The following is a 57,671-nucleotide window of genomic DNA, read 5'->3' as shown; positions in this document are numbered from 1 at the left end:
GGTTTAATTTTCCTGTTTTTCCCTTAATTAAAGGCACATCGCTTAGGTGCTGTTGAATCTTTATGCGGTGCTTCAATTCACTGTTTACTAATCGCAAGGCGTGAGCTATGCAGTCGTTCACGTTTACGGTTTCATCATCGGGAATATCTGCATCGTGGGTAAAAGAGCGAAGACTGGTGATAATGTCTGTAACTCTATTTAGGCCTTCCTCTGATTCGCTGCAAATATCTGCAATTTCGTCGCTTAATGAATCAATCTTATTTTCAACCTTCCACTGTTTCGCAGCTTCAGCTACCTTCAGCCTCTCATCGTCGGTTGCGCTAGCTGCCAATTGTAAGACGATGTCTTGCATTTGCGATAGCGCAGGCAGCACGTTCCGTAAAAAGTGAATGTTGCTATTAATGAAAGCAACAGGGTTATTAATTTCATGGGCAACTCCAGCGGCAAGTAAACCTAGCGATGCCATTTTTTCTGAATCGATAAGGCTTTTTTCTACAATGGCTTTTTCTTCTTTCAACCTCACCGTTTCAAGCGCCATTAGCTTAGCCTGCATCCCCATGGCCATTTGCTCGGTAAAGGTACGGTATCTGTTAGCCATATCCACAAATTCTTGGGTGTAATAACCCAGTGCTTGATGGCAAAACACAATAACTGCGTGTTGCTGATGTACTTTAAATGGACAATAAAGTACAGAGGTGACGGGCGTGTCGAACAAAGATAGATGGCGTTGCCACGTCGCTTGCTGCTTAATGTTGAATAATGCTATAGGCTCACTTTTAACCGCACGGGAGAGTGTGTCATCGATTTGCCATACGGTGTTAAGTAGCGGTGGATGGGTGCTGTTAATGCACCTCATTTTGCCAGCGCTTTCATTCTCAAGAACAAAGCAAACTTGATAATTATACAGTCCCTTGAACACACTAAACATTTTTTTATAAAGGTCTTGTTCGTCCTCTGCGGTAAGTAATACACGAGTGCCTTCTAGCAAAGCATCGCTTTCCTTCTTATGTGCCTCAGCCTGCTGTTTAAGGCGGTAAACAAGCGCTAGATCTTCTAAAACATTTTCGTAATCTTTATTCATTGAGAGAACACTACCGCTGATATCATAAGGTTGCCGTGTCTGTTCTTGCCATCTAAAAAGCGCCCTTGCTCGCCAAAAGTAAACGGGCCGCAAATAGGTAATGCTGGAAATTTTTCTTGCAGCGAATTCAGCATGAAATTAATTTCGTCTCCAACCATCAAGCGACATCCTGCGCAGTAAATCATTAGTACGCCAACAGGCTTTCTATTTTCGGGCAGCAACATAACCGCATTGTTTATCACACGCTCTGCACGAGACGTAAGGCTAGAAATGCTACCTTCCATCAACACCAACTCTTCACCTTCTTCTACTTCTGAAAAAACATGTAGTGCACCACTTTCATCGACAGAATCGGGGTGGCACAGAAGGTAATTCACCGCACCGTTGTCTAATTCTACTGGTCTGCCTAGCGGTGCTGACGATGTTAGTCCTAAAATTTGACCGCCGTATAGCTGTTGAGCGATAAGGTTATTGGTCGCTTTGTTATAAACGGTGCTTGCACCGCTATTGTTAAGCTGTTGTAGTTGGCGTCCTTTCGCTTTCGTTGCTTTAAATAGGGTATCGGTTGGCTTGTATCCTGAGCTATAACTCACCCCTAATGGAGTAGAGGGATACATAACTGCAACTACCACAGTGTGTGGTCCGCACGCATCTTTTGTAACGGTTGTCCAGTCGCCAGAAACCGTGTTGTCTGCCATTGAACCACCAAAAATAGGAACTTGAGTCCCTACAATGCTGGCGAAACCTTCAAGTATTCTTTCTTCTTCTCCTGGCGGCAACGCACACCAAATTAACGCTGGGCTTTCATAAGGTCTTCCCGCATTGTTTAGCGCATTTTGTAACGCGATGGCGCCAGCTTCAAAGGCGCTGTAGCAGGAGGCGTCTGCACTTCCAACGCCGTAGGCTCCACCATCGTCATTCACACAAAAAAGCGCTAACTGGCACCCCGCGTCAACGGTACTGCCGTCGCAAAGTAGCGCTCCTAAACAAGAGCTGGAAATGAAATAAGGCGCGGTAAACGCGCTAAGGCCATGTTGAAGCTCGTTAAAAGGTAAGTCTGCATTGCCGTAGCCAATAACGAGTGAAGGTGTATTTTCACTAAATAACCTATCTATTTCGGACGCCATACTAGGTGCGTCGTTACACTCCAACGAAAATGTTTGTATATACATTCGGCCTTTACCACTCAACCATACTCTTTAATAATAGATTGAAATTAGGAAAAGCTTATTAAACATTAGTTGAAGAGTTACACGAGTTACAGTAACTGTGTTGAAGAGAACTTAATTATCGAGGTAAAACTTGTCGTGAAAGGTATAAACCCACGTTGGCTGGTAGATCACTAAAAGCGTTATCGCCATACCGTTTAACAGAGCTTCAGGAAAGACCAAAAGTGGTATAAGCAAAACGTAGTTGTCAAAAATGATGTCCCAAGTATATGTACCTTCAATGTAATAAAATGCGCCGAGCGTTAGCGTCTTTAATGCAATAGAAAGAGCGGCAGGGAAAAAGGCACAAACAAAAATGTACACGAAAAGTTGTCGAGGGATACGGTGAAAAGAAAGCATATAAAATAGATAAGTTATGCCAATGGGTAGAACGGTGCCGAGTAGCCCGTTAACGCCAAAGTTTTCCCAACTTCCGTAGCCGACTGCGTTTGCGCCTAATAGCGCGATAAACGATGCAATAATAGCGTTTCTAAAGCCGAGCATTAATGTTAAAACTGAAAGGCCTAGAAAATGAACATCTAAGCCCTCGAAGATGCCTGCTTTAAACAACCAGAGAACGAAAAGCGAAGTAGCAGTACCAAAAATAAGGTGTTGCTGCTGCTTGTTACTCGCAAAATGAGTAAAGTCCACATGCCTGACCGCACCGAGTAATAATACACCGTAAATCAGCAATGCTAGCAGTTGTAGTGAACTCACTTTTACTCCTTAGTTAATGGCGGGGAGCAGTATTTAGTACTGTTTACCCTTTATACTCAGCCCAAATAGGCGCATGATCAGACGGCTTTTCGATGCCTCTCAGCTCATAATCAATACCGGCGTCATGTAGTTTTGCATGAAGCGGTTTTGTTGCCAAAATCAAATCTATGCGAAGGCCACGATTATCGTTGAATCCTTTTGAGCGGTAATCGAACCATGAAAACTTGTCATTTGTCTCTGGGTTGAGTGTTCGAAAACTATCTTCAAAGCCCCAGTCAATTACTGTGTTCAACCACTCACGCTCTTCCGGCAAGAAGCTGCATTTTCCAGTTTTCAGCCAACGTTTGCGGTTGTCTTCACCAATGCCAATGTCCAAGTCTGTATGAGAGATGTTGACATCGCCCATAACAATTACATTGTCATCTGGTGTGTGGTTATCATCTAAATAAGTCATTAAGTCTTTGTAGAACTTACGCTTAGCTGGGTACTTGGTTTCATGCTTTTCGTTTTCGCCCTGAGGGAAGTAACCATTTAGAACGGTAACGGGCTCGCCAGCATCATCGGTGGTTTTTAAAATAATCATGCGACGTTGGGCGTCTTCGTCATCTGTTGGGAAACCCATCGACACAGAAAGCGGCTCTTTCTTCGCCAAAAAAGCAACGCCGTAATGGCTCTTTTGTCCGTGGAAATAAACGTGATAGCCCATGGCCTCAACGGCTTCTACCGGAAACTGTTCGTTGTGAACTTTAATTTCCTGTAAGCCAATAATATCGGGTTGGTGTGCGTCGATAACCGCCTGAAGTTGATGTAGACGAGCGCGAATACCGTTTATATTAAATGAGATTACTTTCATGCTTTTTTAGTGGTTGTTTCGAATTTGGCTAGAGTTTACCAGAAACTGCACGGCCGCTTAACGACGTTTTGCCACTATATTAATGCATTCAGTCGATTGGCTAGATTAAGTTTATTTATAGCTAATGGTGAAATCGCTGTGTATAAAAGCTCGTCATTAGCATAAATTTAGTCATCCCTTAATCACACGTTTGCCTCATGGTAGGGAGTGTCATTTGGTGCCGTGCGCTTACCGAGTGAAATCAAGAACTCAAACCAAGCATTTGCGTCTTGCACCGCGTTCTTAACAAAGCTTTCATTATCTAGGCCGAGCTCGGGTAAGAGTGTTTCTACTTCTTGTTTGAAAGACACCCATGCTTTGGCACACCCTGCCATCGCTTGATAATACTTGGTAGGAATATCTAACTTCATGGCTTCTAACCGCCTAACAATAATGTTGGCGCCCATTGATGAGCCCAACCATACATAGATGGCTGCGATAGCCTGGCTGGTGGTTGAATTAGAGCAAGGAATTAACTGTGCGATAGCCTGGGCGTTTAAGACTGGCTCATCTTTGTTTTTTATTCTTGTAGTAGGTTCGAGCTTGGCATGGGTGTCATTGTAACGTTGTTGAGCAGACAGTGTTGCGGACGACAACGCGTGGGTGTCATTGTTAAGCGCTAGTAGAACAACTTCGCTATTGAGCATTGAGGCGATGCGGTTAAGGGAAGGGGTCTGGAGTGCAGCCTGTTTTACGGTTGCTGCTGTTGTTTGGTGAAACACCCTCATGATGTTAAGGATGGCAAGATAGGCCTCATGGTTAAACTCACTATCTTTGTGGTACATCGAGAAGGGAAAGGTATTTTCCAAGATAGCGTGGTTGGCATGGGTGTCTTGCTTAAGAGCAGTAAATAGATTGCGCATGAGGTAAAGGTCTTTGCGTTTAAGCTTTCACAGCGTTGAATGATTTGCTCTAACTTTATCATGGGTGTCTTCGTAACGGGCGAAAAATGTCAGTGTTAATAATGTAATGGCTGATCGAGTTCCAACCGGGAGTGATTCCCGTAATTTCAGGGGTAAACTTGGGTGTCTTCTTAATAATGTTTTTGATGATGAAGAAGAGCTATGGATGGGTGTCTTTGTCAGTGTGTTAGCCGAGGGGGCTTTTTTAACGTTTATTGCATTGCGCCTATTACTGGGGCAGGTATACTTGCCGCAAAATTTGAGATAGGTGAAATAACGTGTTTCCAGAAACAGTTGCAGACAAATTGAGTGATGCGGTTATCGAGCAAGCGATGAAGCTAAGTGCAGAAGACCGACAAGAGCTTATAGTGAGCTATATTGCAAAAGCAAATGAAATTTGGATGGTGCAAGGTAGTGAAGGTTTTGTGATGTTTGAAGGTGGTGAAAGCGTTCAGCTACCAGTATTCCCGCATCACGATTTAGCTCAAAAGTTTGTAGATATAAACGAAATTGAAGGCCAATGCGTGAATATTACACTCGATGAGTTTATGCAAACTTGGTTGCCAGGCCTTGATAAGAATGGCGTTGAGCTAGTAATGTTCCCCACCACGAGTGATGTTGAAAACCTAGTTATGACTGCAGATGACTTAGCCTCAGAGCTTAGCGGAAATTAAGCAAGGTATAGAGATCATGAGTTCTCTCGAAACTTTGCTTCCTCTGGCTTCATCTTTGGCTAACGCGAAAGGATGGGACGATTTTACTCGTACACTGATGCTTGCGGGTAAATCGCTTGTCCCGCTTCCAGCGGAAAAACGTTTGGCTGAAACAGAAGTAGAAGGGTGTGAAAGCCCGGTATGGCTCGCCACTTCTGACGAACAAGGCAGTTTGATGGCTTACTCGCCTAGCAAAGTGATTCGCGGCGTGCTTGCAGTATTGTTAGAAAAAGCAAACGAGTTAACCCCGCAGCAGCGCAGTGAATTCGACTTTGAGAGATATTTGTCTCGCTGTCAGCTGGAACGCTACTTAAGTCAGTCCCGTGGAAACGGGATTAAATCTGTAATAGCTAAATTAAAGGGCGTCTAGCCGCTAAACTAGTGGCTGCCGTTATTTGTTTTTTGCTTCAATCCACTGGCTCATGTACTTGCTCGCTGTCAGTGTTTGATGCCACAACAAGCCTTGCATAAATAAACCGTTTCTATGCGTGTTAAGCGACTGTTTTAAACCAATGATTCTTTCAATTAAAGGCACATCGGGCTGTTCGCTTTCAAATGAGCTAAGTATTGATGCCGTTAAGCTACTAGCGCTATCCCACGTAGACTTATCATTGTGAAGTGTCACAGCTTGTCTGACGTAGTCTTGAATAACCGCTGCGTCAGTTGTATTCGCGCTACAAAGCGCACCAGGCCATTGCGCTAGCTGCTTTGGATCATCGATTTCCTGTATATTGCTATTAGCAGTGATTGAACCGGTTGAAGTGATACCTTCTGCGCCTATCCACGTGGTGATACTAGGAGTAGCGCAGCGCATCGCATCAATTAGTTTGCCTTTAATGCCTGCGCCAAATCGTAAAGGAGCAATCAGCACCTTTGCGCTCAACATTATAGATTCCACATTTTCGGCCCAACCTTTTACCAAAAAGCCTTGTTTTTCGTTGTGCAGTTGGGTGGCCTTTTTAGGCGGGTAAGCGCCGTATATGTGTAATTCTGCTTTGGGTAGCGCTTTTCTTATCTCAGGCCATATGCTTTGCTTAAGTTGCAGAACCGCGTCCCAATTAGGCGCATGGCGAAAGTTCCCAATATGAACAAAGTGCGCTCTTTCCTCAAAAGGAAGCGTGACGAGGGGCGTTTTTCCTACCACAAGAGGGTGGTATTGGAGCTGCGCTCTAGGTACACCGTAATGTTCCGTCAAAAGCGCCATTTCTCGTTTTGAAATTACTAATGTAAGGTCGCTTCTTAGTATTGCTGCAACTTCTCTTTGCGCCAATTCGCTATTTAACTGAGCAAGGCGAGCATCATTGTCCTGTTTTACCGCTTCGTGCCTAGCCTGACGCAGGCTGTGCAAATCTTCAGTGTTTAAAACTCGAAGTGCATCTGGGCACGCTTCTTTTACTCGCCAAGAAAATTGCTCTTCTGTCATGTAGCGGTCGAATATAACAACGTCAGGCTTTATATGCGCTATTTGGCTATTAAAAGAACTACAATTCAATGCCACAGAATGCACATCAACGCCTAATGCTGTAAGGTCTTCTTTATGGTCGCTATCGGTGGCAGCGGTCAGAAATGTCACATGGAAATCGGCAGATAAGCAACGCTTAATAATAGCTAACATATTTTGGCCCGCGGCCGAAGAATTTGGCTCAGGCCACACATAACCGATAACAGCGACATTTAACATGGATGGATTACAACTTTTGCTTTAAGAATTTTGCCATCAAGGGCATAGTGAATAGTATGCAAATACTACCATAAATTTGAATTGGTCATTACAAAAGCAAGTGTTCCTTAGAAAATCTAATTCTTATAGGTAATTACCCTAAGTTTTTCTGTGTATTAGAATTATTTGTATGTAAAAAGGGGCAAAAAGCTATAATACAGGCCTTCCAGAGATGCGCTGAATACACGAGTGTAGTGCGTATCAGCGGCGTTGCGTGGATTGTTGATGTTCAGCGTAAAGCAAGATTTTCAAATTGAAAATGAGCCCCGCGGTATCAAGGCTTATGAAGGATTCAGGTTAACTTAATGATTAGTAAAGAAATCATACTTTTTTACTAGTTGATACTTATTGACCAACTACATTTTTGTGCCTATACCTTAATGGACACAAGGCGAATGGAGGTGCCTTCAACGCTATATTGACAAAGGCGGCATGAAAGAGAGTGCACGAATGAATTTAGATGAATTAGTTTCGAAAGCGGAAAACCTCTTTGTTTTACCTGATTCGGTAACTCGACTTAAAGCTTGTATGGATGATGAAGCTTCAAGCATTGACGACATCGGCGATATTATTGCTTTCGATCCGTCATTGGCAACGCAATTGCTAAGAGTAGCAAACTCAGCGCTCTATCGTTTTCCTAATAAAATAGACACCGTCACAAGAGCCATCCAGGTAGTGGGGACCCGCTCCACTTACGACTTGGCACTGGCTTATGGCGTAAGCCAAGCATTCAGTGATGTAGACGGTCAACGTATCGATCTCGACAAGTTTTGGGAGCAAAGTGTTTCGTGCGGTCTTCTGGCAAAGTACTTTGCGGATATGCGCAATATTCGTGAGCCTGAGCGACTCTTTGTTTCGGGGCTGCTACACAACATAGGCGAGCTGGTAACCGTTTCGGTTTTGCCTGAGTCGGCAACCCGTTGTCAGGCATTCAACACCAGAGTAAGTCCTGCTGAACTTCAATTTGGAGTGCTAGGGTTCACGTATGCGGAATTATCGGCAAGATTAATTGAAAAGTGGGATATTCCAAGCTCTATTTATACGCCAATTGCCAGTATCCACAAAGAAGAGGAGGAGTCTGCTTCTACAGATGAGAAGATTCTACAACTCTCGTATGTGTTGGCACTCGATAACGTTAACCCTGAGATCTACCCGAGTTATCACAACTTAAAGCCAGAATTACATGAGGCATTGTCGCTTAATCGCGAAGATTTAGAAGACGCGCTAGATATAACCAATCTGCAGTGTATTTCGGTGATTTCCCTGTTTAACCCTAACGCGTTTATGCTGTATTAATGTAACGTTTTTAACGTGCTTTTCGAAATGCCGTAGCGATCAGTCGAAAATCGCTACGGTTTGCCTACTGATGGCAATTACTTCATTATCCTTATCCCAAATCGTCGCTTCAGTATGGCCATAACCATCTGCAGCTTGTCTTGTGTGAGCTTTATAAGCAAACCAGTCTGTCGGGCTTACCGGTTTGTGAGGATGGATAAATTCTAAGTTCCAACTTACTGTACTGGCTGGTGCCGGAAGCTTCATCATTTGTAAAAGTGTAGGTGGCCATGCGTCGATCATAGTAATGATATGTGCATCAGTGATGGCTTCGGGGGGCTGCTTGAAGCGCATAAAGCCGTGATAATGGCTGGTTTTTCTGCGCGTAAATGGAATGCCGCCATCTTCAATTGCCAAATCAAAATAGCGTAAGAATTTAGGCGTAACTTTAGGTATTTGCGGGATGAACTTTGCTTTACTCGGCTGAGGCATGTTGTGTGTATCTGTATTCTCAACTTGAATACCTGACTGACGCGCAACACCAAAACAGGCTTGCGAAAAAACACAGCTTTTGCCGTCTTGAATAGCATGAGCGGTGAACTGAGAGACATTTTTCCCTGTTCTAAGTAGCGTTACTTCGATAGAAAAAGGCGCTTCAAGAGACAGGGGACCAACAAAGTTGGTGGTAAAAGAGCGCAGCACGCGGTTATCAGTGACTTGCTGCTTTACTGCGGTGTAAAGCATACCGGCAGAAATTCCTCCAAACGCAGTTCGTCCCTGTCCCCACGTCTTAGGGATAACTAGTCCATCAACTTTCCATGTGTTTTCCGAAGTTTGAGATAATTGAGGAATATTGAGCAATTCATCTACTGTCATATTTGCTTGTCTGGTCTGATGAGTTAAGTGTTTGTCATCGTACCTTAAGCGCTATAGAACGAAAAGCCTCAGTTAGAAATTTTCGTTATGTTAACAAATAAGTAACAATTAGTTGTTTATTTTTTTGCCTAATGCATAGACTGGGCTATTGTCACCCAAAAGGACTGTTATGGCCCATACTCACGTTGAAGGTATTCCCGCTGCAGAAGCAGGAGCATCTAGAAGTTACCGGAATTACGTTCTATTCATATTAACCTTGGTGTATGCCTTTAACTTTATAGACAGGCAAATCATTGGGATTTTATCTCCTTTTATCAAAGCCGATTTAGGGTTAGATGACGCTCAACTTGGGTGGCTTAAAGGCATCTACTTTGCGCTACTTTATACCGTGATGGGGATCCCAATTGCATGGCTTGCCGACAGGTACAGCCGCGTTAATATTATTGCGATCTCTCTAACGCTTTGGAGTGGTTTTACCGCTGCATCTGGGTTAGCTGCCAATTACATGCAGCTTGCCATAGCACGTATTGGTGTCGGCATTGGTGAAGCGGGTGGTAGTCCACCGTCCCACAGTATTATTTCTGACTTATTCCCTAAAGAAAAACGCGCGGGCGCGCTCGCAATATACTCTTTAGGTATTCCTTTTGGCGTTATGCTTGCGTTCTTTGCATCAGCGTTCTTTTTACAGGGCGGTTCTGCCGACTGGCGAACGGTAATGTACAGCGTGGGTATTCCAGGGGTGTTACTGGCTATTTTGCTTAAGCTCACGGTCAAGGAACCTGCCAGAACGGTCTCTTTACCAAGCGCAGATGATGCGAATAAGCCGAGTGTAAAGTCGTCGCTCAAGATGCTACTGAAAATTCCGACGTGGTGGGGAATGGCACTGGGTATTTCCTTCGGCTCATTCGGTAACTATGCCATATCGACATGGGTAATTGATTACTACGTTCGCGCCTTTGCGGGTTTAGATATTACACAGTTGCTAATCGTTTTTGGCATTATCAACGGCACCGCCTATGCGCTCGGTGTATGGCTAGGAGGTTATATTGCTGACAGGTGGGGTAAGCACAATAAAAAAGCTTATGCGCTATTGCCCGCTATCGCGTTAATTATTGGTGTGCCGGCATTTTATGCATCGTTACAAGTGCAAGATTTGTGGGTATCAGTAGGGCTCATGGCGCTGTTGTTATTCACCAGTGGTTCATACCTAGGCCCAAGTTTTGCGATGGCACAGACACTGGCTCCAATAAACGTAAGAGCCATGTCGACAGCGTTGTTCTTCTTCGTATTGAACATCATTGCTCTGGGCGGTGGCCCAACGCTGACGGGTATTATTAGCCAAGCATTGGTGCCATCTTTAGGCGAGACGGAGGCATTGAGACAGGCACTCATCTACCTAGTAGTCCCTTACGCGCTTTCTATTGCTGTGTTCTTATGGACGAGCACGAAGATTGTAAAAGATTGGGAAATGGCAGAAGCCAGAGGCTTATAGTATTATCGAACTTCCATGCTAAGGGGCTGATTTAAAGCCCCTTTGTTGTTTGAGTATAGAGGAGTGTATTGGTGACGTCGTCAGAGTTGAGTTTTCATTTTGCCCATGCAAATGGATTTCCGGCAGGTAGTTATAATGCGATGTTTTCAGCGTTACCTGATCACTTTCACCGTCTTCATGTTGAGCGCTTCGGACACGATCCTCAGCTTCCTGTGAATGGTAACTGGCGCAATCAAGTTCAAGAACTTATCAAGCATATAAAAAAAGAGAACAAGGATCCGCGAGGCGTGTATGGTATTGGGCATTCATTTGGTGCTGTAATTACCTACATGGCGGCTTGCGAAGCGCCAGAGCTGTTCAGAGGCATCATTTTATTCGATCCGCCACTTGTTGTCGGCCCGTTAAGTTACTTTTTTAAATTCGCGAAACACACGCCGTTAATTAACAAGCTAACGCCAGCGAAACTCGCGCAAACACGCAATACCAGTTGGCCAAGCAATACTGATATGGTGGCGTACTTTCACAGCAAAGCATTGTTTAGGGATATGGATAAACGATGCGTGCGCGATTATGTAAAATCTGTAACTGCCTTGAAGGGGGACAATATTTCACTCACATTTCGTGCAGAAGTAGAAGCAGATTTGTTTCGCAATGTTCCGCACAATTTGGGTAAATATAAAGGAAAGCTTAAGTGTCCGGCCGTATTGGCGACTGGAAGCAAAAGTAACGTGTGTAAACCAGAAATGTATTCGCGGCTTCTGAAGCATAATGCTATTGAGCATAGCGTGCTCGATGGTGGCCATATGTTTCCACTAGAACACCCTGAGCAGGTAGCGAGCTTTATTGAGCGTACATTAACGCAGTGGAGTAATGAGGCGAATTAAATATTACAGAGATTGATTTAAGCGTTTTAAAGCCAAAATCAATCTCGCCATAACATTAGGATAAATGAGTTAGTCGTGCTTTCTAGGCTTGCTTAGTCCACCCACGGGTTGACCTAACATTTCTCGCGTCACCAGTACCACGCCTTTTTCAGATACGCGGAACCCACGTGCCTTGTCTTGCTCGTGATCGTAACCAATTGTAGTACCTTCAGGAATGACACAACCTCGATCGATAATCACCTTTCTCAGCTTGCAATGGCGTTTAATTTCCACATCAGGAAGAATAACGGCGTCTTCAATAAGGCCATAGGAATGTACACGTACGTTGGAAAAGCAAATAGATGAACGAAGTGTAGAGCCTGAAATTATACAGCCCCCAGAAACTACGGAGTTAATCGCTTCACCACGTCTGTCGTGGTCTTCCCAAACAAATTTTGCTGGTGGCAGTTGCTCTTGGTATGTCCATATGGGCCATTTTCTATCGTAGAGGTTCAATTGAGGTACAGGAGCAACCATTTCCATATTGGCTTCCCAAAATGAATCGATAGTACCTACATCGCGCCAATAGGCGTTGTCTCCGCCACTTTTCTCAAAAGGATAGGCGTATACAGGGTGGTCGGCGATGATTGATGGAATGATGTCTTTACCGAAGTCACGCTGCGAGCCCATATTTTCAGCATCAACACGTAATTGCTCGAATAAAAACTCTGTATCAAACACGTAATTGCCCATCGATGCTAAGCAGCGCGTTGGGTCATTAGGAAGTGGAGTCGGGTTAGCTGGCTTCTCTTCAAATCCGTTAATACGATAGTTTTCATCAACCGACATAACGCCAAACGCACCCGCGGCTTCTTCCAAGGGCACTGACATACATGAAACCGTCATTTTTGCACCAGACTCTTTGTGCTTGGCCAACATATCACCGTAGTCCATACGGTAGATGTGGTCGCCTGAAAGGATCATGACATATTTTGGAAGCTCATCACGAATGATATCTATGTTTTGGAAGACCGCGTCTGCGGTTCCTTCATACCAACTGTCGGAGAAACGTTGAGAAGCGGGTAGGATTTCTACAGATTCGCCAAGTTCCTTTTTGAAATGACCCCAACCGCGGACCAAGTGACGAATAAGAGAGTGCGACTTGTATTGGGTAACCACGCCTATTCGACGGATACCTGAATTAACGCAATTTGATAGCGGGAAATCGATAATTCTAAATTTACCGCCGAAATAAAGTGCCGGTTTGGCTCGCCAATTAGTGAGCTCGTGTAGTCTAGAACCTTTACCACCCGCGAGGATGAGCGCATATGTATCGCGAGTAAGGTTACTAATGTAACGAGAACTTTGATCTGCCATTTCCTATAAACTCCTGTAATAAAGCGACAACTGTGTATCGATAGAAATATAAAAAGAAAACGAAGTGTTGCGATTGACTGCGCTATGCATGATAGGCCTGATTGAACAGGCTTTCTTGATAACCTAAATCCATATTACACAAGATAATTTAGAATGACAGCGCGATTTTCATGCTTTGTGATGAAATGGTAAATGTTTTTAAAAAATTGTAGGTTGGGGGGCTCTCGCCCTTACAGAGACACCCACCCTAATTCCCTTAATCTCATCCAATGGCATTCAACTGTTGCTTTTACAAAGACACCCACCCTTATCTCTTATTCTTAAGCTGGAATAGGATTCTTGGATTAAAGTATTAGCATGACACCCATCGCTACTATGAGTTAGTTACTTAGTAAATTCGACGATAAAAAAGTTAGCGAGACACGCAACTCAATTTCATCATGCGCATCCAGAAAAGACCCTCGATCAAAGCAAGTCACTGTGTAGACACCCATTTTTAAACTGTAGAAAGTTAGTCTACACTTTGCTCGATAAACGAAGTGGTTACTTCATGCATCATAAGGTTTTATTGCTGAGTGTCCTTTCTCGGTAACGCGAAAGAGAAGGCTCATAATAGTTATTTTGAGTATAAATTTGCTTTCAACTGCGTTAAACATGACGGGATGGGTGTCTATCTAACAGTAAAATGAGCAAGAAAGATCTTTAAGTGACAAATGTTAATTAAATGTTATATTTGAAGGGTCAATTCTTTTATGGAGTCTCAGATGGGAGCGTTAAAAAAACTCTTAATGGTCGTAGGTGTTGTTATCGTATTATTTGTCGCAACAAGCTTTTTTATTCCTAAAGATTACAGCGTTGAAAGAACAATTAATATTGATGCTCAGCCATCAGAAATATATCCCTATGTCGTTGATTTGAAAGAGTGGAAGAAATGGGGCGTATGGTTCAAGCGTGATCCTGATATGAAACTTGATTATTCAGGGCCTGATAGGGCTATTGGGATGCGTTCCGAGTGGTTAAGTGAAACCGAGGGAAATGGAGAAATGGAGATTACGCAACTAGAGCATAACAGACGTGTGATGTACCGATTATATTTTCCCGATTTTGACATGGGTTCATCGGGCGTCGTAGAAATTGAGCCCACAGAAAATGGTTCTCTTGTAACCTGGAGAGATGAAGGCTCGGTAGACAATAACCCTATAAACAAATATTTTGCTTTGATGATGGACAGCATGATTGGTCCGGATTTCGAAATGGGCCTAGAAAATCTTAAAATACTCGCTGAAAACGCTGGGTAGGGCATATAACTTTCTGATCTGACTGGATAAGTGCACCGTATATGTTCAATCGAATTGCGGTGCATGCTTACCTTCCATGAAACAAAAAAAATTACTTATTACAGGCCTTTCGCTTAATAAACTAGCCGACCTACTGATCTCTGCTAAAACAACCTTGACCGCACTTCTTATTAGCATCGGCGCACCAGTTTGGATGATAGGCTGGCTGGTTCCAATTAGAGAGTCGGGCGCGCTTCTGCCTCAAGTACTTATTAGCATTTATCTTCGAAAACATACTCAGCGGCACTTGGCTTGGCGTGTCGGTATGCTCACACAAACGCTTTCAGTTTTCTGTATGCTGCTCGCGGTCATTTTATTTTCAGGGGGCTTGGCGGGTACCTTGATACTTATTTCCCTTGTCTTCTTGAGCCTGGGTCGCTCTGCCTGTTCTCTTACCGTGAAAGATATGGAGGCTGACGTAGCTAAGAAAGGAGAGCGGGGTAACCTAATCGGAATTGCATCTACCGTTTCAGGCATGGTCACCCTAGTTATCGCTATACCTTTGACAATTTACGACGGCTCTCTTTCTTCGAACGTGCTGCTGATAGTCTTGTGCGGGAGTCTTTTATCATTTGTTTTGACCCTTATATGTGTATGGCCTGTTAAAACGACGGTAGATGTGGGTGGTAAAGAGGAAAAAGCGTTTAGTATTGACTTCGACGCCACGGTTTACAAATTCATTTTGGTAAGAGGACTTTTTGTTCACTCAGCCTTGGTTGCGCCTTATTTTATGATAGAAAAAAATGGAGATGTAAAAGAGCTGCTTCCTATTTATATAGGAGCCGAAGCAACTGCTGCTCTTTTATCATCAACAATTTGGGGAAAGATTGCAGACAAAAGCGCAAAGTTAACACTTCAAATTTCAGGGGTACTCGCAATAATTTCATGCATTGGTTTGCTTACATTGCAAACGACGACGATTGTAACCTCTGCACTGTTGTTTTTCTTGTTATCCGTATCCCATGCTGGCGTAAGAACCGGACGGAAAACATATAGTTTAGATGTTAAAGAAGGCCATGAAAGAACAGAGCTGGTTGGCTTCTCAAACACGGCTATAGGTATGATTTTATTAGCATTCGGTGCACTTTACGCTGCATTAACCCCTGTTTTAACCTTTTCAGTGGTTTATATTATGGCTGGTATGCTGTTACTGGCAATTATCACTACTGTTATCTTACCTGACGAGAAGTAGAATGGTTTAGTCAAAGCATATCGCTGCCGAAGATATTTTGGCCATTCGTTTTCTTTTAGTATTTGCTTGGAACTTCCGCATAGATGAACCGTCTCCTGCCGCGACTGAAAACACGTTTTCGAAATCACTGATAATGTGATGCCAATGATGTTGGCATACACCAAGAGGTTTTACTTGTTGAATGGGGCTCGTTTGAGCGGCTGTCGAATCGGTGTCGCGCAACAGTTCGATTGACTGGTTGAGAAGATCGCAGTAGTCATTCAACGTTAAATCTAAGCCGCGAGTGTTTCTACATCGTTGGTGGCTCTTTAATGGCATTAACCCTTTTATTGTCTTGTTTTGTGAAATACTCGTGTTCAATCTTTTATTAATGCTTGTGTGATATGAGTCTTGTAAGCCCGTTGCGACCTTTGCGCGTATAGGGTTTAAGTCAACATATGCCATGCATGACAGTAGAGCTTTTTCTGTTAGCAATGCTTGTGAACGGAAGCGACCTTCCCAAAATCTGCCAGTACAATTGTCCTCTTCGTTTGCTTTTCTCGCAATATACTCGTTTAAATTTCTCATAAACCAGCTTATGTCGTAGAGCCTTTTTCTATACACATCAGCAGTACTTTTAACTGTCTCATACTCACTCTCGCTCAAGATCTCGCCCTTCATAAACTTTTGAGTAAGTACGGTTCCTTTGTGCATTTTATGCCATTGATGTAACACAGTTTGTAATGACCATGAGAGCGCTGCCTCTTTATTCACGCATAAAACGATATGGACATGGTTGCTCATAACAGCGTAAGCACAAATATCTATCGCGAATACCCGGCTCAAAAATAACAGCCGTTGTTCTACCCACGATTTTCGATGCTCGTAACTAATTCTATTGTTTCGGTCGTACCCGCATAAGTAGCTACGGCGCACGCAGCGAGATATACAATGATAGTAGGGTGTATCTTTTAAACTGATGAGGGATTTTCTGCTTTGAGCCATGTTAGATAAATGCAAGGTAATTAGTCATTGTGTGACCTTAGCATTGTGAATATTGAGTTGTGACCTGACCGATGGACTTGTTTTGTTTTAGAAGAGACACCCAACGTAAGACTTTTCGATGAAAAGTAATGAATATTTGAAGAGACATCCATTGCAAAGCGAACTAGCTGAGCGTGAAAGAATGTATTTTTGAGTTTGTGCCTATAAACTTATAAAGACACCCATTACATAAACGGTGATTTAAAGTGAAACTTCACAATTAGGGTGGGTGTCTTTCTTAGAGGGTAGAGGGTAGAGGGTAGAGGGGGCGCATTGCCGCATCCCCCCATCAGTTTTTTATTTTGCTAGAAGCGCATTAGCTGCTTTCGACACGGGAGAGCGGCCTAAAAGTTCTGATATGTAAGAAGACGCTTTTAACAACTTCGTCATGTCTATACCTGTTGATATACCCATACCGTTCAACATATATAGGACGTCTTCCGTTGCAACATTTCCACTTGCTCCTTTGGCATACGGGCAGCCTCCAAGTCCTGCAACAGCTGAATCAATGGAAGAGATGCCGTATCCAAGGGCAGTGTATAAATTCACTAGCGCTTGTCCATAAGTATCATGGAAATGGGCGGCAACTTTGCTGACATTAATCTCTTTCAATACGTCATCTAATAGCAGTTTTGTAGACATTGGTGTGCCTACGCCGATAGTATCGCCAAGGGATACTTCGTAACACCCCATGTCAATAAGTTCCTTACTCACCTGTGTAACGGCACTAGGTGAAATTTCACCTTCATAAGGACACCCCATTACGCATGAAACGTAGCCCCTCACTTTGATTTTGTTTTCGCTTGCCAGGTCAAACACAGCCTCGAAACGCTTTAAGCTCTCGCTTATAGAGCAGTTAATGTTCTTTTGTGAAAAGGATTCGGAGGCAGCACCGAATACTGCAACCTCTTTCGCACCCGCTTCAATGGCTGCTTCCAAGCCCTTAAGGTTGGGTGTCAATGCAGAATAATGAATCTTGTCTTCGGGGCTAAGCGCCTTAAAAACCGCATCCGAGTTCGCCATTTGTGGCACCCATTTGGGCGATACAAAGCTTCCTGCTTCGATTCGGTTAAGGCCAGTTTTAGAAAGAAGTTGAATAAGTTCAATCTTTTGTTCGGCGCTTAAGGCCTGCTTTTCATTCTGAAGGCCATCTCGAGGACCTACTTCAACAATACTCACTTCTTTAGGAAACATCACATCAAACCTCGGCAGCTTCTTTAGTGGAGAACGACAACAGTGTTGCGCCACCGTCAACTAGTTCACCAGGATTGAAAAAGAACTCTTCCACTGCACCATCGTGCGGGGCAATGATGCTGTGCTCCATTTTCATCGCTTCCATAACAAGTATAGGCTCGCCTTTTTTGACCAACACACCCTTTTCGACCAAATGCGCCACTATGGTTCCGTTCATCGGGGCACTGAAATTAGCGTCGCCGTTATCATCGTTATCATCACCAAGAGATGCTGAGATTAGGCTGAACTTAGCATGGGTGTCTTTGTTGAAGAGTGTAAACACGCCATCATTATCTGAAAACGTAAATGTTGATTTGTACCCATTAATTGTTGCATGCAAAGCACTATCTACCAGCTTGCCTTTCACGTTATAGGAATTGTCTCCAACAGATAGCTCCCAAGCATCTTCAGTCCCGTGACGCTGGTGTTTGACCCCAACATGCACTTCTTCTTGGTTGCAAAGCAATGCAAGAGTTTCTGTATGATTTGCGTTAGCGCGCCACGCACCGGCGGTTGACCACACAGATGGGGTTTTATCGCTTCTAGAAACTTTTCTATTTAAAAGTGAAAGCAATGCCATCACAGGAATATTTACTTGGGTGTCATCGCTAGCTGCATCATTACTTGTCGCGCTAAACAACGAATCATGGTGTTTCTCCACAAACGTAGTTGTAAGCTCAGCGGCAACGAACGCAGGGTGTGTAGCGACACGCTTTAAGAAGTCGATGTTTGTGCTTACACCGTCAATATAGTAGTCACCCAATGCACTAATTAAGCGTTTGAGCGCTATCTCACGGTTCTCTCCCCAAACCACAAGCTTGGCAATCATTGGGTCGTAAAAAACGCTTACCTCATCACCTTCAACGACACCTGTGTCAACGCGAACTACGTCATTTTCTTTTGGTGTGCGTAACAGGCGCAGCGTGCCGGTAGAAGGTAGAAACTCGTTGTTTGGATCTTCAGCATAAATGCGCGCTTCGAATGCGTGTCCTGTTAAGGTGAGTTCATTTTGTTGTTTAGGAAGGGGCTTTCCTTCGGCAATAGTTAATTGCCAGTGAACCAAATCCTCACGGGTGATCATTTCTGTCACAGGATGCTCTACTTGCAAGCGTGTATTCATTTCCATGAAGTAAAATGAATCGTCTTCATCAAGTAAAAACTCAACCGTTCCCGCACCTACGTAGTTAATGGCTTTCGCCGCGAGTATCGCCGCTTCACCCATTTTTTCTCTCACTGACTGAGACATATTGGGGGCAGGGGCTTCTTCAATAATCTTTTGGTGTCGGCGTTGAACCGAACAATCACGTTCAAAAAGGTATACGCCGTTACCATGGGTATCACAGAAAACTTGAATTTCAACATGACGAGGGCGCGTCAGGTACTTTTCAACCAGCATGTGGTCGTCACCAAAGCTCGCCATAGATTCACGTTTGGCTGCGTTTAATGCTTGAGAAAACTCTTTTTCACTCCAAACTTGGCGCATGCCTTTACCGCCACCGCCAGCAGCGGCTTTTAATAGGACTGGGTAGCCCATTTCATCGGCAGCGCCTTTTAATACCGCTTCACTTTGATCGTCGCCGTGATAGCCTGGGACCAAAGGAACACCAGCTTTTTCCATAATGTGTTTGGCGGCAGACTTAGAACCCATCGCTTCAATTGCAGATGCTGGTGGGCCTACAAAGATAATATTGTTTTTGGCGCATAGATTCGCAAACTCAGCATTTTCTGAGAGAAAGCCGTAGCCTGGGTGGATAGCGTCTACACCAAGCTCCTTTGCTTTTTCAATGATCAACTCGCCTCGTAAATAACTTTCCTTCGACGGAGATGGCCCTAGATAAACAGCTTCATCAGCCATTTGTACATGAAGGGCATTTTTGTCGGCGTCAGAGTAAACGGCTACCGTCTTTATACCTTGAGCGTTGGCTGTCTTTATAACGCGGCATGCAATTTCACCACGGTTTGCAATTAGTAATTTATTTATCATTCTTAACCTCCACCCATGAAGCACTGCGCTTTTCTAAAAAGGCTGACAAACCTTCTTGACCTTCTTCAGATGTCCTAACTTGTGCGATAAGTTTGCTCGTCTGTGTGAGAAGGGCATCGTTAATCTCTTGCGTAGACACCCATTGCACTAAGTCTTTTGCTTTCGCCACTGCTTGGGGGCCGTTTTTCAGTATGTTTGATAAAATATTGTCGATAGTGCTATCGAGTTCGTCTTCTGTTACTGATTCGCTCAAAAGTCCAAGTCGTCTTGCTCTGCGCGCAGAAAATACTTCAGCGGTCTGGAAGTAGCGTCGGCATACTCGTGCGCCCATTGCTTCTACCACATAAGGGCTGATAGTTGCTGGAATAAGGCCAATTTTAACTTCACTTAAGCAAAATTTACTGAGCTTGCTTCCAATAGCAATATCGCAGCATGCAATTAAACCAACAGCACCGCCAAAAGCTGCACCTTGTACTCTTGCTATTGTGGGCTTCGGCATTTTATAAAGCGTCTGCAGCATGGTTGCTAATGCAAGTGCGTCACTTTCATTTTGCGCTTCGGTATAACTGGCCATTTTTTTCATCCAGTTAAGATCGGCTCCTGCACTGAAACTTTTGCCTTCAGCTCTTAGGATTAGTGCCCTAACACTTTTATCTTCCCCCGCTTTTTTAAAAACGCGAGTAAGCTCGTTTATCATTTCGTCGTCAAAGGCATTATGTTTTTCAGCTCTGTTTAAAGTAACAGTGGCAATGTTTCTTTCATCTACGCTGTAAATAACTGATTGTTCCATTACCTGCACTCCTACATTCTAAATATGCCAAATTGGGTGTCTTCGATAGGCTTATTAAGTGCCGCTGAAAGCGATAGGCCAAGCACTAATCGAGTATCCGCAGGGTCAATAACACCATCATCCCAAAGCCTTGCAGACGCATAGTATGGATGCCCTTGTTTTTCGTACGTATCGATAACAGGTTGTTTAAATGCCTTTTCTTCTTCTGCAGACCATGATTCGCCTGAGCGCTCTTTTTGGTCGCGCTTAACTTGAGCGAGAACGCCCGCAGCTTGTTCACCACCCATTACAGAGATTCGAGCGTTTGGCCACATGAAAAGGAAGCGTGGGTCATAGGCTCTGCCGCACATGCCGTAGTTACCAGCACCGAAACTTCCGCCGATAAGGACAGTGAGTTTTGGCACATTCGCACATGCAACGGCAGTTACCATTTTTGCGCCGTGTTTTGCGATACCGCCGTGCTCGTATTGCTTACCGACCATAAAGCCTGTGATGTTTTGCAAAAATACGAGAGGGATTTTTCGCATGGCGCATAGTTCGACAAAATGAGCACCTTTAAGCGCGCTTTCACCGAAAAGTATGCCGTTGTTAGCCACAATGCCTACGGGGAAACCGAAAATGCGCGCAAAACCACAAACCAAGGTTGTGCCGTAAAGCGGTTTGAACTCATCAAAGTCTGAGTCATCCACAACACGCGCAATGATTTCTCTTACATCGTATGTATGACGACTATCAGCAGGCACAATGCCGTAAATTTCTTTGGTGTCGTAGCGTGGAGGTTTTACCTCGGCCACATCTAGGCATTCTGGCTTCTTTCGGTTCAGTCTGGAGACAGCATTACGCGCTAATGAGAGTGCGTGGTGGTCGTTGTTGGCGAGATGGTCGGCAACGCCCGAAATTCGAGTATGAACGTCACCACCGCCAAGCTCTTCTGCGGTAACAACTTCACCTGTTGCAGCTTTAACAAGCGGTGGGCCGCCCAGAAAAATAGTCGCTTGTTCTTTAACGATAATGCTTTCATCAGCCATGGCGGGAACATAAGCACCACCAGCTGTACAGGAACCCATTACTACCGCAATTTGAGGAATATTCTTAGCAGACATATTCGCTTGATTAAAAAAGATGCGACCAAAGTGCTCTCTATCTGGGAATACATCATCTTGGCGAGGTAAGTTAGCGCCACCTGAATCTACTAAGTAAATACAAGGTAGGTTATTTTGTTCTGCGATAGTCTGAGCGCGAAGGTGCTTTTTAACGGTAAGGGGGTAGTACGTCCCGCCTTTTACAGTGGCATCGTTAGCTACAATCATACACTCGATACCTGCAACAATACCGATACCGGCAACGACTCCGGCACAAGGTACATAGTCTTCATAGACTTCCCATGCTGCCAGTTGGCCTATTTCCAGAAAGGGCGTGTCTGGGTCAATCAGTGCGTTGATTCGGTCGCGAGGTAGAAGTTTTCCTCGAGACACGTGGCGCTCCGCCGCTTTTTCACCGCCACCTTGGCAAATTTGTTCGATTTTTTCGAGGAGATCATTTACCTGAGCCTGCATGTGTTCAGCATTTGCGATAAATGTTTCGGATTTAGTATTTATACTTGAGCGAAGAACGGGCATAACCCCTCCTTGTGTTGGGCCTAGGCGACGGCTGTCGCGTTAGCCACTAGTTAGCAAGATGATTAGCAAGACACCCATGCTAAGCGCTTTCGCTGCGGTGGGTGTCTTTGCAATTCATTAGCCTATTAATAAAGTTCAGCGTTTCTAAATCTACTTTAAATAGAGTAGGGTGGGTGTCTTCCTAATTTCTATGACACAGGGAATACCTAAGCTTCCCTGTTTCAAACGAAGTTTGTTTCCACCCAGAACTCCATATTACTTCGATTCGTTAAATAGCTCGCGGCCTATAAGCATTCGGCGAATTTCAGACGTTCCTGCGCCAATTTCATAAAGCTTGGCATCACGTAATAAGCGTCCAGTCGGGTATTCGTTGATGTAGCCATTACCACCAAGTAGCTGAATGGCATCTAATGCCATTTTGGTTGCCAGTTCCGCTGAGTAAAGAATAGCGCCAGCAGCATCTTTTCGCGTTGTTTCACCGCGATCGCATGATTGTGCAACGGTGTAGACATACGCGCGTGCGGCATTCATTTGCGTGTACATGTCAGCTACTTTGCCTTGTACTAGCTGGAATTGACCAATTGATTGACCAAACTGCTGACGGTCGTGAATGTAAGGTACTACGATATCCATGCACGACTGCATAATGCCAAGCGGGCCGCCTGATAAAACAAGGCGTTCGTAATCTAGGCCACTCATAAGTACGCGAACACCTTCGCCTTCTTTTCCAAGAATGTTCTCAGCTGGTACTTCGCAATCCTCGAAAACTAATTCACAGGTATTAGAAGAGCGCATACCTAGTTTGTCGAGTTTCTGTGCGCGGCTAAAGCCTGGGAAATCACGCTCTACGATAAACGCTGTGATCCCTCTTGGCCCTGCGTTAGGGTCGGTCTTCGCGTAGATAACAAAAGTATGCGCATCAGGACCGTTTGTGATCCACATCTTGTTGCCGTTAAGGACGTATTTGTCGCCGCGTTTTTCAGCCTTCAATTTCATGCTAACAACGTCCGAACCCGCATTAGGTTCACTCATTGCCAGTGCACCAATATGCTCACCGCTTACTAACTTAGGTAGGTACTTTTCACGCTGGGCATCATTACCGTTTTTGAAGATCTGGTTAACACAAAGATTCGAATGTGCGCCATAGCTCAAACCGATACCACCTGACGCGCGGCTAACTTCTTCCATTGCGATAGTATGCGCAAGGTAGCCCATATCAGAGCCACCATATTGCTCTGAAACTGTAACGCCCAATAGGCCCATATCGCCAAGTTTTGTCCACAATTGGTTTGGGAATTGGTTGTCTGCGTCTGCTTGTTCAGCAAGAGGAGCAATCTCATTTTGTGCAAATTGATAGACCTGATCACGTAACATCTCGATGTCTTCGCCAAGTCCAAAATTTAAAGTAGGGTAGGAGGTGTTCATGCGATATTTCCTCGTTTGAGTTCTGCGAGTTCTTCACGGCAACGTGCTTCAACATCATCCAGTTCAGTCATTAACATCTGGATGTCTTCTAGCTGCTGTTTAAGCACCGCTCTTTTCTGTTCAGTCATTTCGAGCATGGCTTCTAACTGAATAGCCGAATTGGGGTTGGTGTCGTACATGTCGAACAGTGTTTTGACTTCAGCAAGGGAAAATCCTAGTCGTTTTCCTCGCAAGATCAGCTTTAAGCGCACTCTATCTTTGTTCAGATAAACGCGATTTTGTCCCGTTCTTGACGGTGACATTAGGCCTTGTTCTTCGTAAAAACGAATTGAACGAGGAGTAATGTCAAACTCTCGAGCGAGTTCGCCTATTGCATATGTTGTTTCGTCGTCGTACTTGCTCATTACACGTACCTTGTATTTCAGCGCTGTTTAACACCCTTGTTTTAACGTGGGTGTCTTTGTAATTAAATTCTCTGTATTAGGTTGGGTGTCATTGCAATAGCACTATCGTCTTAAGGTAGATGGTTTTGTATACCGCTATATTAAAACGTAGTGTTTGGTTGACACATACTTAGTACAGGTTTACGTTAACGTTAATTACATTTTACGTTAAGGTAAAGTAACATTTTGCTAACGTCAATTTTTCATGGTGAAGGCAAGACGTTGTAGCTGTTAGGGGTGTTTACTTTTGTATACATCTACGTAGCTTTCTTCACTTAACTCTATAATTTTAATGAATTTTAAGGGCACGGTTATGAGTAACGAATCAGTAGTTATTGTCGCAGCTAAGCGCACACCAATGGGTGGTTTCAACGGTAATTTGTCTTCGCTTGCTGCGACCAAACTTGGAGAAGTTGCGATTAAAGCAGCCTGTGAAGAGATGGATGTCTCTGTAATTGATGAAGTCATCATGGGGTGTGTATTACCTGCTGGTCTTGGTCAATCTCCGGCGCGTCAAGCGTCACTGGGGGCGGGGCTTCCGCTAAGTGCAGGTGTGACAACTATCAACAAAGTATGCGGGTCGGGCTTAAAAGCGGTAATGATGGCCCACGACTTAATTAAAGCAGGCAGTGCGACAGCAGTCGTGGCAGGCGGGATGGAAAGCATGAGTAATGCGCCATATATGTTGCCTAAAGCTAGAACGGGATATCGTATGGGCCATGGCCAAGTACTTGATCATATGATGCTAGACGGTCTGGAAAATGCCTATGACGGCAAAGCAATGGGCTGCTTCGCACAGGATACTGCTGATGAAGAAAATATTTCTCGCGGTGAAATGGATGAGTTTGCTCTAAGCTCGCTTTCCAAGGCACATGAAGCAATAAACAGCGGAACTTTCGTCGATGAAATAGTACCCGTTACAGTTTCTTCTCGTAAGGGCGATACTGTTGTTGATACCGATGAAGGCCCAGGTTCCGCTCGCCCAGAAAAAATTCCAACACTAAGACCGGCTTTCAAAAAAGACGGTACGGTCACGGCTGCTAACTCAAGCTCAATCTCTGACGGTGCAGCGGCACTGGTTGTAATGAGCGAAAGCAAAGCAAATGAACTTGGTCTAGCACCGCTTGCGCGCGTGGTTGCTCACGCTACAAATTCTATTGAACCTGAAAACTTCACCGTTGCGCCTGTTGGCGCTATGGAAAAAGTGCTGGATAAGGCAGGTTGGACGAAAGAAGAAGTCGATCTTTTCGAAATTAACGAAGCCTTCGCCATGGTAACCATGTTGGCTGTCAAGAAGCTTGGACTAGATGAAAGTAAAGTAAACGTAAAAGGCGGCGCTTGTGCATTGGGTCACCCAATCGGAGCCTCTGGTGCACGCATATTGGTAACACTACTTCACGCGCTTAAGCAACGCGGTGGTCGCAAAGGTATCGCATCTTTATGTATTGGTGGTGGTGAGGGTGTAGCGCTTGCCGTTGAAATGCTCTAAGCCGCTATAGCTATAGATGGCAAATATGTAAAATATTTAATCACGGAGCCTAATCACATTGATTTCGCTCTGTGGTTCAATATAAAGAAAAATACAAAAGCATGAAGACAGTGACTTACGTTATCAACTCTATAACCCTTGCGGTTGCGCTATCCACTTTAACGCTTGTTGCGAAAGTCCAAGCTGACTCATCGTTTTCAGTAAACTCGACTTACGCAGACACCCACGATAACAATGGCACTCACTACGAGGAATCACGTTCTTTATCGAGTAATGAAGACACCCACGATGACTTAACTCTGTCTCCGCTTCACGAAACCCAATCAATCGTTAATGTTTCTGACGACGCTGTTTCGGAAGACACCCACACTAGCGAAGAAAAAAAGACTTCGGGTGACACCCATGCCAACAGTGCTCATGCCAACAGTGAATCGTCAGCTATCTACCCCAAGAAAATAAGCCAGGTACCTTATTCAGCGTTGGGTGTCTTGCCAACAAGCGAAGCTGATGAACAATTCAGCTACGGCGATGACCCATTACAAACGATTTATACTTGGCACGGACGTTTGTCTGCGAACGCAATGTATGCTGATAAAGCGTTAATATTTATTCACGGTGGGTGTTGGCTTAGTGCCTACGGTTACGAACATGCGAGAGGGATGTACCATGCTTTAGCAGAGCTTGGGATGGGTGTCTACGTAACAGAGTATCGGCGTGTAGGTGATGAAGGTGGTGGCTGGCCCGGTAGTTTAGACGACGTGACACAAGCAATAAGAACAGCCTTAAAACGAATAGAGAACGAAGGGCGCTACACTAACATTTACATTGCGGGGCATTCTGCTGGTGGGCACTTAGCTTTGCTTGCTGCGCAACGTCTTTCTTCGTCATCCTTGAACTTATCGCGCGCAGACATAAAACGGATTATCGGGTTAGCGGCAATTACGGACATCCAGTCCTATGCCAAGGGCCATAACAGCTGCCAGTCGGCTACAGCGAAATTCATGAATGGAACGCCTGAAGATGTTCCAACCGCATATCAAAGGGCTACACCACGGCCAACCCATGGCAGTTTGCCAATTACACTACTCCAAGGCGATGCTGATAGTATTGTGCCAGCGCGCCACGCTGTATTATCTGGAACCAACCAAAAAATAATTAAAAATGGTGGCCATTTCGATTGGCTTCACCCTGAATCAACATCCTTTGATGCTTTACTTGAGGTTATTAGTGAACATGATGAATAAGGTTTTTTCAGCTGAACAACTTGATATTAAAGATCCACTCCGTGACAAGGCGCAGGCGTTTTCGCTTCCCGCTAATACGGTCTATTTAGACGGCAATTCGCTAGGGCCTCTGCCTAAGGCAGCGAAACAGCGAGCTGACGACGTTGTCAATGAACAGTGGGGAAAGGGGCTCATTACAAGCTGGAACAAGCATCAGTGGATCCATCTACCTCAGATAGTGGGTGATAAGATTGGCGGTCTGATTGGCGCTAAAAGTGGCCAAGTTATTTGTTGTGACTCCATTTCTATCAATCTGTTTAAAGTATTAAGCGCGGCGTTAAAAATGCACCCAAGTCGCAAGGTAATAGCGACTACCCGCGATAATTTTCCTACCGACATATACATGGTGCAAGGCCTGCTTGACTTACTCGGCAGCGATTACAGTATTCGCTATGTTGACGAAGCATGCATTGGGTCGCAGCTAACTGATGATATTGCCGTACTGATGCTGACACAGGTAAATTTCAGAAGTGGCAATAAACTCGATATGCAAATCATTACCGAGCAAGCCCACCAAAAGGGCATTTTAACTTTGTGGGATTTAGCGCACAGTGCTGGAGCGTTTCCTGTCAGCTTAGACGCATGTAATGTGGACTTTGCAGTCGGCTGTACCTACAAATATCTAAATGGCGGCCCTGGTGCGCCAGCGTTTATCTATGTCGCTAAACGACATCAAGCACAGTATCAACAACCTTTGTCTGGTTGGATGGGGCACAGCTCGCCTTTCTCATTTTCTCCTGATTACGCTGGCGACAATTCCGTGAAGCAAAACTTGTGCGGTACGCCAGGAATTGTTGGAATGAGCATTTTAGATGCGGCATTAGACGTATTTGAAGATGTATCACTTAAAGCTATTGATGAAAAATCCAAAAAGCTACAGGCATTTTTCATCGCTGAAGCCAAGCGCGCAGGCCTTCTGGACAAGTTTTCCATTGTAAGCCCCAGCATCGATAATCGAGGTAGTCAGCTTGCTTTCGCGCACGACCACGCTTACGCCATTTGCCAAGCTTGGATCGCTGAGGGGGTGATTGCAGATTTCCGTGCACCAAATATTCTGCGAATAGGTTTTGCGCCACTGTATTTAAGCTTCGTCGATATTGAAAAAGCGGTGGCAAGCCTTACCGAAATTATGAATGAAAAGCGCTATGAAAACGATGAGTTTCAGCAAAGACAGAGCGTTACCTAGCTGAAAAGCGAGATTATCAGCTAAATAATTGCAATTTTTGAATTTACGCTTAATACTTCGCGGTTGTCATCGATATCTTCACATGTTTTGGGTGTGCAGTTGAAAAAAATAAGAAAATATCTGCTTTGTACCATGTTGTTTGTAGGAGCGAGTTGTTTTAGCGCGCTCCTACAAGCAGAAGCTGGTCAAAAGGCGGCATCTGAACAATCTAATAATGTAACGTACTGTATAGATCCTAACTGGGCGCCTTACGAAGCAATCAGAAACGGCATCCATGTGGGGATTTCTGCCCAATATATGCAGCTTATTGCTGAAATATCTGAGTTAACGTTTACCCTAGTGCCCACTGAGAGCTGGCAACAGAGCCTAGAGTACGTTCAGCAGGGGAAGTGCCAAGTTATCCCCATGCTAAATACTTCCGACTATCGAAAGCAGTTCCTCGACTTTAGTGTGCCGTATTTTGAAGCGCCCAATGTGCTGGTGGCTAAGTCTGGTATGCCAATGATACAAGGCTACGCTGGAGTGGGAAATCGAGTAGTAGGGATTGTTCAGGGTTATCGCCAAGTTGAATATATTTCACGACACTATCCGGGGTTACGTTTAAAGCTTATTCCGTCTGAAGAAGAAGGGCTAAAGCAGCTGGCGAATGATGAGTTTGATGTAATGGTGGGCTCATTAATGAGCGTGAATATGCACATCAATAATTTGAAGCTGAAAGACCTCAATATTGTTGGTTATGCCGAGCCCTTCGACTCATTAGCTTTTGGTGTGAACAAAACCTATGGCCACCTGGTGGACAAGCTTAACTTTGCCATTGAGCGTATTCCAGAAACGCGAAAGGTAGAAATTTATAAGCAGTGGAATAATGTCCAAGTTCGCTATAGTCGTAACTATGTCGTTATGGTTTTGAGCACCGCAATTGTCATTTTAGTTTTCTTGCTTTTTACTTTTAGAAATAGAAACGTTAGCGGCTACAAGCGTATTATTAACCAGAAAAACGAGGAAATAGGTGCGTTACAAGCAACCTTGTTAGAAAAGAACAAGACCCTTGGTTTCTTGTCTGCTCACGACACGGTAACGGGGCTATATAACCGCAATCATATGATCCAGCGAGCGGAAGAAGAAATCTCACGTTTCCATCGATTTCACACTACGGCTTCGTTAATTGTTATCGAACTAACCCCTGTAAGCGATGACAGAGATTCAATTGAGCCCTCGGCTAAAGAAGAGGCGCTAAAAGCCGTGGCAACGAATTGTCTAAATACCGTTCGAGAAGTCGATGTTGTTTCGCGTTTTAGCGGTGAACAGTTTATTATCTTGTGCCCTCAAACCGAGTTAAACGCAGCTAAAAATCTTGCAGACAGATTGTTAGACTGCATTTCTACCCATCACTCGCTTGTCGAGAGCTTTAAAACGGCCATGGGTTTATCTGAGCTCAGGGAGTCTGAGGAATTCACAGAGTGGTTTGAACGCACCATGAAGGCACTGTACCAGTCAAAGCGCCAAGGGTATGGCAACGTAACTGTGGCACAGTAACTTCAGTGAACTAGTTAGGTCAAATTAAAGGGTCGTAGTGCCATTGGTGCGAATCGTAACGAATTTGCGCCCTGTCGTATTCTCGCTCAGAACGCCAGTTACGGTTATTAAGCTTCGCCGATACTCCGGGATAAAGACGTTTGTTTGCGATAAGTTTTATATCTGACTGGTAGTTTTCTTTTGCTGCTTTGACGTCGTTGGCTTTGTTTTCAAGCCACTCCAGCAATGCGCTCTCATTGTTAAAAAGCTCTAACGCTTCAGCTACTTTACGTTGAAGCTCTTTAGGCACTTTCTTACCTTGAATAAGGTTAATCTTTTCTTTGTGTTTAAGATTGTTTTCGCGAATTTGCTTCAACAATTCATCTAAAGAGTCTTTGCGCTCTAACAGTTGGTTAAAGCCCGGGCTAAAATCAACTTTCAATGTACTGCCAGATACAGCGCCTAAAGTGCCAGCTTCAACGCGATCTTGGCTGATAATGTCACAAGCAAATAGGTTTCCCATGGGCTTATCAATTTGTCCAACTATGACTGCGCCGCCGCAACGCAGGCGGCTATACGCCAACTGACGACCAACGGTAATATTACCGCTACATTGAATATCAATGCCTTGACCGTGTTGAACGTGGATACTGCCGGCTGCGACTAGTTGGCATTGGAATTCACCTTGGGTATCGTTAACTTTACCCATCGCGCCTTCGGTAATGATGATGTCGCCGCCAGACTCGATATACGCCGACTCCACAAAGCCGTTAATGGTTACATCTCCAGCGGCCTTGATTTGCATTTTCTCTGTAACATCGCCGTTTACCAATACTGCACCTTCGTAATTCACGTGCCCAGAGCCAACGTTCACGCCGCTACAAATGAAGGTATCGTCAATGTTCATTATCTGGTCTCGGTATTTCGGCATACCAGAAATTGCAGACATTAATAAATTGGCGTCGCTGTCGGACACAACGGTGCCGCTGCCCATTTTAAAGTTGACCCATTCGCCCGCAACGGCTGGAATTTTATTCCCTTTGATATCGAAGCCAGAACGGCCCTGAGTTGGCTCGGTTCTTCTCAGCACAGGCGTGTTCACTTTAACGCAAATAACTTCGCCTAAATTACGCATGTCCACGCGCTCGCCATCACCCGTCTGGGGTTTTAACACCCTTTCAAGTGCGTTTGGTACCAGGGGAATAAATTTTGAGTTTTTGCCATTTCTAGCTGGTAGGCCCTTCGCGACAATTTGCTCTAGTACTGTGCCTGGAGGAGACTGCCTTGCTTGGGTAAGCATAGATTCAATGGTTTTGGTGCTTAAGCCACGAATGATTCTGTTTTTTACTGCTAGAGATTTAACGGTACTTAATGAGGGAAGTTTACCGCCATAGGGTGTGGTCAGCACAAGGTTCGCCTGCATCCCATCCTCGGGAATGCGAAATTCAATTTCAGCATTTTTGCGCTCGCCAACGCGTTCCTGAACGACAGTGCTATCACCCGTCTTGAAATAATGATTAGCTGTATCACAGGCCGACTTTAACGCTTTTTCAGAAACATACAGCCGCTTAGTTTCTCCGCTCTCTAGTTGCTTTCTTATTTCCCTACTATCAACTTCTGACGTGAAATCAGAAGGATTTAACTGTAAGTTAATGTAGGTTCTTGATTTGTCGAAGCTTATTGTTACGCCATTCATAACTTCTTTATTCCCTTGCGCACGTGTATTCTTTTTATCGGCGGCATCTATCGATTACTTGACGTTGACTTGTTCTCGGCCTGTCTATTTTTTTCATCTACTAATTTAAGGCGTTCTAAAACGCCCGTCAAAGGTTTTCGGCATATTGGTAAAGTGCGCGTAAAATGGCCTGCTTCTCAGGATTGTCGCTGTGTTCATGCGCCAGTGATTCCAACCGCATCATATAGTTTTCTAATGTGATTGAGCCGTGAAAAGCTGAATCAGTCAAGCGAGCTTGGCGATGATGCTGCCACCTGGTCATTTCATCTGCGGTCAGTGTATTAGGATAATTTCTAGCGCGGTATCGAAATAGCTGCTTTCTGAGCCCTTCGTGCTGTGTTTTTTCACTCAGAGTGGCTAAATCATCAGGCTGTGCTTCAATTACACGCTCACACCACCTTCTGTCTTCGTCATTAAGAAACCCACCACTATATAGCGCGTGATCTATATCCAGTTCACCATTTTGAATGTCGTCATCATAGACATCTACGATTTTAGTGGCGAGTTCGGGCATACTGGCAAGTACTTTGTAATTGTCTAAGCAGCGCTCGCGATCCAGTCCTAGTCGTGCGGCATTGTCTTCTGTCATTGCTTTAGCTGTGGTAATAAACGGCGAGCGGTTGACGTGAATGAGCTTAAGCCCTGGTCTTTCTAACGGATCGTCAAATGTATCTGACGGGGCATAAAGCGCCTGTCTTATCTCTTCTGGTGTGTCATTCATTAAACTGTCAATGTCATGCGATAAATCAATAGCGATAAATGCATTGCTGTTGGTTGGGTGCTTCGCCACAGGCATAACCCAAGTGCAACAGCCTTGAGAGGCAGGGAGTTTAGACGAGATATGAAGCAATACCGATGGTTTAGTGAGATCGATTTGCTGCATCACCGTGTGTTTACTGCGTAACGACAACGCATAATCGAAAAGGCGAGGCTGCTTATCTTTTATCAGTTTAGCAAGGGCTATTGTGGCGTAGACGTCACTCAAAGCATCGTGAGCGTTTTCGTGGCCAATGTTATTAGCAGCAGTTAACGCCTCAAGTTTAAAGCTTGGTGCACCATCTTCTCGGCGTGGCCAATTAATACCATCGGGTCTCAGTGCATAGCACGCTCGCGCTAAATCGATTATATCCCAACGGCTATTGCCATTTCGCCATTCACGTGAATATGGGTCGTAAAAGTTTCTATAAAACAGGTAGCGGGAAACTTCATCGTCGAATCGGATACTGTTAAAGCCCACACTACAGGTATTTGGCGTCGACATTTCCTGATAAATTCGCGCGGCGAAGTCAGCTTCGTTAGAACCGTCGCGAATGGTTTGCTGCGGTGTTATGCCGGTCACCAAACACGCTTCTGGATGTGGTAAATAATCATTCGCAATGGCGCTCATGATATTTATGGGTTTACCAATCACATTTAAATCCATATCAGTTCTTACTGCAGCGAATTGGCAGGGGAGATCTTTTTGTGGGCTGGTGCCAAAGGTTTCAAAATCGTGCCACAAAAATGTAGGTGCGTGCATAACCACTATTGCGATGTTAGAGAAATATTGATGGCAGTGTACACCGCGAGAAATTGAATACCAAATGCTGGCGTTAATATGAACAGTGATTTACTTGTTCGCCATCGGCAAGACCTAAAAAAACGCGTTAATCATTGTCTTTTTTTGAGTATTTTGCGTTTTGATGTATCACGCGAAACTTGCGCATTAACAAAATGATGACTAGCTTTAAGTTATCAAAACTTATACGGATATTGCCTGTTTGTCGTTCCTTAAATCCAGTTCATCCATCAGTGAAGCTAAGAGTACTTTAGGCTTAGCGTTAGTACTTGCAACAGTGCTTGTTGTACTTGTTGTTGGTTTGTTCGAAAGTAATATCAAAGCGACGGCTGAATCTCAAACTTTCACGGCATTAGAAGAGAGTGCCGCCAGTGCTGAAAATGCTGCAAACTCTCAGGTGAGAAAGTATATCAATGCGCTTAACTTTCTACATCAGACACCACCTATAAGCGGCATCGTCCGCGCGACTGAAAATGAAAATCTAGACCCCAAAGACGGTACGACGTTGGAACAGTGGAAGCATCGACTAGAAACGATTTTCGTTGCTTTTATCGAAAATAACGAAGAAGTCGATCAATTAAGGATCATTCAAGCCAATGAGGATGGAAATGAGTTTATTCGGGTGGAAAGAAACGGGGGAAGTGTTTTAGTAGTTAAGGACAACGATTTACAACCTAAAGCAGCGAGAAGTTACTTCATAGAGAGTGTTAAGCGCAATAAGGGCGAGTTTTATATTTCAGATATCAATTTGAATCGTGAATATGGGAAGCTCGAGTTTCCTTATAAAAGCGTTATTCGCCTTTCTCTTCCAATCTTCAGCAGCTCTGGTGAGCGTTATGGTTTTATAATCATGAATGTAAACGCCCAGTTTCTACTGTCGCAAATGGAACAAACGCTTGTCGGCAATCAATTGCTATTTGTTACCGACAGTGAAGGCTTTTTTGTCAGTCATCCAGACAGTGATAAGTCCTTCTCCAGAGATTTAAATCCTATGGTGAATTGGGCGAGCGAGTTCGAAAGTCCTTCGAAAATAGGCAGGGCTAAAATTAAACAGACCGCACAGACAAACTCATCTTTGTATACGGTCACTCGTGCTTTTACGATAAACGGAAATCAGCAAACCGCCCCGTTTTTTCTTCATACGGCATTGTCTCAGTCAGAAGTGGCAGCCCTTATCAATGAGAAGAGGATTAGCGTTTACAGTGTAATTGGGGTAGTTACGCTAATTTTTGTAAGCGTTTTACTCTTCGTACACCGAAGTAACAGTAAAAACATTGAGCTGGCTAAGGTGCGCGGTGAGTCCGTTGCTATTATCGCTATATCTAAAGATGCGATTTTTAGCGTAGATTCTGCTGGCGTGGTGAAAAGTTGGAATATGGCAGCCGAGTCACTTTTTGGGATCCCAAGCCAGCTTATTTTAAATCATCACTATTCGTCATTTGAGGAGCTTTCTCTATTAGGGCTTGAATCGGTTCTCACCAAAGGCGGAAAGCAAAGCACCTTTACAACCCCTTACACCGATGGCGAAAAAGAAGAGCACACGCTACTTATAACTGCATCTACCATTTGGGGTGAACAATCACAGTTTTCAGGTGTTGCTGTTGTAATTCGAGATGTGACCGACGAACGAAAGGCAAAAGACGCGATAGAAAGGGTAAACCTGAAGCTTGAAGAAAAAGTGGTAAGCAGGACGAAAGAACTTGTTGAAGCGACGCAAGAGGCGCGAAAAGCGAGCAGTGTTAAAAGCTCTTTTATTTCCAATATTAGCCATGAAATGAGAACACCGTTAAACGGGGTAGTTGGCTCGTTGGCGCTACTTAAGCGTCAGCCCCTTAATGAGAAAGCTGAACAGCTTGTTTCCATGATGGAAATTAGCTGCAACAATCTCAGTGTGCTGATTAACGACGTTCTCGACTTGTCTAAAATTGAAGCGGGCAAGCTTGATATTAATAATCAATATTTTGACCCGCTTGCACTTATCGAGTCTATCGCCAAGGTCTTTACCGTTAAAGCAGCTTCTAAAGGACTACAGCTTCTTGTTGACACAACAGGTCTTCCCCCCGTGGAAATAAACTCAGATCCACACAGAATCAACCAAATTCTTAGTAATTTATTGAACAATGCTATTAAATTCACTGAAGAAGGGCATATAAAGCTACAAGCATCGTTAAGTGATGTAGATGCGGGGACACAACAACTTCATTTCAGCGTATGTGACACGGGCGTAGGGATAGCACAAGAAAATCAGCCCAAACTGTTTACCGCGTTTACGCAGGCTGATGCATCTGTTGCTACCCAATACGGAGGTACCGGACTTGGCTTGTCTATCTGCAAGCAATTGAGCCAGCTTATGGGAGGAGACATTACGTTCAACTCTGAAGTTGACATTGGCAGCACCTTCTCATTTTTCGTTACACTTCCTGAAACAACTTACGACAGCGCGTTCGAGCATAAAATGGCGGTGGAAAACGAAAGTATGCTGCTTAACGGGATCACAATCGGTGTTTCTGCAAGTTATCCACCTTTAGAGGAAAACATCTGTTGTTTAGCCTTACACGTCGGTGCAGAGCCGCAAGTAATAGGTAAGCATTCTGAATTAGGAACAATACCTTGGACGCAATTTAATGCCATTATTGTGGACGAGGCCAGTTCACTCATTCGTGAGCTAGATGATATATGGCAGGCACAAGCTGCCACTAAAGACGCAGGTTCGTTACCTGTGGTTTATATTCTTCAAAAACTAGAAGGGACACCTTTCCACTTCAATCACCTTGTGCCGCTTTACTTGCCAAAGCCATTATTCAGGTCGAGTTTTGCAATTGTCCAACAAGGGTTAGACGCTGCGCTGTCGGGATATACATTAAACCAGTCAGATATCTCATCGGGTAAAGGGAAAGCTGAGGACATCTCAGACGATGAAGGGGCAGCAGACGATACTGAGCAGCAATTGTCTATTGAGAATGCCAACTTATTGATAGTTGATGACAATATGATCAATCGCGAGGTGGCGAAGGGAGTGCTGGAAAGTTTACCTGTTAAATTGTTTACCTGCAGCGATGGTGAGGAAGTTGTGGCGTTCTTGACGAAATGTGAAAGCAAAGGCCGCAGAATTCACAGCATATTGATGGATTGTCAGATGCCTAATATGAATGGTTATGACGCTACCCGAGCCATACGAGAAGGTAAGGCAGGAGCGATGCACAAAGATGTACCTATAATTGCCATGACAGCCAATGCCATGCTCGGCGAAAAAGAGAAATGTTTAGAGGCAGGTATGGACGACTTTGCGACAAAGCCTGTCATGGCCGATGTACTTATTCCTAAAGTGAAACAATGGTTAGTGCATCAAATAACGGCATTAGCAAGTGCAGAGCTTAACGATACTGATACGAGGTCAGGTACCGGAATCACTGCCAGCGAACCCCCACTGGTTGACAGTTTGTTGAGTGCCATCTCAAAAGAAATGGACTGCGACACGCTATCGCATTCAAGAACAGAGGCTCAGTCAAGTAAAGAGTCTGAAGTAGAAATAGCCCCCACGATAAAAAACGCGAAAATAGCTAATGATATCGCCGCTCGCGAGGGCTCGGAGAAGGAGGCTGAAATTGATAACGTCAATCAAACTCAAGCTGATGAAAACAATTCTGAGGGGCTTGATGGATGTTGGGAAAAAGACGATGCCATTGCTCGGATAATGGGCGATAAAGCGCTATTTTCTCGTGTCTGCGACCTGTACTCCAGAAGCGCGCCTGACAAGCTTAAATTACTGCAGCAGGCTGTTGATAGTCGAGACTTCGAAAAGGTTCAGGTGCTTTCATTGAAGCTCAAAGGTATGTCTGCAGATATTGGTGCCGTGCAGTTACAACGAGACTTTGAGAGCTTATGGGAATTGTCAAAGGCGAAAAAGTGGGAAGACGCTGAAGCGCTACTCCCTTCCATCACCGATGATCTTAATACTTTCTTAGAGATCCTTGAGGTAGCCTAGCCTAGCCTACCTAAGCTAATTGTGTCATCTTACGTCTAAGGTCGCGTAAAAATCGCATCAACAGAGCGCGTTGAATTGATTCTAGAAATCTGTACTCAAACCATCTCACAGATTATGCGCGCACGTAAAACGTAGCTATTAGGAGTAAAGCTTTTGAACCCATCTCGTATTTTTCGCCAATCCAATAAAGTTCGACATGCACTGTATGCAATAGGCGCGCTTGCTGCATCGTTTGCCATTACGAGTGTTCCCGCATTAGCGGATGATTCCAAACAATTAGGAAAAACACCCGTAGCTATCGCTATTCATGGCGGTGCAGGAACCATTTTAAAATCATCGATGACGCCAGAAAAAGAAGCGGACTACAAAAGAGTATTAACCCAAGCGGTGCAGCATGGCTACGCCTTGTTGCAGAAAGGCGAAAAAGGTGAAGTGGCGGTAGTAGAAACCATCAAAATTCTTGAAAGCTCGCCGTTGTTTAATGCTGGCATCGGTGCGGTATATACCTTCGACGGTGAGCACGAGCTTGATGCGTCGATAATGCACGGCGGCAGTAAAAATGCAGGTGCTGTTGCGGGGGTGAAAACAATAAGAAGCCCAATAGAGGCTGCGTTATTGGTAATGAATGAATCTCCACACGTTATGCTTTCTGGGAGAGGCGCTGAAGATTACGCAAAAGAAAACGGCCTTGAACAGGTAGACAACACCGTTTTTGATACCGAGTTTCGCAAACAGGCTTTAGATAAAGCGAAAGCACGTATGCAGCAGGTCTCGAGTGGTTACGGTTCGCAGCAAGGCAATGAGCGCTTTGGCACTGTTGGAGCCGTAGTGTTGGACCAAGAGGGCAACATTGTCGCGGGAACATCCACTGGCGGAATGACGGCTAAACGGTATGGACGTATTGGAGACTCGCCTGTTATTGGAGCGGGGACCTATGCCGACAATGAAAGCTGCGCGGTATCGGCCACAGGACATGGTGAATATTTTATTCGATACAACGTGGCAGCAGATATTTGTGCGCGAATGAAGTACCAGGGTTTAACGTTAAATGACGCTGCGAACACTGTAGTTAACGACGTACTTGTAAAAGCCGGTGGCGATGGCGGTGTGATTGCTATTGACGCTAAAGGTAACGTCGCTATGCCGTTCAATTCTGCGGGTATGTACCGCGCTAGCGTTGACATAAATGGTAAAGTAAAAGTGGCAATTTACAAAGACTGATCACTGAAAAACTATTTGTTATTTTAATGTTAAATGTGCTGGCTTGTATGCAACGAAACGTCTAATCTTAAAGTGTGGGGGAAAGTTGCTTTCACATGTGGTTAAAAATAATTGAAGTGCCGTAACGCCAATTAAGTCGCAGTATCGGTCACATTAGGCGCCACGGCTGGAGAATTGAAAATGGAATCGTTGCAAGTCAGTGATTATATGAATACTCACCCAGTGAAGCTTAATGTCGATATGCCCGTTGCGCAGGCCGTCGAAGTGCTGTTAGCCAGTGGGCAGAGTGGTGGTCCGGTACTCGATAGCAAAGGTAGAGTGGTGGGCTTTTTGTCTGAGCAAGACTGTATCGCTCAAATGATCGCGTCAAGCTACTATCGCGAACAAATTTGTAGAGTAGGGGAAATCATGAAAACCCCTGTAATTTCTATCAAACCTTATATGTCGGTAATAGAGTTAGCGCAATTACTGTTAAAGGAAAAGCCGAGAGTTTACCCCATTGTTGATGATGATGGGGTACTGTTAGGCTCAATTAATCGAACGGCCGTGCTACGGGCTATTGATGTTCAATTGAATGATGGATACCAGCGCGCGGGTTAGACATTGTTTGGGATAACGCACTTTTATTTAGCTTGGTAGGGTTTAGCGCTGCAGGTAGCGTAATGAATGAAGATGCGGCGCTGGGTTAGAACGGCTTGAAGCTAGTGCGGCGCCATGCATTTATCATATATCAGAAAGGAGGCGTTAACTTGCTTAACGCCTTCTTTTTATTTACTTTTCGAATTATCCGTTACATGTCTGAGTGGCGTTCACGCTTGGCGCTCGCTAATTTTCTGATCGCATCTTTAAGTGAGGCACCAGCAACTAGCTTAAAGTTTTGGGTCTCGCTAGGCATGACGTTTCTTCCATCTTGTACTACCCAAAGCCCTTCGGTGAACCTTCCTCCCAAGTTAGCGTTGGTTACATCAAGCCCATCTGTTTCCGACACGCCGTCAATTTGCGCGGCTTTATCTGCCGTAATTTGAACAAGCCCCATAAGTTCCAAGACTTCAGGGTTTTCAGTGTGTACGTGATAGATAGCATAGCTGTTATTACCCTGACTAGATGCGATTAGGTAAGTTTGTGCATCTACATTAAACAGAGCCAAACCTTCTACATCAGCTTCTACCGGGGCTTCTATCTCAGCGATGAACTGAGGCTGATTGCTGTTTGAAGTAATATCCAAGGCCCAAATCCCAGCACCTTCCTCACCTAAGTATGCCGTGCTCGTTTTAGTATCCACAACACATCCTTCTGGCTGTGAGGGCAGTGAAAAGGACTGTGTTAAATGTCCATCAACAGCTTTGTCTGGGGAGATAGACACGCTATATCGTTCGAAGCGGCCACTGGTGTCGTTAGCAAATACATGAGCTATTCCGCCTGACACAAACAGACACATGCCGTATATATCATTGAGTGTAGTGCTTATGTGGCCAAGTTGAGTCATATGACCGCGTTTATCTATTTCAAATACAGACAAACTGTTATTCGACCGGTTTGATGCCACTGCGATATCGATAAGTGGCGTATCGCTTTGCTGAGCTTTGGTTTCTGCCACAGATACCTTGTATCCCACATCAACGTTATTCACTCTGCCAATAGGAAGGCTTTGCACTAGCTTGCCGGCTAAGTCATAGCTATTTAATGCGCCTTTTTTGTCGGTGCCGATTATGCGGCTTTGTGAAGCGCTGTGCGAGTTGACCCAAATGGCTGGGTCGTCAGCAGCGTCGCCATGATTTTCCACTGGGTCAGTTTCAACATCGGGTTTAACCTTGATAGTGAGGTTTGCATGTTGGGATGCGCTGTTATTTGTATATGCCTTCTCCATGTGATTTTCTTTTGGCGAGGTAGCTTTAAAATCGGTGCCGCATTGTCGATGAAGTAAAGCTGCGCTTAGTTTTGAGGGAAGTTCGGCAGAAAACACGTCGCCTGATTCATCATCATCAACAACAAGAGAAATGTGTGTGCCTTCTTCACTTAACGACAGGTGAACGAATTCAGGCTGAATAGAAGTAGACTTGTCGGTTGCTTTTAATTGGCGATCTGCTGAGTTACTTTCGTTCGCCGTATTTATTAGCGAGACAAATTGCGTAAGACATGGTGCTTTGAGCCATATCCCGCTGGCATCCGGACTCACCCAGGCAGCGATATCCACGCCATCTACCGTCGTTGAAGATAGGGTGGCTACACCTTCAATGGCCACATCTTGATCGTGAAAAATAAGGGTTTTTGCTAGCTCACTTTCAATATCGGTATCTAATTGCCACACACCGGCAAATTCGTCAGCAAGGTATAGCGTTTCGGTGTTGGCATTTATCGCGCAACGTTTAATGCCTGGACCTATCGCAAAGTCTCTAAGCGATAAAAAGCGCCCGTTATAAAATTCATACTGATTCAGCGTGCCTGTCGCATCGATATTAACAATTTGCAGTTCGCCAGCGCGTGATGTTGTAGCACAAATGGCTTCAGAACCTTTGGTCAACTGGGTTTGCGGTTGGACAACCTCAAGAGACGCGGCGTTAATGCGATACACTTCTATGTACTGGGTGTTGTTATTGAACACTACTAAAGACACCCATTGTTTTGAATTAGATTCCACAACTTCGGCACGTGCTAAGGTGTAATGTCCCGCTATGAAGTGTTTTTTTCCTTCAGAGTTGCTTAGTGAAATACCCTTATGTTCGTTAACATTAATGTTGATAGCGTGGGTGTCGTCGTAAACTTTATGTTTGTTGTTGGCGCGAGCGTCCTTGCTATTGTTGTTAGCATGGGTGTCTTTGTAAGCGTCTTTGTAAGCGCTATTGGTGTTAGAATGGTCGGCGTGCGTTTGGTAGTGCAGAGTTAGACCTAAACCATTTTTTAGCTTTGTTAGCGGTAATGCGATGTCTTGGCTTTCTGCTTTTACTAGCTGGCTTTCGCTGTGCGCTAACTTGATATTTGCATGGGTATCTGCGCTGGTATTGGTATCGTGAGAGGCTGCGCAACTGAACAACGTTAAAAACGCGCTCGAAAGTGCCGCTGTGGTAAATGTGGTTTTAAAAACTGTTTTGGTGTGACGCTGATTGGTCATTGTTGTTATTGTCCTGAAACTTACTGAGATCAAACCATGCATGGCGCATCGACTAAAACATGGCTTACAGATTATTAAGAGCAGGTTTGAAGGCCAAATTACCTACGGTCTTCAAACCCGATAAATAACTTTCGATATACCTGCCTAGTTAAGCTGCCAAGTAAAGCCAAGTTCGAACGTGCGGCCGTATTCTTCATACTGCGCGTTTTGGTTGCGCGTATCGAAATAGTTGTAGAAAGGTTCGTCACCTAAGTTGATGCCGTTGAAATACACCTGCATGCTGTCGTTGATGTAGTAGCGCGCCATGAAATCAACCTGTACGTGGTCGTCTTCAAATCTGAGCATGTCACCATCAATCTCTTCGAAATTGTCGCTTTTATAGGTGGTGGCTAGACGTACACTGAAGTCATTCGCTTCGTACCCAATGGTGATGTTGCCAATACGGTCTGATTGATTTGGTAACTGGGTTTCAAATTTTTCGCCATCTAAGAAGGTAGTCGCTTCAGAATCGGTAAAAGTAGCATTGGCGGAAACAATAAAACCGTTATTGAAAGCTTTCACCCAAGAAAGTTCTAAGCCGGTTAAATCGGCAGAGTCGCCGTTAATTGGCTGTATGACCTCTTCAAAACCTTCCCAACCGGTTGTACCTGCAACATCAGCGTACACAACGAAGTTATCGATATTCTTGTAGAACAGCCCTGCTGAAACTACACCAATGTCACCTGGATAGTATTCAATCGACAAATCAACGTTTTGTGCTTCGTATGGCTGAAGGTCAGGGTTGCCAACTTCCGCCTCTCGTTCGGTCACAAATACGCCATCGTCTTCTTCCGTTTTACTCTCGATGATTTGAAATGCCGCTACATCTTCAAATTTTGGTCTTGAAATAGTTTGGGTGTAGGCAGCGCGAAGCTGAAGTTTATCTGAAACGGTGTATCTGGCATTTACACTGGGTAACCAATGATCGTAGTCGCGCTCCGCTTCCCACGGCGTATTTAGCACTTCTTCCACGTCGGTTTCTTCGTTTTCTACAAGCTCTACTCGCATACCCGATGTAGAAAAGTCAGTACGCTCATAGCGAACCCCTGCTACCAAATGAAGTTTATTTATATCTACGCTGCCCATGATATAAGCGGCAAAAATATCCTCTTCATTCACATAGGTCGCGCCACGAGATTCTACTTCAGAATTTAGGCTGTCTAATTCCAAGCTCTCGCGGTTTTCGTTAAAGTAGTTGCGCATTTCACTTCGATTAAGCCCAGGCCCAAAGTTATCAAGAGAGTAGTCTGGACTGGCAGCTCCGAATTGCGAAGCGTCTAAGTCGTCGAAGTCTCCATCAAAAATAGCGATGCTGCTGTCGCGGTCTTTTTCTCGGCTTCGGTATTTCGAGCCAATTTTTAACTCACCGATATAGCCACCAAGGTTGATGGGGCGGGCGGCGTCGAATTTAATACTGGTTTCGGTATCTTTCGTGTAGTTATCTTCAAAGCTGATCTCATCGACCTCGTAGGTTGATAAGTCCATGGCATCAGCGTTTTGTGACACGGTTGGACGCATAGTATTTAAGTCTGCGTCAATACTGTCATTTTCAGTTTTGAATACGTAATACAGTGCATCTGGCTCGTCTTCATCAGACTTTGCATAACCAAGCTGCCAGTTTGCTTTCCAGGTATCTAGTTGGTGTTCACCACCTAACGCCACAGTAAAAATACTCTGACTTTCAAAGCGGTCTTTACTTTCTCTTTCTATTTCTGAGTCTTCGCCATCGAACGTGAATATATTACCTTGACGGTATTCGTCGTCAGAAAACTCACTGTAAAGTGTGCGAAGAAAGTATTGGTTGTTGAAGTCAGGACGAAAATCGATATTTAACGCACTCCCCAAACGTTCGCGAGTGATCGTGTAGTGACGTTGCTCAAGCTCATCGTCACCGTTACTTTCAACATTGTCTGAACCAAAATCTCGGTCAAAGTAGGAAATGGCGCCAGCCACCCCCCATTCAGGGGAAAGCTTCTTGGTAAACGTACCAGAAAGCTTTGGACTGGTTTCATCGCGTAAATCATTTTGATTGGCTTGCACGGTAATGCTCGCGGTATCACGAGCCTTATCAAACGCACTCACGCTTTTCACCGCGACTGAACCACCAATGGCGTCTCCGTCCATGTCGGGCGTTACCGATTTAGACACCTCTAACGTTTGGATGAGTTCAGAGGGAATAACGTCAAGGGCTACTGAACGTACGCCTGATTCAGGCGAGGGAATATTCAAGCCGTTAATGGTTACGTTATTCAAGTTGGGGTCGATACCGCGTATGCCGACGAAACGACCTTCACCCTGATCTCGCTCAATCGACAAGCCAGGTAAACGCTGTAACGACTCAGCAGCATTTTGGTCTGGAAATTGTCCAATGGCATCTGCGGATACAATAGACGAAATACGATCTGACGTTCGCTGCTGGTTTATGGCACTTGCCTGACCGCTTCGTTGACCGCGCACCAAGATCTCATCGATGGTATCGCCGCTGCCAAACTCCACGGCTGCGCGCGCAATGCCGTTGTCTGTCACTTTTATCGCTTGCGTAACCGTTTCCTCACCAAGATAAGAAATTTCTAGCGTGTAAGTACCCTCTGGAATAGAGGGAAACCGAAATGTACCGTCTGTGCCTGCTTCAGTAACTAGTCCTAATTCTTTAAGCTTAATTTGAGCACCGGTATAGCTGCGCGTCTGTGCGGCGTCTTTTACTGAACCGATAATTACGCCATCAGCAGCTGAAACAGGTGTAGCGACGCTAAGGCCCATTGCCGCTATGCAGGCAAGTGTTAGAGAAGAGTACGCGGTTTTAATTTTCATTTATTTTCCAATTAATTAAGCAGTAAAAAGGCGTTTTGAATAAGTGCTAAGTAAGTGAATGAGTACCCTAAGAATCCTGTATGACAGTTATATGACGATTTGATGGAACAAGCGGTACACTATCGGTAATTGTCGCCTATTTACAATTGGCTGAGCTAAATTGACCCTTGCTTAAATTACTGATTTTGTTTGGTTCTTGTGTCTTTTTTTATGCTCCTAAAGTTCGCTGCCATCAAGATGTCACATTGCTGAGCCAAACTGACCCTCGACAGTTTCATCAGATTTGGGCAAGACTCTCGTTTTGTTATAAACGCTGGCGGTGGCCGGACTAACGCGTGATGTATCCAATTCAAGAGATTTCCAAAGAGAGCACTATGTTTACCTTTACAAATTCAACACAATTTAGGCATCACAAGCTTTGGCTAGCATTTACATTTTGCGTAGTGGCGTTAGCGGTTTGTTTAGCTTTTATTTTTGGCAATGCAAAAGAAAGCACCGTGATATCAGGCCTCGATATTGTGGGGGAGGGAAGCATTGCTTTTTTAACTTTGGCGTGGATGCTAGCTGCGCTTGCCAGCCGTCCTCCAGGTAAAGTAACGAGCCTTCTCACGGTAGGACTCGGCTTCTTTCTATTTTCAGTCAGTTTAGATTTCTTGGATGAGTTTTTTCATTATCCCGAAGAGGCTTATTGGCTAAGCATGATTGAGTCTTATCCTGCGGCTGTTGGTATGGTAGTAATGACCGCGGCACTGTATCAGTGGCACCTAGAGCAGCGCGCGTTAAACTTGCAATTACGACGCAGAGAATGGGACTTTCGCGATCACGATGCTATCGATCCCATCACTCAGCTTTACCGCGCAGAGTATTGGAAAACACAAATTAATAAATTACAGCAGTCTGGCAAGTCAGCTGTCATCGCCATTATCGATATCAATAACTTCTCTTTGTTCAACCAAAAACATGGGTATACAGAAGGCGATAGGTATCTGCACGATATTGCGCAATTGGTGATCATGAATTTGCGTCAGCAAGATTTAGCGTGCCGCTATGCCGGTGATAGGTTTGCTATTCTGATACCAGACGTATCGCCCATGCAGGCTGACGTTATCCTCAACGATATCAAAGTGAGCATTCAGCACCTTGCGTTTAGACACAGCCAAAATGCAAACGCTATTTACACCACCGCTCGCAGTACTCAAGTGACTTTGTTACCTAACCAACGCCTTGCGACAGTGCTTAACACCATGCTCTTAGAACTTGAGCGTGCCCATGGTAGCGCAGCGTAATTAGGCCGGTTTGGTCAGTGTATTTGGCGATAGTAATTTGGTAGGGGTAACCGGTGAAGATGCCTGCAGCGAGTAACTTATGGATTTAATGTTACCAAGACTAAACGCACTACGAGACTCTGAGGACGAAGCTGCAATTGCAGGTGCTAAGTACCGTCATTCAACTCGTCTTTCTGGAGTGGATGTCTCTCTAAAAGATGATGCTAAAGCGCTTGGCATGGGTGTCCCTGTAAAAAGCGATGCTGATATGCTTAACATGGGTGTCACTGTAAAAGATGACGCTAATGAGCTAGACATGGGTGTCATCGATAGTGCTGGTAGTGCTAATGTAGTGATGTCTAGCCAAGATAAAGTAATAGTTGGGTATTGGTTAGTGCGGGCAGCACTTAATGTGGCGCTCTCTCGTGGCGCGAATAAAAATAAGCTCTTGCGCGGTACAGGTATTTTTGAAGATGCGTTGCAACACCAATCACTATTAAGCATAAATCAATATTCATCGCTGTTAGTGAATGTTCAAAGCCAGGCGAGAGGCGGCGACGTTAGTTTTTTGCTGGGGGGAGCTTTCGCCTCGCAGTGGCTATCTAGTCCACTTAATGCGCTCAAAGCATGTGAAAATGTAGAGCAGCTACTTTTACAGCTGACTCAACGCCAAACATACCGGTGGTGTAGCCTACCGCTCTGTCAGTTTCAGCGTTTTGAAAACGCAGACCAAATAATGTTAGTGCCTCAGTTTACAGGGGTAAGCAGCAAACAGCTTCAGTTCTCCATTGAATTGGCATTCGCAAGCGTTGTTGCACTTATGAAAAGTATAGCAAATAAGCGAATTCGTTTATCTTTCTCTTTTACCGAGAGTCGACCAAGAAATATTGCTGATTACGAAACCCACCTTGGGCTTAAGTTATCGTTTAATCGCGCTTTTAACAGTATTTGGATTGAGAAAGACGTATTACGCCAACCTTTGGAGCTAACAGCTCAGTCGGATTGTTCTGCTGAATCACATGTTTCTATGGAAGGTGTCGTTAGTAATAGCGCAACGCAAACAAAAAGAAGGGGCTTCTATTGAATTGCAAAACCGCTTGTCTTTGCCTGATTTTGTGAGGCGTTATGTTTATGCATCCTCCAACACACAGGCAGCAAATATCGGATTACCCGAATTGGCGGAAACCCTAGACGTAAGCGTAGCAACGCTGAAACGGAAATTAAAAGAGTTCGGCACTAGCTATCGCGCTCTGTCTGAAGAAGTTCAGCGCAATCATGCGCTTTTACTTTTATCGGTGCACAAGGTGAGCAACGAGGCTGCGGCCAATGCAATGGGCATTAACGATTTGCCTAACTTTCGACGAACGGTAAAACGGCTTACAGGTAAAACCCCTAGCGAGCTTAGAATTTAACGTGAATGACTGATAGCGCCTCTCCATATTTCTACGTAACAGAGCTATGCCACACACTTATGCCAAACATTTATGCAACACAGCTATGAAAAATAGCTAGGCGGCAGTCGCGTTCTACGGCTAAATGGTTGTAGCTTCACTCCTTTAATAACTCGAAATCTAATCGTAGCGTCTGGCACAGTGCAGATGAGTTAATTATTGGAAAGTAAATTTCTTTTCAATGCTTTAAAAACCTTTTATCCTTTGCAGCTTTAGCTTTTCACTGTTCAAGACCGTCAAAATATGGTTTCGTTGAAGCTTTTTCTTACGCATTTGCAACCGGCAGGTGGCTTTTCCGCGTAGCCTTTAAACTGTTGCTAGCAGGCAATAAAACCCAAAAAGAGAGTTTTCTGTGCACGAAAATAAAGACATTGCACCAAATTCTATTGCACCTAACCCGCTAGGTTTAACGCCTATTTTGCTTTTTGTGATCCTTGTTGTGGTAACCGGCATTACTACAAACGACATCACTGCGATGCCTATTTTGGTTGCGTTTTTTATCAGCGCTGGCTATGGGCTATGTTTAAACCCGAAAGGGAAAAAGGTCAGCTTCTCTGAAAAAGTACAAACGTTTTGCAAAGGCGGTGGCGATAAAAACATTATTCTTTTGGTGCTTATTTTCCTGTTAGCCGGTGCGTTTTATGCGGTGACTATAGATATTGGCGCTCGGGATGCCACGGTGAATATGGCACTTCAATTTGTGCCTTCTTCACTTATATTGCCAGGCCTGTTTTTGATTTGCTGTTTCATATCATTTTCAATGGGCACGTCCATGGGCACCATTACCGCGCTCTCGCCCATAGGTGCAGGTCTTGCCACAAGTTTAGGGCTGCCGGTGGAAATGGCGCTTGGTATTGTGGTGGGGGGCGCAATGTTCGGTGATAACCTGTCGTTTGTTTCAGACACCACCATTGCCGCAACCCGTACCCAAGGCGTTCAGCTAAAAGACAAGTTCAAGGCAAACTTAATGGTTGCTGTGCCGGCGTGCATTGTCACCATGGCGTTGCTGCTTATGGTGGATGTTGATACTTCTGGTATTGTTGAAGGTGGCAGCTACGATTTTTGGCGCATAGTACCGTACTTGTGCATTATTGCTTTTGCGCTAACAGGATTTAACGTTATTAGCGTACTTGCAGTGGGTATTGCCAGTGCCTGCGTAGTAGGCTTGCTACAAGGAAGCTTTACGCCACTTTCAATGATGCAGAGCATCCAAAAAGGGATGGGCTGGATGCAAGACTTAGCGATGATCGCCATAACCATAGGCGGCATTGTGGCGCTTATGCACGCTAACGGCGGTATAACCTGGTTAATCGAGCGTTTAACCCGTAAAGTCACGTCAAAGAAAGGCGCTGAGTTCAGTATTGCTGGCTTAGTTAGCTTTTTAGACGTTACAACGGCGAACAATACTATTGCGATTGTTACCGCAGGCCCAATTGCTAAAGACCTGAACGAAAAATACGGCGTTGACCCTCGTCGTACTGCATCACTTTTGGATATCTTTTCGTGCAGTTTCCAAGGTTTAGTCCCTTACGGTGCGCAGCTTTTAAGTGCCGCAGCCGTAGTAGGTATTTCACCGTTAGCTATTACACCGTACTGCTGGTATCCCATGCTGATTTTCGTGTTTGGTGTGGCGGCCATTTGGTTCGGTTTTCCCCGTTTTGAAACGCCCCAAGACGATGAATTAACCCAAAGCGCTTAAATTCTCGTAACGCTTAACACGCTGGCTTTTTAGGGCGGTATCTTCTAGGATCACCGCCCGAATTTTATTGATGATTAGAAACACGCTTTAGGATGTCACTTTGTCTTCAACACTTGCAATAAAACCTCTTTACAACAAACTAGATGATTGTTTGAGCGCAGATAAATTTCGCTTGAAGCGCCGCATTACACAGCTTGCACAAAAAGTGAATGAGACATCTGGTGTTGACGCAAAAGGGGCGGAGAAAAAAGCAGCTAATCCCAAAGTTTCAAAACGTGATAGCGCGGTTAGCGATGAAAGCTTAAAAGCACAGTTTGAAAAGCTCGAAGGCGACATCAATACATCAATAGAAAAACGCAAATGGCGTAAAGACAACCTACCCAAAGTTGAATACCCACCGCTGCCGGTTAGCGATAAAAAAGAAGATATCAAAGAAGCGATTGCGAATAACCAAGTGGTGATTGTTGCGGGTGAGACTGGGTCGGGTAAAACTACGCAGTTACCTAAGATATGCTTAGAGTTAGGTCGCGGTGTTAATGGCATGATAGCCCACACCCAGCCACGACGATTAGCGGCGCGAAGTGTAGCCACCCGTATAGCCGAAGAGCTCAACACGCCGCTTGGCGAAAAGGTGGGTTTTAAAATTCGCTTTAGCGATCAGGTAAGCGAGCGAAGCTACGTTAAGCTTATGACCGACGGTATGCTGCTAGCTGAAATGCAGCAAGACCGCTTTTTAAATCAATACGATACTATCATCATCGATGAAGCCCACGAGCGAAGCCTTAATATCGACTTTTTGTTAGGCTATTTGCGTCAGCTTTTAGATAAGCGCCCTGATTTAAAACTCATCATAACATCAGCTACTATCGACCCAGAGCGATTCTCTAAGCATTTTAATAATGCGCCTATTATCGAAGTGAGCGGACGTACCTATCCGGTAGAAATTCGCTACCACGCGCCAGAAGACAATGATGACGATATTGATCAAAGCGATGCCATCGTAAATGCTGTCGACGAGCTAATGCGTGAAGCGCCGGGCGATATCTTAGTGTTTTTAAGCGGGGAGCGCGAGATACGCGACACCCAAGACGCCTTGAGCAAACAGCATTATCGCAACACTGAAATTGTTCCGCTGTATGCGAGGTTGTCGGCGGCAGAGCAAAACCGGATATTTCAGTCTCACAGCGGTAGGCGCATTGTCCTTGCCACCAACGTGGCAGAGACCTCGCTCACGGTCCCCGGCATTAAATACGTCATTGACCCGGGCTTTGCCCGTATTTCACGCTACAGCGCCAGAAGTAAAGTACAGCGTTTACCTATTGAGCCCATCTCTCAAGCGTCAGCGAATCAGCGGGCGGGGCGATGCGGCCGTGTGTCTGACGGTATTTGTATTCGCCTTTATAGTGAAGAAGACTATTTAGGCCGCCCAGAATTTACCGACCCAGAGATCCTGCGAACCAACTTAGCGTCGGTTATTTTGCAAATGCTTGCTTTAGGGTTAGGCGACATCGCTGCGTTTCCATTTGTTCAGCCGCCTGATAACCGCAATATCAACGACGGTTTCCGTTTACTTGAAGAAATTCAAGCTATTGCGAAAGGCAAAGATAACCGGAAAACCAAGCAAAGCGGCAAGATGCAGCTTACTCCGTTAGGTCGTCAAGTAGCACGTTTGCCTATCGACCCTCGCTATGCACGCATGGTGATTGAAGCCGAACGCACTAATGCGCTAGGCGAAGTCATGGTGATTGCAGCGGGGCTCTCAATTCAAGATCCGCGAGAGCGCCCTCAGGAAAAACGCCAGCAAGCAGACGAGAAGCACAGCGAATACCACGATAAAGATTCTGACTTTATCAGTCTTTACAACTTGTGGGTGGCGTTTAGAGAGCAACAAAACGCACTCAGCCAAAACCAATTGCGCAGATGGTGTAAGCAAAATTTCATCAACTATTTACGTATGCGTGAGTGGCAGGACATTGTTAGCCAGCTCAAAAAATCTATTGCTGAGCTGGGCTTTGGCATCTCAAAGCAAGAAGCCAACTATCAGGCTATTCACCAAGCCATCGCCAGCGGCTTGCTGTCGCACATGGGCTTTAAAGATAAAGAGCGCGAGTATATGGGCTCGCGTAATTCGCGCTTTCTTATTTTCCCGGGTTCAGGGCTATCAAAGTCTCAGCCAAAATGGGTAATGGCAGCTGAACTTGTAGAAACCTCTAAGCTATTTGCTCGTATGGTGGCAAAAATAGACCCAGCATGGGTAGAGCCTTTGGCCGAGCATGTTGTGCAAAGAAGCTATTCAGAGCCACACTGGTCGAAGAAACGCGGTGCGGTGATTGCCTTCGAAAAAGTAACCTTGTTCGGGTTACCCATAGTGATGAAGCGTGCGAAGGTTTATAGCCTCATCGACCCGCCAATTTGCCACGAGCTATTTATCCGCGAAGCGCTAGTCGAAGGCAATACTAAGCTCAATTACAGCTTCTTACAGGAAAATCAGGCGCTGCTTGAGCAGGCAGACGAGTTTGAACAAAAGACCCGTCGTCGCGATTTGATAGTCGATGATGAAGAACTGGTAAGCTTTTACGCGAAGCGTATTCCAGTTGAAGCCAACAACGACGCGGCGTTTAAGAAGTGGTTTAAGCTACACGGAAGCAACGACAGTTTAACGTTTAAAGAAGAAGACGTATATCGTCATCAGCCTGGGCAGTCGGTAGCAAATGCATTTCCTGATGTATGGCGCCAAGGCAATATTACGCTGCCGCTTCGCTATAACTTCGAACCTAACGCTGAAGACGATGGCGTAACTGTTGTCATCCCGCTGCCTGTGCTTAACCAAGTCGACAATATAGGTTTTGATTGGCTGGTGCCGGGGCTAAGGCACGACCTAATTGTGGGTTTAATTAAAACCTTGCCTAAACGCTTGCGTCGTAACTTTGTGCCTGCGCCTAATTTTGCTGAGGCGTGCCTTGCTGATATCAGTGAAACAGATAAGAACAACCGTCCGGTGCCGCTGCTTGAAGCTGTAACCGATAAGTTACGCAAAATGACGGGCGTAATTATTGAAAGCGAAGAGTGGAATCTAGATCAGCTTGATAAGCATTTGAAAATGCACTTTGCGGTAGTTAACGATAATGGTGATGATATTGCTAAAGGTGACGACCTTCACGCGCTTAAACAGCAGTGTGCAGGGCAGGTGAAACAAACCTTTGAGAAAGCTGCAACACCGGAGTTAGAGCGAAATAACATAGAACAATGGGATTTCGAAAGCTTGCCAGAAACCTTCGTGCAGAAAGTAGGCGGGTTTGAAGTTCAGGCGTTCCCGGCTCTGGTACAAAAGGGCGATAAGGTAGATATTGCGCTCATTGAAGAAGCAGATAAAGCCCAAGTGCTGCATAAGCAAGGCGTGAATGTCTTGATTAAAAACGCCATGCCTTCGCCGCTTAATTATTTGCAAAGCAAATTACCTAATAAAGCCAAACTGGGTTTGTATTTCAACCCATTTGGACAAGTGAAAGCGCTAATTGATGATTGCATTTTTGCGGGTATCGACGCCATCGTCAGTGATTACTGCAAAACCAATAACACCGACATTCGCAGCAAAGCCGATTTTGAAGCCTGTTTAGAGATTGCTCGTGCAAACATTAATGACAGAGTGTTAGAGATTGCCAAACAAGTGGAGCAGGGGCTTACCCTCGCGCACCAGTGCCAGAAGCAAATGAAAGGTAACGTGCCGCTGACGATGATAAACGCCTTAGGTGACTGTAAAGCCCACTTGGCATCGTTAGTTTTTCCTGGTTTTGTTTCTGAAATTGGCGAGAGCAGATTAGATGATTGGAATCGTTACATTAAAGGTTTAGCTCGTCGGTTAGAGAAGCTCCCCATTGATCCCAACAAAGACAGAATGCATCAGGTAACGGTAGAAAAGTCGATTAAAGAATGGGAAAAAGCGTGCAGCAAATACCCCAAAGGTAAACTGCCTCAAGCTCTTAATGACGTGCGCTGGATGATAGAAGAACTGCGGGTTTCTTTGTTTGCCCAGCAGCTTGGCACAGCATATCCCATTTCGGCTAAGCGTATCACTTTGCACCTCGCTGACTTTTAAAAAAGGGCCTGAGGTGTAAGGTAGCATCAATGAGCCAGGCTAGGGCATGAGGACACATATTCGTCATGGCAAACAAAACAGCGGGCAGAAACGGCTGAGTCGCTGATTTAAGTGGGAAGGTAGTCGAAATTAGACCAAAGTACACTTTTAATAATTGTTGAATAAATATTATACAGTCCGATTGACAAGTTACCGGCATCGCCCTATAACATCAGATGTAGTCGTCAGCGTAACGCTAAAAATCAGGAGAAGTAGACATGTTGGGATACGACGATAAGCGAAATTTTTTCAGGATGATGGTAAATTCGCCTTGTCAGTTGCAAATTACTGATGATGAGTCGAGCCGCACCATGCAGGCAATGTGTAGAGATATCAGTGCTACAGGTATGTCTTTAGAAGTCGATGAACCCTCAATTGAGGTGGGTACACAAGTGAGTGTTGCAATAGAGTCATCTAGTTCGCAAATCCCATCTTTGGCAGCATTAGCGACTGTTGTGCGCTGTGAACCTGAATCCGAGTCAAGCTGCATTATAGGCGTCGAAATTTCTCAGATGAAATAGTCTAATCTAATGTGTTAGGGCGGGGTAAAAGCTTCGCCTTTTCGTGTCTAACTAAAAAACACAAAGCGTCAGGGTCTACAGCAATGACGTACTCGCGGTGTTGCTTCTTTACACTCCTATGTTGACCAGCCCGTTGTGGTTTGAAAACAGTCTTTCAGCTTTCATATACTAAACCGAATAGGCCGTTCAGTTTTTTCTATTTTAACTCTCAGTCTTAATTACTAATAATTCTCATTAATGCGAAAGCAAACTGATTTAATATTTTGAGAGAGTGATGATTATGAAAAAGACGATGACCTTTGCAGTGATGCACTTTTCAGTGGCCTTTACGGTTGCCTACTTACTGACAGGAAGTGTGGTAGTAGGCGGTGCTGTAGCGTTGGTTGAGCCAGCCATTAATACCGTGGCGTTTTATTTTCACGAGATGGTGTGGAAGAAAGTTGAAAAAAAAGAGGGTGTTGTTAAGGAACAATCAGATGACAGTTCACAACAGTTATCAAGTCGCTTTTCTAACAATGAGATAACCTTTGCATCTTAGGGGAATGGATTTACCTTCGTAAGCTTTTCGCACAACGTAATGTTAGCTCAATAGATTTCGTTAAGCGCCCTATACATCAACAAGGGCGCTTTTTTAATAGTTAGTCGTCGGTGACTTCACACACTAGACCTTTCAAGTAATAGCCTTCTGGATAGCTGCCAATGATAGGATGATCTGAGGCTTGATTAAGCCTTGCGATAATTTTGATAGTACGACCTGCATCAAGTGCAGCGTCTGCCACAACTTTCTGGAATAAATCTGCCGGCATAAGGCCAGAGCAGCTAAATGTAAGCAGCAGCCCACCAGATTTAACAGCATGTATGCCGTACATATTAATGTCTTTATAGCCGCGGGCAGCACGGTTTAATGTTGCCTTGCTGTCGACAAACTTTGGCGGGTCGAGTATCACCATATCAAACTGTTTGCCCTGCTCGTGATACTCCCTGAGTGCCTTAAACACGTCTTGGTTTACGTAATTGGCTTTGTTTTCGTCTAAACCATTGATGGCTACATGGTGCTTAGCCAAATCAAGAGCAGGCTGAGATACATCAACGTTAGTAACAGATTTAGCACCGCCAGCAAGTGCGTAGCAAGAAAACGTACCTGTGTAGCTAAAACAGTTGAGTACGTCGGCATCTCTCGCATAATGTGCAGCCGCCGCGCGACTGTCTCGCTGATCTAGATAAAAACCGGTTTTATGGCCGTTCTCGATATCAACCACTATGTTGATGCCGTTTTCTTTTACTGTAACTTGCATAGGTGGTTCACCATGCAGTACACCAGTTACAGGCTCTAAACCTTCTTTCTTGCGCACGTCCACGTCGCTTCGCTCGTATATGTGTACATTAGGCATTAGCTTAGTAATTGCCCACACTATCTTATCTCTGTGTTTTTCGCCGCCCGCGCTCAAAAGCTGAAGTACTGCAACATTGTCGTATAGGTCTATCGTGATCCCTGGAAGGCCATCACTTTCAGACGCTATCCAGCGAAACGCGTTGGTTTTGTTTGGGTCAAACAAGCGTTTGCGAAGGGCTAGTGCAGTTTCTAAACGGCGTAGGAAAAATCCGTTATCAATGCTTTCGTCTTTCTTGAATGTCCACATACGAACGCGAATTTTTGAATTTGGAGAGTAAGCGCCTCGCCCTAACCAGTCGCCTTCAGAGTCAAATACGTCTACCGTATCGCCAACTCGCGCGCGGCCCTTTAGTTCAGCCACAGCGCTTTCGAATACCCAAGGGTGTTTGCGGCGAAGTGATTTGTCTCTGGATGGCTGTAATATGACCTGTGCTGACATGAAGGCTCTCGTACTAATTTAATAAATGTGAAACAGAGTTAAGCGATTTTACTCGCTTATGAGAATTGTCGCGATTATACGCAATTTCATAAGTTCTGTGTTAATAATACCAATCTGCATAGATAATTACCCACTCAGCGAGAGTTAAAATGCTCTATCCGGACTGGTATAAACACAAAACAAACCCAAACTGTTTGATATAAAAGTACGTAGCCAAATTACGATTAAAATTTAAGACTAGGATTGGATGTAAATTATGCGATATGTCGATTTTGAAAAAGGATGCGGCCCAAGTGAACTTGTTGTAAAGGAATGTGAAGGGCTGTCGCTAGCACCAGGGAAAGTAAAAGTTGACGTAAAAGCGTTTGGGGTGAATCGTGCGGATACCTTGCAACGCCAGGGGAATTACCCACCTCCACCAGGCGAGAGCGATATTCTTGGGTTAGAGGTAGCTGGCGTGGTGTCAGAGGTTGCCAGTGACGTTACTGCATTTAAAGAAGGTGACGAAGTATTTGGTTTGGTTGCAGGTGGCGGCTATGCCACTGAAGTGATGGTTAATCCAGCCCATTTAATGCCCATCCCCAAAGGCATGCCGTTTTTTGAAGCGGCGGGTTTGGCCGAAGTGTTTCTTACGGCATTTCAGTGTTTGCGCACAATCGCGCATGTAAAGCCGGCTGAACGGGCGTTAATTCATGGCGGTGCAAGCGGTGTAGGGCTGGCTGCCACGCAACTTTGTCGATATTGGGGCGTACACAGCGCGGTAACGGCTTCAAGCCAAGATAAGCTTTCGTTGTGTGAAAGCAATGGCGCAGAGCATCTTATCAATTATAAGCAGCAACAGTTTGATGATGTGCTTAAAAAAGTCTGGCCTGAAGGGGTTGATATGGTGCTTGATATGGTAGGTGGCGACTACCTCAACCGTAACCTTAAAATACTGAAACAAGATGGAAAAGTGGTTTACTTAGCGATGCTGGCAGGGAGATATGCTGACAACCTCGATATGGCTATGCTGTTAGGTAAAAGGGCGTCCATTATTGGCACGACACTTAGAAATCGAAGCGACGATTATAAAGCTGATCTAATTCGTGACTTTACTACCGTATGCTTGCCCGCTTTTGAGAATAAAGAGCTTAGGGTGAATATCGATACTCACTATAGCATTGAAGATATCAGCGAACCCCACGTGCGTTTGGAAAACAACGATACGCAGGGCAAGTTGGTTCTTTCTTGGTAAATGCGCTTTGCAGTAAGCTTATCTAATTGCCAACGAAGCCTTCGTCGGGTTTCGTTGGATTGGCTTCTGCCGCATTGCGGGCCAGGTCGTCACAGCGCTCATTTTCAGGGTGCCCCGAATGGCCTTTTACCCAATGCCAGTTTACCTGATGCTTTTTTACCGCTTCATCTAGTCGCTTCCACAAATCTGCGTTCTTGACGGGTTTTTTATCTGCCGTGCGCCAACCGTTCTTGCGCCAGTTATGGATCCACTGATTAATACCATTTTTTACGTACTGGCTGTCGGTAGTTAATTCAACGTTGCACGGTTCGTTTAAACTATTGAGCGCTTCGATAGGGGCTAATAGTTCCATACGGTTATTAGTTGTGTGGGCAAAGCCGTCGCTCAACTCTTTTCTATGCTGCTTGTAAATCAGTACAGCTCCGTACCCGCCCGGTCCGGGGTTGCCCAAGCACGAGCCGTCGGTGTATATATGAATGGTCTTTTGAGCCACAGCGTTTCCTTTGATTTAACTGGCTTAATTTATATTGTCTTTTCCCTTAGCGGATTGCGAAGGGGTTGATATACTATCAAAAAATGAAAGTGTAATTATAGTAGAGGTTCCATGCGCCAAATTGTTCTCGATACTGAAACCACAGGTATTGACCCCAAAGAAGGCCACCGCATTATCGAAATAGGGTGTGTTGAAGTTGTTAACCGCCGATTGACGGGGAATCACTTTCACGTTTACATCAATCCGGGCCGTCACATTGAACAAGAGGCAATTGAAGTCCACGGTATAACCAATGAATTTCTTGCCGACAAGCCTACCTTTTCTCAAGTGGCTCAGGAGTTTGTGAGCTTTATCAAAGGGGCACAGTTAGTCATTCACAACGCGCCCTTCGACGTGGGGTTTATGGATCACGAGTTTGGCATGGAAGCGTCTACCAAAGGCGTTATTACTAACCAAATTTGCGATGTTCTAGATACACTTACTCTTGCTCGCCAAATGCACCCAGGCCAAAAGAACAACCTCGATGCCTTGTGTAAGCGTTATGGGATAGACAATAGTCATCGTACCCTCCACGGCGCTTTGCTGGATGCGGAAATCCTTGCAGATGTTTACCTGTTGATGACCGGCGGGCAAACCAAGCTTAAACTGGCGTCTAGCTCTGGCACCGATGCTGACTCAACTGCCATTCGTAGAATTAACCGAGGCGCAAATAAATTAAAGGTTATTAAAGCCTCCGCCGATGAAATAACACAGCATGAGGCTCGCTTGGATATTGTCGAAAAAGCGGGTGGCAAATGTTTATGGCGTCCTCAGCCTGAAGAGGTGTCCTAGGGCCTGTTGACCTTTGGAGTACGAATTTTGGTCTAAATGGAAGCCTTTTAATCGCGAAACAGTCCTGCAAGCCTAGCGGGCTAAGTTAAAGGACTGTGACAAAGAGTAAAAGGCTTC

At 44.8% G+C, this 57,671-nt stretch carries 44 protein-coding genes (1 of these 44 running past the window's edge); 23 read left to right on the top strand and 21 right to left on the bottom strand.

What is annotated here, in order from left to right:
* The 5 genes from MHN02_RS13080 to MHN02_RS13060 all read right to left on the bottom strand — a co-directional run.
* Positions 1-1,081 carry the 5' portion of an ATP-binding protein gene (locus MHN02_RS13080; RefSeq protein ID WP_239246576.1) on the bottom strand. It extends 362 nt beyond the left edge of the window, so only the first 1,081 of its 1,443 coding nucleotides appear in the window; it begins with the start codon at positions 1,079-1,081; the stop codon falls past the left edge of the window.
* Positions 1,078-2,253 carry an FIST C-terminal domain-containing protein gene (locus MHN02_RS13075; protein WP_069944128.1) on the bottom strand — a complete coding sequence of 392 codons (1,176 nt, stop codon included), beginning with the start codon at positions 2,251-2,253 and terminating at the stop codon, positions 1,078-1,080. The genes MHN02_RS13080 and MHN02_RS13075 overlap by 4 nt, the downstream gene beginning before the upstream one ends.
* Positions 2,254-2,364: 111 nt before the next feature.
* Entirely contained in the window at positions 2,365-3,006 is a 642-nt protein-coding gene (locus tag MHN02_RS13070) for an energy-coupling factor ABC transporter permease (protein ID WP_239246573.1), read from the bottom strand.
* 43 nt (positions 3,007-3,049) lie between these two features.
* Positions 3,050-3,859 (bottom strand): exodeoxyribonuclease III, encoded by an 810-nt coding sequence (gene xthA, locus MHN02_RS13065; protein ID WP_014949143.1) that lies wholly within the window; start codon positions 3,857-3,859, stop codon positions 3,050-3,052.
* Between the two features lie 182 nt (positions 3,860-4,041).
* Complete coding sequence (locus MHN02_RS13060; RefSeq protein WP_239246570.1) at positions 4,042-4,761, bottom strand: hypothetical protein; 720 nt, start codon at positions 4,759-4,761, stop codon at positions 4,042-4,044.
* Between the two features lie 317 nt (positions 4,762-5,078).
* On the opposite strand from MHN02_RS13060, the gene MHN02_RS13055 reads away from it, so the two are divergent.
* Positions 5,079-5,474: a DUF2750 domain-containing protein gene (locus MHN02_RS13055; RefSeq protein ID WP_239246567.1), complete on the top strand. Its 396-nt coding sequence runs from the start codon at positions 5,079-5,081 to the stop codon at positions 5,472-5,474.
* 16 nt (positions 5,475-5,490) lie between these two features.
* Positions 5,491-5,883 (top strand): SufE family protein, encoded by a 393-nt coding sequence (locus tag MHN02_RS13050; RefSeq protein WP_239246564.1) that lies wholly within the window; start codon positions 5,491-5,493, stop codon positions 5,881-5,883.
* 21 nt (positions 5,884-5,904) lie between these two features.
* On the opposite strand, the gene MHN02_RS13045 is transcribed toward MHN02_RS13050, so the two are convergent.
* The gene (locus MHN02_RS13045; RefSeq protein WP_239246561.1) at positions 5,905-7,194 is read right to left on the bottom strand and encodes a glycosyltransferase; all 1,290 of its coding nucleotides are present in this window, start codon (positions 7,192-7,194) and stop codon (positions 5,905-5,907) included.
* Between the two features lie 489 nt (positions 7,195-7,683).
* Between MHN02_RS13045 and MHN02_RS13040 the strand changes: the two genes are divergently transcribed.
* A complete protein-coding gene (locus tag MHN02_RS13040; RefSeq protein WP_014976262.1) occupies positions 7,684-8,529 on the top strand; it encodes an HDOD domain-containing protein in 846 nt (281 codons plus the stop codon).
* Positions 8,530-8,568: 39 nt separating this feature from the next.
* On the opposite strand, the gene MHN02_RS13035 is transcribed toward MHN02_RS13040, so the two are convergent.
* Positions 8,569-9,384 carry a thioesterase family protein gene (locus MHN02_RS13035; protein ID WP_171338150.1) on the bottom strand — a complete coding sequence of 272 codons (816 nt, stop codon included), beginning with the start codon at positions 9,382-9,384 and terminating at the stop codon, positions 8,569-8,571.
* Positions 9,385-9,553: 169 nt separating this feature from the next.
* Between MHN02_RS13035 and MHN02_RS13030 the strand changes: the two genes are divergently transcribed.
* Positions 9,554-10,876 carry an MFS transporter gene (locus tag MHN02_RS13030; RefSeq protein WP_014979061.1) on the top strand — a complete coding sequence of 441 codons (1,323 nt, stop codon included), beginning with the start codon at positions 9,554-9,556 and terminating at the stop codon, positions 10,874-10,876.
* 71 nt (positions 10,877-10,947) lie between these two features.
* Positions 10,948-11,760, top strand: a complete 813-nt coding sequence (locus MHN02_RS13025) for an alpha/beta hydrolase (RefSeq protein ID WP_014976265.1) — start codon at positions 10,948-10,950, stop codon at positions 11,758-11,760.
* A gap of 69 nt (positions 11,761-11,829) precedes the next feature.
* On the opposite strand, the gene glgC is transcribed toward MHN02_RS13025, so the two are convergent.
* Positions 11,830-13,116, bottom strand: coding sequence for a glucose-1-phosphate adenylyltransferase (glgC, locus tag MHN02_RS13020; protein WP_171338151.1), 1,287 nt, complete (start codon positions 13,114-13,116; stop codon positions 11,830-11,832).
* 764 nt (positions 13,117-13,880) lie between these two features.
* Here glgC and MHN02_RS13015 point away from each other — a divergent pair.
* Together MHN02_RS13015 and MHN02_RS13010 are read left to right on the top strand one after the other, a co-directional pair.
* Positions 13,881-14,414: an SRPBCC family protein gene (locus tag MHN02_RS13015; RefSeq protein ID WP_014976267.1), complete on the top strand. Its 534-nt coding sequence runs from the start codon at positions 13,881-13,883 to the stop codon at positions 14,412-14,414.
* A gap of 76 nt (positions 14,415-14,490) precedes the next feature.
* Positions 14,491-15,645: an MFS transporter gene (locus tag MHN02_RS13010; RefSeq protein WP_239246558.1), complete on the top strand. Its 1,155-nt coding sequence runs from the start codon at positions 14,491-14,493 to the stop codon at positions 15,643-15,645.
* Between the two features lie 6 nt (positions 15,646-15,651).
* Here MHN02_RS13010 and MHN02_RS13005 read toward each other — a convergent pair whose 3' ends face one another.
* From MHN02_RS13005 to MHN02_RS12975, 7 genes are all read right to left on the bottom strand, one after another.
* A complete protein-coding gene (locus MHN02_RS13005) occupies positions 15,652-16,338 on the bottom strand; it encodes a hypothetical protein (RefSeq protein WP_239246555.1) in 687 nt (228 codons plus the stop codon).
* 627 nt (positions 16,339-16,965) lie between these two features.
* Complete coding sequence (locus MHN02_RS13000; protein WP_131136305.1) at positions 16,966-17,862, bottom strand: hydroxymethylglutaryl-CoA lyase; 897 nt, start codon at positions 17,860-17,862, stop codon at positions 16,966-16,968.
* 4 nt (positions 17,863-17,866) lie between these two features.
* Positions 17,867-19,885 carry an acetyl/propionyl/methylcrotonyl-CoA carboxylase subunit alpha gene (locus MHN02_RS12995; protein ID WP_239246552.1) on the bottom strand — a complete coding sequence of 673 codons (2,019 nt, stop codon included), beginning with the start codon at positions 19,883-19,885 and terminating at the stop codon, positions 17,867-17,869.
* The gene (locus MHN02_RS12990; RefSeq protein ID WP_039227072.1) at positions 19,875-20,675 is read right to left on the bottom strand and encodes an enoyl-CoA hydratase/isomerase family protein; all 801 of its coding nucleotides are present in this window, start codon (positions 20,673-20,675) and stop codon (positions 19,875-19,877) included. Before MHN02_RS12990 ends, MHN02_RS12995 begins: the two co-directional genes overlap by 11 nt.
* Before the next feature lie 11 nt (positions 20,676-20,686).
* The gene (locus MHN02_RS12985) at positions 20,687-22,294 is read right to left on the bottom strand and encodes a carboxyl transferase domain-containing protein (RefSeq protein ID WP_014949159.1); all 1,608 of its coding nucleotides are present in this window, start codon (positions 22,292-22,294) and stop codon (positions 20,687-20,689) included.
* Between the two features lie 255 nt (positions 22,295-22,549).
* Positions 22,550-23,719, bottom strand: coding sequence for an isovaleryl-CoA dehydrogenase (locus tag MHN02_RS12980; RefSeq protein WP_239246549.1), 1,170 nt, complete (start codon positions 23,717-23,719; stop codon positions 22,550-22,552).
* The gene (locus MHN02_RS12975) at positions 23,716-24,123 is read right to left on the bottom strand and encodes a MerR family DNA-binding transcriptional regulator (protein WP_014949161.1); all 408 of its coding nucleotides are present in this window, start codon (positions 24,121-24,123) and stop codon (positions 23,716-23,718) included. Before MHN02_RS12975 ends, MHN02_RS12980 begins: the two co-directional genes overlap by 4 nt.
* A gap of 352 nt (positions 24,124-24,475) precedes the next feature.
* Here MHN02_RS12975 and MHN02_RS12970 point away from each other — a divergent pair, with 352 nt between their 5' ends.
* From MHN02_RS12970 to MHN02_RS12955, 4 genes are all read left to right on the top strand, one after another.
* Positions 24,476-25,651 carry an acetyl-CoA C-acyltransferase gene (locus MHN02_RS12970; RefSeq protein ID WP_014949162.1) on the top strand — a complete coding sequence of 392 codons (1,176 nt, stop codon included), beginning with the start codon at positions 24,476-24,478 and terminating at the stop codon, positions 25,649-25,651.
* A gap of 101 nt (positions 25,652-25,752) precedes the next feature.
* On the top strand, positions 25,753-26,895 hold the full coding sequence (locus MHN02_RS12965; protein ID WP_239246546.1) for an alpha/beta fold hydrolase: 1,143 nt from the start codon (positions 25,753-25,755) through the stop codon (positions 26,893-26,895).
* The gene (gene kynU / locus MHN02_RS12960; protein WP_239246543.1) at positions 26,885-28,120 is read left to right on the top strand and encodes a kynureninase; all 1,236 of its coding nucleotides are present in this window, start codon (positions 26,885-26,887) and stop codon (positions 28,118-28,120) included. The genes MHN02_RS12965 and kynU overlap by 11 nt, the downstream gene beginning before the upstream one ends.
* 132 nt (positions 28,121-28,252) lie before the next feature.
* Entirely contained in the window at positions 28,253-29,656 is a 1,404-nt protein-coding gene (locus tag MHN02_RS12955) for a transporter substrate-binding domain-containing protein (RefSeq protein ID WP_343212223.1), read from the top strand.
* Between the two features lie 19 nt (positions 29,657-29,675).
* Here the strand turns inward: MHN02_RS12955 and MHN02_RS12950 are convergent, their stop codons facing one another.
* Together MHN02_RS12950 and sbcB are read right to left on the bottom strand one after the other, a co-directional pair.
* Positions 29,676-31,331: a FapA family protein gene (locus MHN02_RS12950; protein ID WP_131136209.1), complete on the bottom strand. Its 1,656-nt coding sequence runs from the start codon at positions 31,329-31,331 to the stop codon at positions 29,676-29,678.
* Between the two features lie 127 nt (positions 31,332-31,458).
* Positions 31,459-32,889, bottom strand: coding sequence for an exodeoxyribonuclease I (gene sbcB, locus MHN02_RS12945; protein ID WP_239246537.1), 1,431 nt, complete (start codon positions 32,887-32,889; stop codon positions 31,459-31,461).
* Between the two features lie 241 nt (positions 32,890-33,130).
* Here sbcB and MHN02_RS12940 point away from each other — a divergent pair, with 241 nt between their 5' ends.
* From MHN02_RS12940 to MHN02_RS12930, 3 genes are all read left to right on the top strand, one after another.
* Positions 33,131-36,913 carry an ATP-binding protein gene (locus MHN02_RS12940; RefSeq protein ID WP_239246534.1) on the top strand — a complete coding sequence of 1,261 codons (3,783 nt, stop codon included), beginning with the start codon at positions 33,131-33,133 and terminating at the stop codon, positions 36,911-36,913.
* A 153-nt stretch (positions 36,914-37,066) separates the two neighbouring features.
* The gene (locus tag MHN02_RS12935) at positions 37,067-38,134 is read left to right on the top strand and encodes an isoaspartyl peptidase/L-asparaginase (RefSeq protein WP_239246531.1); all 1,068 of its coding nucleotides are present in this window, start codon (positions 37,067-37,069) and stop codon (positions 38,132-38,134) included.
* A 180-nt stretch (positions 38,135-38,314) separates the two neighbouring features.
* Positions 38,315-38,734, top strand: coding sequence for a CBS domain-containing protein (locus tag MHN02_RS12930; protein ID WP_014949170.1), 420 nt, complete (start codon positions 38,315-38,317; stop codon positions 38,732-38,734).
* A gap of 190 nt (positions 38,735-38,924) precedes the next feature.
* On the opposite strand, the gene MHN02_RS12925 is transcribed toward MHN02_RS12930, so the two are convergent.
* Both MHN02_RS12925 and MHN02_RS12920 read right to left on the bottom strand, forming a co-directional pair.
* Positions 38,925-41,243: a phytase gene (locus tag MHN02_RS12925; RefSeq protein ID WP_239246528.1), complete on the bottom strand. Its 2,319-nt coding sequence runs from the start codon at positions 41,241-41,243 to the stop codon at positions 38,925-38,927.
* Between the two features lie 144 nt (positions 41,244-41,387).
* Complete coding sequence (locus MHN02_RS12920) at positions 41,388-44,093, bottom strand: TonB-dependent receptor (RefSeq protein WP_239246525.1); 2,706 nt, start codon at positions 44,091-44,093, stop codon at positions 41,388-41,390.
* A 374-nt stretch (positions 44,094-44,467) separates the two neighbouring features.
* Here MHN02_RS12920 and MHN02_RS12915 point away from each other — a divergent pair, with 374 nt between their 5' ends.
* From MHN02_RS12915 to MHN02_RS12885, 7 genes are all read left to right on the top strand, one after another.
* Positions 44,468-45,379: a diguanylate cyclase gene (locus MHN02_RS12915; protein WP_171338155.1), complete on the top strand. Its 912-nt coding sequence runs from the start codon at positions 44,468-44,470 to the stop codon at positions 45,377-45,379.
* A 79-nt stretch (positions 45,380-45,458) separates the two neighbouring features.
* Positions 45,459-46,442 (top strand): AraC family transcriptional regulator ligand-binding domain-containing protein, encoded by a 984-nt coding sequence (locus MHN02_RS12910; protein ID WP_239246521.1) that lies wholly within the window; start codon positions 45,459-45,461, stop codon positions 46,440-46,442.
* Positions 46,378-46,770, top strand: coding sequence for a helix-turn-helix domain-containing protein (locus tag MHN02_RS12905; protein WP_239246518.1), 393 nt, complete (start codon positions 46,378-46,380; stop codon positions 46,768-46,770). Before MHN02_RS12910 ends, MHN02_RS12905 begins: the two co-directional genes overlap by 65 nt.
* Positions 46,771-47,161: 391 nt before the next feature.
* Positions 47,162-48,508, top strand: coding sequence for a Na+/H+ antiporter NhaC family protein (locus MHN02_RS12900; RefSeq protein ID WP_239246515.1), 1,347 nt, complete (start codon positions 47,162-47,164; stop codon positions 48,506-48,508).
* A 100-nt stretch (positions 48,509-48,608) separates the two neighbouring features.
* The gene (gene hrpA, locus MHN02_RS12895; RefSeq protein ID WP_239246512.1) at positions 48,609-52,604 is read left to right on the top strand and encodes an ATP-dependent RNA helicase HrpA; all 3,996 of its coding nucleotides are present in this window, start codon (positions 48,609-48,611) and stop codon (positions 52,602-52,604) included.
* 257 nt (positions 52,605-52,861) lie between these two features.
* A complete protein-coding gene (locus MHN02_RS12890; RefSeq protein ID WP_014949177.1) occupies positions 52,862-53,164 on the top strand; it encodes a PilZ domain-containing protein in 303 nt (100 codons plus the stop codon).
* A 280-nt stretch (positions 53,165-53,444) separates the two neighbouring features.
* Positions 53,445-53,702, top strand: coding sequence for a DUF2061 domain-containing protein (locus MHN02_RS12885; protein ID WP_171338156.1), 258 nt, complete (start codon positions 53,445-53,447; stop codon positions 53,700-53,702).
* 100 nt (positions 53,703-53,802) lie between these two features.
* Here the strand turns inward: MHN02_RS12885 and MHN02_RS12880 are convergent, their stop codons facing one another.
* A complete protein-coding gene (locus tag MHN02_RS12880; protein WP_171338157.1) occupies positions 53,803-54,996 on the bottom strand; it encodes a class I SAM-dependent methyltransferase in 1,194 nt (397 codons plus the stop codon).
* 256 nt (positions 54,997-55,252) lie between these two features.
* Between MHN02_RS12880 and MHN02_RS12875 the strand changes: the two genes are divergently transcribed.
* Positions 55,253-56,230, top strand: coding sequence for an NAD(P)H-quinone oxidoreductase (locus tag MHN02_RS12875; protein WP_061094833.1), 978 nt, complete (start codon positions 55,253-55,255; stop codon positions 56,228-56,230).
* Positions 56,231-56,252: 22 nt separating this feature from the next.
* Here the strand turns inward: MHN02_RS12875 and rnhA are convergent, their stop codons facing one another.
* Positions 56,253-56,723 carry a ribonuclease HI gene (gene rnhA, locus MHN02_RS12870; protein WP_014979088.1) on the bottom strand — a complete coding sequence of 157 codons (471 nt, stop codon included), beginning with the start codon at positions 56,721-56,723 and terminating at the stop codon, positions 56,253-56,255.
* Between the two features lie 111 nt (positions 56,724-56,834).
* Between rnhA and dnaQ the strand changes: the two genes are divergently transcribed.
* Positions 56,835-57,554, top strand: coding sequence for a DNA polymerase III subunit epsilon (gene dnaQ, locus MHN02_RS12865; protein ID WP_171338158.1), 720 nt, complete (start codon positions 56,835-56,837; stop codon positions 57,552-57,554).
* Positions 57,555-57,671 lie beyond the last annotated feature (117 nt).

The sequence above is a fragment of the Alteromonas sp. CNT1-28 genome (assembly GCF_022348345.1).
Taxonomy (GTDB): domain Bacteria; phylum Pseudomonadota; class Gammaproteobacteria; order Enterobacterales; family Alteromonadaceae; genus Alteromonas; species Alteromonas macleodii.
The sequence above is the reverse complement of the archived record's forward strand: the minus strand, read 5'-3'. Positions and strand labels throughout refer to the sequence as shown.

Bases quoted from the DNA above. Each gene is read 5' to 3' on its own strand.
- MHN02_RS13075 (WP_069944128.1), bottom strand. From the start codon at position 2,253: ATGTATATACAAACATTTTCGTTGGAGTGTAACGACGCACCTAGTATG.
- MHN02_RS12890 (WP_014949177.1), top strand. From the start codon at position 52,862: ATGTTGGGATACGACGATAAGCGAAATTTTTTCAGGATGATGGTAAAT.
- MHN02_RS12975 (WP_014949161.1), bottom strand. From the start codon at position 24,123: ATGAGCAAGTACGACGACGAAACAACATATGCAATAGGCGAACTCGCT.
- MHN02_RS12970 (WP_014949162.1), top strand. From the start codon at position 24,476: ATGAGTAACGAATCAGTAGTTATTGTCGCAGCTAAGCGCACACCAATG.
- MHN02_RS12985 (WP_014949159.1), bottom strand. From the start codon at position 22,294: ATGCCCGTTCTTCGCTCAAGTATAAATACTAAATCCGAAACATTTATC.
- MHN02_RS12880 (WP_171338157.1), bottom strand. From the start codon at position 54,996: ATGTCAGCACAGGTCATATTACAGCCATCCAGAGACAAATCACTTCGC.
- MHN02_RS12925 (WP_239246528.1), bottom strand. From the start codon at position 41,243: ATGACCAATCAGCGTCACACCAAAACAGTTTTTAAAACCACATTTACC.
- MHN02_RS12965 (WP_239246546.1), top strand. From the start codon at position 25,753: ATGAAGACAGTGACTTACGTTATCAACTCTATAACCCTTGCGGTTGCG.
- MHN02_RS12955 (WP_343212223.1), top strand. From the start codon at position 28,253: ATGTTGTTTGTAGGAGCGAGTTGTTTTAGCGCGCTCCTACAAGCAGAA.
- MHN02_RS13050 (WP_239246564.1), top strand. From the start codon at position 5,491: ATGAGTTCTCTCGAAACTTTGCTTCCTCTGGCTTCATCTTTGGCTAAC.
- xthA (WP_014949143.1), bottom strand. From the start codon at position 3,859: ATGAAAGTAATCTCATTTAATATAAACGGTATTCGCGCTCGTCTACAT.
- MHN02_RS12990 (WP_039227072.1), bottom strand. From the start codon at position 20,675: ATGGAACAATCAGTTATTTACAGCGTAGATGAAAGAAACATTGCCACT.
- MHN02_RS13000 (WP_131136305.1), bottom strand. From the start codon at position 17,862: ATGTTTCCTAAAGAAGTGAGTATTGTTGAAGTAGGTCCTCGAGATGGC.
- dnaQ (WP_171338158.1), top strand. From the start codon at position 56,835: ATGCGCCAAATTGTTCTCGATACTGAAACCACAGGTATTGACCCCAAA.
- MHN02_RS13015 (WP_014976267.1), top strand. From the start codon at position 13,881: ATGGGAGCGTTAAAAAAACTCTTAATGGTCGTAGGTGTTGTTATCGTA.
- MHN02_RS13030 (WP_014979061.1), top strand. From the start codon at position 9,554: ATGGCCCATACTCACGTTGAAGGTATTCCCGCTGCAGAAGCAGGAGCA.
- MHN02_RS12930 (WP_014949170.1), top strand. From the start codon at position 38,315: ATGGAATCGTTGCAAGTCAGTGATTATATGAATACTCACCCAGTGAAG.
- MHN02_RS13060 (WP_239246570.1), bottom strand. From the start codon at position 4,761: ATGCGCAATCTATTTACTGCTCTTAAGCAAGACACCCATGCCAACCAC.
- MHN02_RS12920 (WP_239246525.1), bottom strand. From the start codon at position 44,093: ATGAAAATTAAAACCGCGTACTCTTCTCTAACACTTGCCTGCATAGCG.
- MHN02_RS13040 (WP_014976262.1), top strand. From the start codon at position 7,684: ATGAATTTAGATGAATTAGTTTCGAAAGCGGAAAACCTCTTTGTTTTA.
- MHN02_RS12905 (WP_239246518.1), top strand. From the start codon at position 46,378: ATGTTTCTATGGAAGGTGTCGTTAGTAATAGCGCAACGCAAACAAAAA.
- MHN02_RS12980 (WP_239246549.1), bottom strand. From the start codon at position 23,719: ATGAACACCTCCTACCCTACTTTAAATTTTGGACTTGGCGAAGACATC.
- MHN02_RS12950 (WP_131136209.1), bottom strand. From the start codon at position 31,331: ATGAATGGCGTAACAATAAGCTTCGACAAATCAAGAACCTACATTAAC.
- MHN02_RS13035 (WP_171338150.1), bottom strand. From the start codon at position 9,384: ATGACAGTAGATGAATTGCTCAATATTCCTCAATTATCTCAAACTTCG.
- MHN02_RS12885 (WP_171338156.1), top strand. From the start codon at position 53,445: ATGAAAAAGACGATGACCTTTGCAGTGATGCACTTTTCAGTGGCCTTT.
- MHN02_RS12915 (WP_171338155.1), top strand. From the start codon at position 44,468: ATGTTTACCTTTACAAATTCAACACAATTTAGGCATCACAAGCTTTGG.
- MHN02_RS12875 (WP_061094833.1), top strand. From the start codon at position 55,253: ATGCGATATGTCGATTTTGAAAAAGGATGCGGCCCAAGTGAACTTGTT.
- glgC (WP_171338151.1), bottom strand. From the start codon at position 13,116: ATGGCAGATCAAAGTTCTCGTTACATTAGTAACCTTACTCGCGATACA.
- MHN02_RS13045 (WP_239246561.1), bottom strand. From the start codon at position 7,194: ATGTTAAATGTCGCTGTTATCGGTTATGTGTGGCCTGAGCCAAATTCT.
- MHN02_RS12910 (WP_239246521.1), top strand. From the start codon at position 45,459: ATGGATTTAATGTTACCAAGACTAAACGCACTACGAGACTCTGAGGAC.
- sbcB (WP_239246537.1), bottom strand. From the start codon at position 32,889: ATGCACGCACCTACATTTTTGTGGCACGATTTTGAAACCTTTGGCACC.
- MHN02_RS13010 (WP_239246558.1), top strand. From the start codon at position 14,491: ATGAAACAAAAAAAATTACTTATTACAGGCCTTTCGCTTAATAAACTA.
- MHN02_RS12995 (WP_239246552.1), bottom strand. From the start codon at position 19,885: ATGATAAATAAATTACTAATTGCAAACCGTGGTGAAATTGCATGCCGC.
- MHN02_RS13005 (WP_239246555.1), bottom strand. From the start codon at position 16,338: ATGCACAAAGGAACCGTACTTACTCAAAAGTTTATGAAGGGCGAGATC.
- kynU (WP_239246543.1), top strand. From the start codon at position 26,885: ATGATGAATAAGGTTTTTTCAGCTGAACAACTTGATATTAAAGATCCA.